The organism is Sebaldella sp. S0638 (assembly GCF_024158605.1).
In the GTDB taxonomy this organism is placed as follows: Bacteria; Fusobacteriota; Fusobacteriia; order Fusobacteriales; family Leptotrichiaceae; genus Sebaldella.
In genome coordinates this window covers 1-57,671 of sequence record NZ_JAMZGM010000014.1, presented here as the reverse complement: position 1 = coordinate 57,671, position 57,671 = coordinate 1, and the positions used below count along the sequence as shown (strand labels likewise).

The window sequence follows — 57,671 nt, the reverse complement described above, 5'->3', positions numbered from 1 at the left end:
CCAGAACCACTATATGTTTGTCTTTTTCATTAAGTGATATTACGAAAACTATATCCACTTCTATATCTGTCTTACCATCTTCTGCGCTTTTAAACATCACTGGTTTATCCAGAACAACTATATAGATAACAGGTTTTATTACATTTTCCATATCTGTGTGCGGAATTGCTATATTGTATTTTCCGCCCAATTCAAATCCTGTAGGATACTGCTTTTCCCTTCCAAGAATATTTTCCAAAAAACTTTCTTTTACATAACCGTATTTTAACAGCTCCCTGCTCACATTAATAAGCAGTTCCTCGTAGCTGTCATAATTACTTTTCAGCTCGATACATCTGTTATCCAGAAAATTATTCAGCATTTCTAACTCCTTTTAATATTTTATTTTCAAAATCATATTCTGACATCTGCATATCTCATACTTATGACGTAAGATATAATTTTATAAGATCAAAAAGTTCATCTGTATTTTTTACAATATTTGTTTTTTCTATAAATTCCGTGTTTTTCATTAATTTTATTATATCCTCTATACTCTTTACATGGTCTTTTTTCCTTTTAGCCGAAATAAAGAAAATGAGCGATACTCTTTTATCTCCGGGAAATAATACAGCTTCCCTCAGTTTCAGTATACTTACCGATGAAGTATTTACGTTTTTACTGGCATCCCCGTGCGGTATGGCTACTTCATTCTGAAAAACAAAGTGTGCCCCGAAAGTTTCTGTTATATGTATAATTTCATCTATATACTTTTCTGTTATTTTATTATTTTTCAAAAGCAGATTTCCTGCCGTTTTTATAGATTCCTGCCAGTCTGCTGCACTGTCAAGGATACATAATTCCTCTTTTGTGATAAAATTGAGAAGTCCTTTATCTTCGTTTTCTCTCTTCTCCAAAAATACTCCCCTTGATAATTCATTCTTTAGTTTTATTTCATTGTCAATATTCTTGTTAATAATATCCAGTATCTCCACTATCTCAGTTTCATTCACCTGTCTTTTTATGAGATTATAGCTGCCGAGTATCTTCTGATCATTAATTGTAAAAAATGGCGACACTGTTACAACAGGTATTCCGTTAAACTCTCTCTCTTTGATTTTAATGGTACTTACTATAATATCCACATTTTCGAGATTTGCATCAAAAAGTTCAAAATAAGATATTACGTCAATAACCTTTACTTCATACTCCTTCTCCATCCTGTTGGCCACAAGCCTTGATGTTCCATATCCCCCGCTGCATATTAACAATATACTCTTTATTGTCTTTTTGGTATTTCTCTCTATAGAAGCCAGAAAATGCAGCGTAAACAATGCCTTTTCCGAATTTGAAAATCTGCTTCCTATGAGTTTTTCCAGCGGTTTCAATGATCCCCCCACTATTTCCAGCAGATCTTTATACTCCTTTATTTCATCAAAATAAATATCTTCCTCTGTAAAAATACTGTTCTTCATCCTGTATATAGCCGGCTTTATATGGTTAAGCAGCCCTTCCAGAAGCTCATCATCAGACGAAATATCCGTATTAGTCTGACTGCTTACATTTTTTATAAGCTCTTTTACCAAAAGTTCTATCTCCAGCCATTTTTCAAAAATAAGGGTATTATATGCATATGAATGGAACCCCAGCATGTAGTCTGCCAAAATCATTCTTTCATTTTTCCCGTACTTTATTCCGAGACTGTCTTCAAGTGCCCCGATATCATTAGATATCATTTTGTATTCTTCTATACTTTGAAGAAACTTCTTATTTTCCACATTTGTAATTGTTTTTTTCTGTTTTATTCTTAAAAATGAAATTACCATGTAGGAAAAGAAGTACTCATAAAAATTATTATCTTTATTTTTCAGGTCTTTTGATATTTCTCTTATGAACTTTTTTACTGCCATTATATTTTCCTCTGCAAGATAAGCATAAAAAATATTTACAGCAGGTATTTTTTTATCATTGGAAAAATCCTGATAATAAAGCTCGCTTATTTCCCTGAAAAATTCTTTGAAAATCAGATTTCTTATCTTGCTTTCATCACCGTACAGCTGATTATTCTCAAGCTGTAAATCGTATTTCCCTGTTTCCTGCGAAAATTCCAGAATATCACTTTTTACAGTTGTTCTGCTTACTCCCAGACTTTTTGATAAATTTGTTATATTTATCTTTTTCTCAAAAAATAATTTTGCTTTTAAAAAGCTCTGTCTCTCCTCCTTTGAATCTTTATTCATTTCATCTAAAATTTTCCTGAGTTTATCAAGATCGAGAGAATCCCCGATACTTAGTCCTCCATTTTTATTTTTCACGAGAAGCGGCATATTATTAAGCTCAAGTATAAAATCCAGCTTGTTTATTTCATACCTTACAGCCTGTTCAAGAATATTCAAATATTCCGCAGTTTCCCTTATGGTGGTATCTTTGTTTTCCTTAAGAAAGTCAACAATTTCTAATAATCGATTATTAATATACATCTATATCACCTACTAAATAATATCCTGAAAAGTACACATCATCAATTTTCAACTTTTCAAAAAAAATTTTGAAAATTCTTTCACTTTAAAACAAAAATAAAAATTGTCTGATAATTTAAAGATGTGTATAAATATCTATAAATAAAGTATTTGGAAATTTTTTTATAATTAATTTATAAATGATAAATTATTTTAAATTTTTATTAGACAAAACAGCAGTATTTCTGATAAGTATATATAAGTTTGTTTGTAAAAAAGAGATAATTGTACTTAGTTTATTATACTAAATTTAACTTATTATATCATATGAAAACAATTATTTTCCAATTTTGAAAATTTATACCTTTTTTATAAAATTATTAGTAAATCTTTCTCTTTTTGGTATTGCATTAAGTATGAAAAAATTATAAAATATAGGTACTCTGAGAAAGGAGCATAGTATGGTCTTAGGAATAACCGGAGGTATTGCCACGGGTAAAACAGCCGTAAGTAATATTCTCCAGGAAATGGGCTTTGATATTATTGACATGGATATTATTTCCAGAGAAGTGATCAAACTTCCGGAAATTATAAAAATGTTAACTGAAGAATTTGGTATTGATATTTTGACTGATGGCAGCGTAGACAGAAAGAAACTACGTGAAACAGTGTTTAATGACAAAGAAAAAGTTGATAAAATCGATGATATAATGCATCCCGCCATTATCAAAATATCACAGGAAAAAATTGAAAAATTGAAAGGTATGAAGAAAAAGCTTATTGTGGTAGTAATCCCTCTGTTATTTGAAGTACATCTTGAGTATCTTGCGGACAAAATTCTGCTTGTTGCAGCCAGCAGAGAAAAACAGACAGAGCGTATTATAAAACGTGATAATACTAATAAAACAGACGCAGAAAATATAATAAACTCACAGATGTCCCTTGATGAAAAAAGACTAAAAAGTGATTATATTATTGAAAATAACGGAAGTTTGTCGGAGTTAAGAGAAAAAGTTTTGAAATTTTTAAATAATCTAAATTATACAGGAGAAAACATATGAAAAAATTTATAATTTCTATCATTTTAGCTTTAGTAGTTCTATGGTTCCTGAAACCTTTTAATATAGTTATACTCGGAAGTGACGCACGTCCATGGCAGCCCCTGAAAGGATCACGTTCTGATTCCATTATGCTGATTAACGTTAACCCGCTTCTGGCTAAAATAAAAATAGTCTCTATACCAAGAGACTCGTACACGCCTATAGACTGTGAAAAGAACGGAAAAACGGACAAAATTACACACGCACTGGCTTTCGGCGGTTCGGCATGCAGCGTAAGAGCCCTTGAAAATATGCTTAATACCAAAATACAATATCATGTTTTACTAAGATTTGAAGATGTTATAAACATAACATCTCTTGTAGGCGGTGTTGATATTGTCTCTAATCATACATTTACACAGGATAATCAGAGTTTTGTAAAAGGAAAGTCTTACACTATTGAAGGAGAGCGTGCTCTGGCATATGCAAGACACAGAAAAACAGACAGCGACTACAAAAGAGGCGACAGACAAAAGCAGATTTTCTCAGGACTGCAAAAAAAGATTTTATCTCCTTCAGGTTTAGGAAAAATACCAAGTATTATCAGTTATTGTAACCAGCATATGGAAATACGTTTTAATCCGCTTAGATTCATCTCAATGCTTCCTGCTATAGCAATTCATGGAAGTAATTACGAGACATTTGAGCTGGAAGGAGACGGAAAAATGATGAAAGGTGTATGGTACTTTATCCCTGATCAGGATTCACTGAAAAAAATAAAAAAAGAATTTAAAGTATGGATATAAATACAGAAAGGCGGAGAGTTTATATGACTAGAATCAAACATCTTGAAAACAAAGGTTTTTTTATCTTCGATGATGATGAAAAGGAGACTCTGGCTGAATTGACTTATAAGAAAAACGGCGATATTTTGATTTTCGACCACACTTATGTTTCTGACAAACTCAGAAATCAGGGAATTGCCGGAAAATTGCTGAATACAGCGGTTAATTATGCTAGAGAAAATAAGTTCAAAGTAAAACCGGTATGCTCATATGTAGTAAAAAAGTTTGAGTCTTCTGAATTTGATGATGTAAATATTGATAAAGTGAAAAAATAGCAAAAAGGCGGAATTTTTTTATCCGCCTTTTTATATTAATTTTTTACATTACTGTATCAAATAATGTAACTTCTTTTGTCTCGCTGCTTTTCTCATATTCAAAAAGCGCTCTGTAATATGTCATCCCTTCTACATCAACACTTCTGGTTATATACTCTTCATTTTTTACACTGTTATAAATTCTGAAAGCATTCTTTGCTTCAAATAGAAAATGTACTGTTAATACTATCCACCCCAAAGCAATTATATTCCAGACCGCAGGATTAAATACCAGCAGACATATCCCCAAAATAAAAATCACTGTATATACTGCCAGTTTTTTCAGTAATAATTTTTCATAAGTTTTCCGCATTAAGTTTCTGTCTATAAAATAAACATCTGCTAATACCCCAGATCTTTCATTTATAGGAATTCCATTAATATTCCCTCTGTAATTTACCATTTTATTCCGAAGAAGAACATCCCCGCTTTTTTGAAGCTCATGAAACTCCATTGACATCATTATAGGAAAAACAATTTTTTTATATATTATAAATACTCCATAAAAAAACGCTCCTATAATAAAGGAAAAAAACACTATTAATGAATATACCAAGCCTTTTCCGTTCATTTTAACCCCTTTCTTTTATTTAATAGATGTTTATTATATTACATTATAAAAGTTAATCTGTCAAATTCGATACCTAAACTGTACAAACTTCTTTTGCTGTGTTAGAATATTTATAAATTAAGGTTTCTTTTCAATAATTCAATATCTTATCTGTTACTGTATATTTTTATTTTTCTTGTCACTTTTAATACTATAATTTTAAGTATATAAAATTAAATCTCAGGAGGTATTTATATGAAAAAATTACTTGTTTTATTAATTCTGGTTTTATCATGTTTTATTTACGGAGAAGAAAAAATATTATACAACAAAGTCATAACGAATTCTAACCAGAAAATCAGAGTTGCTACTTACAATATTGCGGCTGGAGCTAATAATTTCAAGGTTGATCTAAAGTTAACCGCTGAAACCATAAAAAAAATAAATCCGGATATTATTGCAATTCAGGAAGTGGACAGAAATACACAAAGAAGCGGTAAAACAGATCAGATCAAAGTTTTGGCAGATTTGACAGGCTATAATTATGTATATGGCAAAACTATTGATTTTCAAGGCGGTGAATATGGTATAGCAGTATTGTCAAAACACCCTATTATCAGTAATGAAATCATCAAACTCCCGTACACTGATACTCTTACCAAGAAAGAAGAAGAGCCGAGAATTGCTTTAGTGACTAAAGTAGACGTTCCGGGATTCGAAGTGCCTATAACATTTATAAACACACACTTAGACTGGCATGAAGACCCTAATATCAGATTACAGCAGGTGAGAACTATTAATGAAGTTACTTTAGATATGAGAGGGATCAAAATATTAGCTGGTGACTTTAATGACACACTAAATTCAGTGGTTGGAAAAGAAATGGAACGATATTGGACTACAGTATTTGACGGGAAAACAGACCATAGAACATGGCCGGCTGTGAATCCTGAAGTGGCTATTGATCAAATATTTTTAAATAACGCACAAGTCTGGAAAGTGGAAAAAGTGTATGTTCCTAACACAGGAACCGAAAAAGATGCAGACTGGAAAACAGTCAGCGACCATATTCCGGTTATTGTTGATTTAAAATTATTAGAGCAGTAGAGCGGGAATTTTATTATAGAAGAGGCTGCATTGGTGATGCAGCCTTTGTTTAAATACTTTACCTATAAATCTTTATATTACCCATATTCTTTTCATAATTCCAAAGTAATATTTTTATCTCTTTGACTTCTTTAGCTGTAAAATTATTATATTCCATGAAAATTTCTTTTTTCTTTGCCAGTTTTTCAATTTCATCAGAAATAAAATTATACATTACCTTATATTTAGCCCCTAAATCAAACAATATCAAGTAATACATAAAGCTTTCTAAATCCTTTTTCGATAAAATATCATCATATTTAACCGCTAATCTTTCCAAATCTCTTAAAGGATGTTTTTCATTAATACCATCAAAACTTTTATACTCCTTTTCCAGTTCAATATATTTCTCCATAACATAATTATCAGCAAAAATCAGATTTTTATTTTTCAAATTAAAATTTTCAGGAAATTTTGTTCCTGAATTATAATATGTTCCACTAAATATTGATGTTTCAAAACCTAAACTTGTTTCCAGCGAAACATCAAATAAAATTGCATCTGAAAAATCTACTTCTCTCATATTACAGTTCTTAAAAGCAACATTTTTCAAATTTGAGTTTTTAAAATTTACAGAATACACATTACTATTATCGAATTCAGTATCAGTTATTTCAGAATTTTCAAACTCCGTCAGTATAAGCTTACTATTTATAAATTTTGACTTCTTTATAATTGATCTGTTAAAAACAGTATTTCTTAAATCAGAATTCATAATGGTCAGATTTTTTATACTGAGATTATCAAATAAGGCTCGGTGACCATCAAAGTTTTCTAGCGTTTTATTATTTAAATTATCAAATGGCAAAGTTATTACAGGAATATCCGAATTAAAATATATTCTCATGATGTTATCTCCTAATTTAATTATTTTTATAGTTTATATCTGTATTTTATATAATATCAATATCTATAAAAGTTTCTAAACTGCTAAGTAGCTTCATTGTCTTTAGTTCCAAATGTATTGCAGGATAAATATTATCATAAATTTCTATACCTACATTAAGACCACTCTCTAAATTATATCTTCTTTTCAACTCTGAAATAATTAATACTTTACTTTCCAATTCATCTAATATTTGATTTATCTGAATATTGATATCCAAAGATTCCTGATAAGCCACTCTAAGTTCCCAGCATGTTTCCAAAATTTCATAAAATCCACTATTATTTTCCAAAAATTTCCTTTTATTTTTATAAAAAATTGTTGGTTCCAAATTTAAACTTTCTGTTATTTTCTCAACAGGAAACTCTGTATCAGAAAATAAAGAAAACTCACAACAAACTCTTGTCTTTTTCATTTTATTTCCTCCCTGCTCCTTTTATTACTAACTAATTTTTAACAAATGCCCTAAAATAGTTTATACCATTTTATTTAATTATGCAATAAATAAAAAATCAGCCGTTTTATGCAGCTGATTATATATTTATTTCACTCTTACAAAAGTCAGTGTATCTGTTCCTGCTTTTAAAACCAGAGTATTATTATCTTTAAATTCAAAACCTGTTACATTACTAAGTACTGACAGATATTTATGTTCATTTTCCATCAAGTCCTGCGGTCCCATCATTCTTGTACTCCCTATTCCGCTTAATGTGATATCTTTACCATTTAGCGTATAAGATCCAAAATATCTGTTTACTCCTGAACTTCCGCTTATCTTATCAGTTGTTATATCAAGAGTTATTGCACCTATTTCTTTTCCGTCCATCATCTTTGTTGTTATTTTCTCTCCTGAAATTGCTGTAAGCTTCCATGAAGTATCAGCTATATCTTTTTGTTTAACAGCAGTTCCTGTAGTGCTGTTATTCTGTAATGTTGTAGTATTGCTGCAGCTAAACAGAAAAAATACAGAAATCACAGCTAAAAAAAAATTTTTCATTTTAACATCTCCTCTTTATCCATTGAATTGTATACTCATTCTATCAAATGTTACTTTGAAATTCCTTTATATTTCCATATTTTTTAGAGTAAAAATCTGAATAACAGGTAATTCTTTATATTTATTTTTTATTTCTGCAATATCATGTTTTATATTTCAAAAATTCAATAACTATATCAATATATTTATCCGTTAGTTCTTCATCTGAAAGATTTTCATTTTCATATCTTAATCTATAGCTTAAAGCTACATTACTTTTTTTCCGTTACTTTTTTCCATATTATACCAACTGATTATATCCCGCCATATACCGTTGTTCTCACTATCTTTTGTATATTCCTTATAGTATAAGCCTAAAGCAGTGAGGTATCCGTTTATAAAAGAAGACATCATATCATAATTCTTATAATCTGCCACAAACATTCCCGGATATTGTTTCAAAGTATACAATATTTCAACAGCTTCTGAAAAATTCATTTCTTCCCCGTTTCTCATTTTATTTCAATAATCCCCCCAAAAAGCAAAAATATCTATAAAATTAAATTTTATAGATACTTTATTTATCTGCTTCCTATTTTTATTTTCATAAGATTTTCCTGAATCTTTTTATTAGCCTTAGCTATATCTTCTTCCTCTTTTAGCTTAGACAATTTCGATTCTTCGATTTCTTTTTCCCTTTGTGCTCTTTCTATATCAATTTGACTAGATTCTATAATTTCATCACCAAGGATAAGAACCCTCTCTTTATTGACTTCCATAAATCCACCGTCAATATAGTAACGCATTTCACTGCCCTTTTCCTGCTTTACTATCATTTCACCATAGCTCAGCTCGGTAACCAAAGGCATATGATCTGCCATTATCCCTATATCTCCGTTTACGGTTCTTAATTTCAGAAATTCGGCAGTAGTGGAAAAAGCTGTTCCTGATGGTGTTATAGCTTCTATACTAAAAGATTTTGCCATAATTATTCACCTACCAATTCTCTAGCCTTAGCCTCTGCTTCCTCAATAGTTCCGACGAATAAAAATGCTTGCTCCGGCAGACTATCATGTTTTCCTTCCAGTATTTCCTTAAATCCTCTGATTGTTTCTTTCAAAGGAACATATTTTCCTTCCAGACCTGTAAACTGCTCTGCTACGTGGAACGGCTGAGAGAAAAATCTCTGTATTTTTCTTGCTCTGTTTACTGTTAGTTTATCTTCGTCAGATAATTCATCCATACCCAAGATAGCTATTATATCCTGTAATTCTTTATATCTTTGAAGAAGTCTCTGTACTTCTCTTGCTGTATTATAGTGTTCTACACCTACTATTTCAGGCTCAAGAATTCTCGAAGTCGACTCAAGCGGGTCTACCGCAGGGTAGATTCCAAGTGATGAAATACTTCTTGATAATACTGTAGTCGCATCCAAATGCGAGAATGTAGTAGCTGGTGCCGGATCTGTAAAGTCATCCGCCGGTACATATACAGCCTGAACCGATGTTATCGATCCTTTTTTCGTAGATGTTATTCTTTCCTGAAGTGTTCCCATTTCAGTTGCCAGGTTTGGCTGATAACCAACCGCAGAAGGCATTCTTCCCAATAGTGCCGAAACTTCCGATCCTGCCTGTGTAAATCTGAATATGTTATCTATAAATAGTAACACGTCCTGACCTTCACGGTCTCTGAAGTATTCTGCCATTGTAAGCGCTGTAAGACCTACTCTTAGTCTTGCACCCGGCGGTTCGTTCATTTGTCCGTATATCAAAGCTGTTTTATCTATAACGCCGCTTTCTTTCATTTCGTTATAAAGGTCTCTTCCTTCTCTTGTTCTTTCCCCGACTCCGGCAAATACCGAAAGTCCTCCGTGACCTTTTGCTATATTATTAATCAGTTCCTGAATTAATACTGTTTTACCTACTCCGGCTCCTCCGAACAGTCCGATTTTTCCACCTTTTAGATAAGGAGCAAGCAGATCTACTACTTTGATTCCTGTTTCCAAAATATCTGTTCCTGTTCCCTGCTCTTCAAAACTAGGAGCTTCTCTGTGAATAGAGTGATATTCCTCAGCTTTTACAGCCGGTCCTTTATCCACTACTTCACCAAGAACATTAAATATTCTTCCTAATGTTTCTCTACCTACCGGTACTTTTATAGGACTTCCGGTATCTATTACTTCCAGTCCTCTTTTTAATCCGTCTGTTCCGTCCATGGCAACCGCTCTCACAACGTTGTTTCCCAAATGCTGCTGAACTTCTGCAACCAGCTGTTTTCCATCTTCGAATTTTATAACTAACGCATTATATATTGCAGGAAGCTGTTCCTCAAACCTTGCATCAATTACCGGTCCTATTATCTGTAATAAAGTTCCTTTATTTTCCACGCCTTGCCCTCCTATCTACTATTTTAAGGCATTTGATCCGCCAATTATTTCAGTAAGCTCCTGTGTAATAATCGACTGTCTTACTCTGTTATAATCTAATGTCAATTCATCCAGTATGTCCTTGGCATTATCACTTGCACTCTGCATTGCAGTCATTCTTGCTGAATGTTCACTTGCTGTATTTTCCAGTAATGACTGGTATATCTTTATATTTAAGCTTTTAGGAAGTAAACTTCTTAAAACAGCTTCTATTGAAGGTTCAAATATATATTCCTTATTGGTTTTTGCTTCTCTTCTCTCTAAAGGAAGCAGTTTTTCCACCTTTAATTCATATTGTATTGCAGATATAAATTTAGAATAAATAATATGCACTTCATCATATATGTCGCTCAGATAAAATTCGGCTATATTCTCACTTATTCCTTTTGCCTTTTCAAACATTGTTTCAGGAATCAGCTGTATATATTCCGCATCTACATTTATTCCTCTTCTCTTACAATAATCTCTTGATTTTCTCCCTACAGCTATTACAGAAACTTTTACGCCTTTTTCCCCATAGCTTGCCACTAACTTTTCCAGTTCTTTAAAGGTATTGCTGTTAAAGCTTCCGCAAAGTCCTCTGTCTGAAGTCATCATGATTACACCAATTCTTTTTACTTCTTTTTTTCCGTCAAAAAGAACATGATGTACGGACTTCAGGCTTCCAGCCACATTTCCCAGTGTTTCTTCTATAGCCTGCGCATACTTTCTAGTGCTTAATGTCAAAGTCTGAAATTTCTTAAACTTTGTAGAAGATACCACATTCATTGCGTTGGTAATCTGGCTGGTACTCTTTATGCTCTCTATTCTACCTTTTATTTCTTTCATATTTGCTGACATAAAAAACACCTACTTACTGTTCAAAGTTATCTTTAAAATTTTTGATGAAATCTGCCAGTTCCTTTTTAAGCCCGTCATCAAGAGCCTTCTTCTCTTTTATTCTTGTTAATATATCTGAATTATTTCTCATACTTTTCAGTAATTCTTTTTCAAAAGTAGTAACATTTTCTTTTTCTATTGCATCAAGATATCCTCCTGTAACTGCAAAGAATGAAACTACCTGTTCTTCTACAGGGTATGGATCATACTGAGGCTGCTTAAGAACCACCATGATTTTAGCCCCTCTGTTTAACTGGTCTCTTGTAGCTTTATCCAGATCAGATCCGAACTGTGCAAAAGCCAGTAATTCAGTATATTGTGCAAGTTCCAGTTTTACCTGTGATGCTACCTGTTTCATAGCTTTTATCTGTGCGGAACCTCCAACCCTTGATACTGATATTCCTGCATTTATCGCTGGTCTGAATCCTGCATTAAATAAGTCTGATTCCAGGAAGATCTGTCCGTCTGTTATTGATATAATGTTTGTCGGTATATACGCAGATACATCCCCTGCCTGAGTTTCTACTATCGGAAGGGCTGTAATCGACCCGGCTCCAAGTTCGTCGCTCAGCTTTGCCGCTCTCTCAAGAAGTCTTGAGTGAAGATAGAATATATCTCCGGGATAAGCTTCTCTTCCCGGCGGTCTTTTTAATAACAGTGACATTTCTCTGTATGCCACGGCATGCTTTGATAAATCATCGTATACTATCAAAACGTGTTTCCCTTGTTCCATAAAGTACTCAGCCATTGCTACCCCTGCATAAGGTGCAAGGTATTGAAGTGAAGCTGATTCAGATGCTGTTGCTGCAACTATTGTAGTATATTCCATAGCACCGCTGTCTATAAGCTTTTGGTGCAGTCCTGCTACTGTGGATCTTTTTTGTCCTATTGCTACGTATATACAGTAAACGTCATTTCCTTTTTGATTAACAATGGCATCTACAGCAACTGCAGTTTTCCCTGTCTGTCTGTCACCTATTATTAATTCTCTTTGTCCTTTTCCTATCGGTATCATTCCGTCTATTGCTTTTATCCCTGTCTGCAGCGGTTCTGTTACCGGCTGTCTGTCTATTATTCCATAAGCTTTTCTTTCAGTTTCCATAAATTTTGCAGCTTCTACAGGTCCTTTGCCGTCTATTGGATTTCCCAATGGATCTACTACTCTTCCAAGCATTGCTTCTCCTGCCGGAACCTGTGTAATTCTTCCAGTTGATCTTACTGTATCTCCTTCTTTTATAAGTGAAAAATCACCAAGGAGAACAGCCCCTACGTTGTTCTCTTCTAAGTTAAGAACCATTCCCATTACATTATTGGGGAATTCAAGGAGTTCTCCCTGCATGGCATTCTGAAGTCCGTATACTCTCGCTATCCCGTCTCCTACTTCTACCACAGTTCCTACACTTGCTATATCTAATGATGTTTTGTAATTCTCTATTTCTGTTTTTATGATCTTGCTAACCTCTTCTGGCCTAATTTTCAAAGAAAGCACCTCCATTCTAGAAAGTATTTTTTATATTTTCTATTTGACGTTTTATTGAGCCATCAATTATTTGATCTCCCATTTTCACTATTCCACCGCCAATAATATCTTTGTCTACTTTTATTTTTAAAATTATTTTTTTACCTACTTTTTTCTCTAATTTACTCTTAAGCAGGGCATACTGTTCTTCGCTTAGTTCTTTGCTGAAAATACCAGTAACCTCTACTTCGTTGTTTTCCAGATAGTAAAGTTTCAGATATTCGGAAACAATGTATTTTATTATCTCTATTCTGTTTTTATCCACGAGATAATCAATTATGTTCATTATAATATCGTCTGCTCCAGTAAAAATTTTACCCAGAAAATCTTTCTTTTCACTATTCTCTATCAGCGGATGCAACATGAAATTTCTAAATTCAGAATCATTTATATATAGTTCCATAAGAGAATTCAGCATATCATATATTTCTTTTACTTTATCTTTCTCCTTAGCAACCCCATATACTGCTTCAGCATATCGTTTTGCTATATCTGCCTCATGCATAATAGTTACTCTCCTACTTCTTCAATAAAATTATTTATTATCTTGTCTCCGTCTTTATCTATATTTTCTTTAAGTATCTTTTCAGCCAGCGTAACTGCAAGGCTGGAAACCTCTTTCTGAAGTTCCTTTGATGCGCTTTGTTTCATTTTTTCTATATCTATTTCAGCTGTCGTAAGCATTTTTTCTCTGCTTTGATTAGCTTCTTTTAATATTTTTTCTTTTCTTTCATCTGCTGATATTTCAGCTCTTATGAGTATTTCATTAGCTCTTTTTTTTGCTTCTCTTTTTAATTCACTAGCTTCAGCGGTTGCTTTTCTGGCATTGGCTCTTTCTTCCTCTGCTTCTAACAATTTACTGGTAACTATTTTCTTTCTCTCATCTAAAATCGGTCCTATTTTTTTCCCAAATAACCTCCAGAATACATAAACTAAGATCAGAAAGTTTATAATTTGAAGAAGCATTGAAAGATCTAATGTGATTAAATTTGATCCATTTTCCATATATAGTCACCTCGAACTTTCTGAATTTTTTTATCCTTTCATGAAGATTAAAAGGAATGCTATAACTAATGAATAAATACCTGTAGATTCGGCAATCGCACACCCTATGAATAATACCTGTAGTATATCCTGTTTAGCTTCAGGCTGTCTTGATACTGCTTCTACTGCTTTTCCCGTTGCGAACCCCTGTCCTACTCCGGCTCCAATACCACCTATCATTGCTACTCCTGCACCTAATAAAGCTGCTGCCTGCATTATATCTGCCATTTTAATTACCTCCTGTAATATTTTCATTTTTCATTTTGTTTTTATATTTATTTGAATAAACTATAAACCTGTAACCTGCATTTTACATTGCTGTAATCAGTTACTTTAATTCCAAGCCGGGCAACCGCTAATGTGCCGCCTGCAGCTGCAGTTCTTCTTCCTCATCTTTATCACCAAGTGTCTCGGATATGTAAACCGATGACAGTACCACGAATACAAAACTTTGTATTGTTCCTGTGAAAAGATCGAAATAAAGATGTAAAAACGCCACCCATCCCGGGGCAAATGCGAATAAATGACCAGCTACGTTTATTGTCAGTCCGTAAAGCAGTCCCATTATTATTATTCCGGCAAACATGTTACCAAAAAGCCGCATAGACGTATTTATCGGTTTTGCAATTTCTCCGATAACGTTAATTACCAAAAGCACCGGTGTCGGTGATGCAAGACCTTTTATATATCCTGTTACTCCCTCTGTCTTTATTGCACAAGACAGGAATATTACCACTACCAGCAACGCCAGTCCTACCGTCGTATTCATATCAGCTGTCGGGCTTCTCAAAAACGGCGATACACTGTATCCTCCGCTAGGAAGCTTTTCCACAAGCGGTATAAACGGCAGAAAAAACGAAATAAGGTTACACATAAATATAAATGAAAACAACGCTGTTATAAACGATACGAATGTCTTCTTATATTTACCGAAGTTAGCAAGAAACATGTTTTCAATAAATGAATACAACATTTCCAGAACTACCTGAAACCTGGTAGGATTTTCCACGCTTAAATTCCTTGTTCCTATTGCCAGCAAAGCAATCAAAATTATCATTACAACCCATGTCGTTACTATCGTCTGGTTTATATTTAATACCAGTCCGCCGATTGTCAGCGACCAGAATATTTTAGGCCCCTCTATGAGCGGAGGTGTTGCATAAGTTATCGGCAATATATACTGTAAACCCCATAGTATAAGGTTGATTACCAGCATAACTCCCAACAAAAGCCCAACTACTCTCATTATTTTTTTCATACCGTATCGTCTCCTATTTTCTTACTTCTAAACATCATGCTCAGATACATGGATATCTTAAAGTTCAGCAGTCCTAAACCACAAAACAGCATATTTAGCTCCAGTCTTCCGAATTCATATTTCTGTGTTATATAGCCTACTATGAATAACACTATTCCGTAGATAATAAATCTCCGAAAAAACTGGGAGTAGACCTTTGATTTGATTTTGTCAGGAAAATACATTATTCTCTGACAGTCCCTGTATAAAGATATTATATTGAAAATAGACACCAGACACCCGAGAAAACAGGCGAAGTATAGTGCCTTTATCTGAAAGATCACTCCTATCAGTAAAAGTACTGCTGTGATTACCACTGCTATTTTCAGCATTTTTATTATATCTTTACTAAAATATTCTAACATTAATTGACTCCCAATTCAAGGATTTATTTTCCGTCAGATGCTTATAAAAAGTGAGCTCCGCAACTTATTTTCCTGCTTTTATTTTGGGCAGGGGAAAATAAAAACTATTTATTTTTGATGTCGATGTACATAAGTATATACCCTATTGACCAACAAGTCAAGGGTTTATTTTCCAATTTCTTTCACCAGTTTATAAAAACTGTAATACCCTGATATAAGCCCTATCCCTATCATAATTATGAATATCAGCGGATGTCGTCCGAATTTTTTTTCTATTACAAAATAATACAGACACCCCATCAGCACCATGGGTGTACACAGCGTATAAACCATGTTCATTCCCACCGACATATACTTTAGTGTTCTTTGTCTCTCTTTATTTTTCTTTGCTTTTTCATTATTTTTCATTTTAAAATTCCCCGTAATTCAATTATTTTTTCAATATAAAGAAAAACCTGTTTTCACCAAATTCTTCGTCATTTTTTATATCCACTATATCAAATCCTGTTTCAAGAGCCTTATTGGCTATTTCCTCTAAATCAAATATAGTTTTTACATGAACTTCTTCATAATTCCTGAACAGATTTTCTTTTTCCCTTATAAAAAGCTTTATATTTATAATGTAGTTTTCCCCTTCTTTATTGTACCGCCATATTGTGAGATAATTTTCCTTTTCATCAAGAAATACCCCGTTTTCAAACATTTCCTCAAATATCTCTTCTGTTACCACATCAAATATCAAAATTCCGTTTTCTTTTAGATTTTCATATGAACAAAGCAGAAAATCCTCAAGATCACCGAATTTATCAAAGTAATTCACTGTGTCAAAATTACAGACGACATAGTCCACCGGCTTTTCAGCCCTGAAATTTCTGATATCTCCCTGATATAGTTCCACATCTTTGGACTCTTTTGTTTTATCCCCGGCTATTTCCAGCATAACTTCAGATATATCCACTCCGATACTGCTAAATCCGTCTTTGGAAAATCTCACGAGAAACTCACCTGTTCCACAGCCCAGATCAAGAACCGTCCCTGCTTTTTTTATATATTTTCTGAGATATTTGTACCAGTCTTCATAATTGACGCTTTCCATAAAAACATCATAAATATTTGCAAATTCTTTATGCAATTTACACCTCTCCAATAATTATTTCATCTTAAAGTTTTTCCAGAAACTCATCATTTAATGTTTCCAGCACCTTCACAATACCTTCTTCATCAAGGAACTCCACTTCAAAATACCCGTCGCCGTGTGACAAGAGTATCGTTCCTGTGTCCCCGTTTTTAAGTGTCGTTACATCGTTATCCTCGCCGATGTACACTACCCTGTTTCCTATTTCCATAGTTTTTCTCCCGTATTCTTTTGTTGTATAAATATGATAACACCAATAATTTATATTTTCAAGAATAAAATTAAATTATTTCAGACCTTGTATTTTGGGAATCTTTCCCTATTCCAGCACTAATATTTAATAATAAAAAAAGGAGCTGTTCATAAAGTAAAATATTTTATAAAACTCCTTTTCAATTATTGCAGATTTATTTTGCCGGTTTTTTCTCCGGTGCAGTTACTTCAGGTACAGAAGCTGCTGCACTTCTTTCTTTCAAATACTCATAATTAATATCACTTGTAGAATTAATAACCAATATCAGCTTTAGCTCTCCGTTTTTTTCCACAGGATAAAATACTGTCATATTTCTTCCTGATCTTATATCAAAACTTTTTCTGTCCTTTAACATTTTATCAAATTTTTCTTTTACATTTTTATCAGGTATATAGGGTCTTTCCAGCGCCTCTGAAATTTTTCTCTCATCTCTCGAATCGTAATCCCACGATGTAACCTGATAAAATACCTTATTTCCGTCTCTGATTTTAGGTATAAGCATAGTCAGTGCATTTTCTTTCATGGTCAATAATAATAAATCTCTTGAAAAATATAACTCTCTCATTTGCACGTCTTCATCTATCTGTGTCACTATTTTTGTTGTTACCGCCGAACTTCCTATATCCGTAGCCTGCTGTTTCAGTATTTCAAGATTTTTCTTTTCCACCTGAACCTTTACTATAGACTGTATTCCAAGAACCAGTACAATAAGCACTCCTGAAGCCATTAATATTTTTTTGTAATCCACTCTTCTGTATTCAGGCTCGCCGTATCCGGAATATGCCGCTATGGCATTAGAAATTATGTTTAAACTAATTACCACATGTAAAAAACCTAACACCACCAAAATACTCAGAATTATTCCGAAAATTGCCCAAAGTTCATCTTTCATAACAGTCAGATTAAATATATTTCCCAATAAGCCTATAACAAATAAAACTACTGCAAGCCATAAAAACAAAAGAATTATTCTTAAAACCCCTGATTGTAATCCTCTTAGCCTACTACTCATACTTCCTCCCAAAAATTCCCAAAATTGAAATCTCTTATTTTTTTATGTTTATAATAACAGTTCTTTTACCTTACCTACCAGCGCCTCAATGTAAGTATCCACTGTTTCCTGTGTTTCCCCTTCTACCATTACTCTTATCAAAGGTTCCGTTCCGGAAGCTCTCACCAGTATTCTTCCTTTTCCTTCGATTTCTTTTTCTTTCAGCTTTATAAAATCCATAAGCTCTTTATTTTCAGTCCATGTTTGTTTCTTCTCTTTTGAAACTACAGTATTTACCAGTTTTTGCGGCCATAATTTTATATCTTCCACAAGCTCGCTCAATTTTTTCCCGCTTTCCTTTATTGCAGCTACAAGCTGTATTGAAGAAAGGACACCGTCTCCTGTAGTGTTATAATCAAGCATAATTATATGTCCTGACTGCTCTCCGCCGAGATTCAGACCATGTTCTTTCATTTTTTCAAGTACATATCTGTCTCCTACATTGGCTCTTATAAGTCCTATTCCGTTTTTATCAAGATGCTTTTCAAATCCCATATTACTCTGTACAGTTGTTACTAATTTATTAGAGTTAAGTATTCCTTTGTCCTGAAAGTTTTTTGCAATAACAGATATTATCAAATCTCCGTCTACTATGTTTCCTTTGTCATCTACAGCAATTAATCTGTCTGCATCCCCGTCATAAGCCAGCCCGAGATCAGCCTTGTACACTTTCACCACTTCCTGTAACAGCTCGGGATGCGTAGAACCGCAGTTTACATTTATATTTTTCCCGTTAGGTATATTATTTATAACAGTAACATCAGCTTTTAATCTGTGGAAAATTTTCGGTGCAACTCTGTAAGCAGCTCCATTGGCAGTATCTACCACTATTTTCATTCCCTTAAAATCTGTTTTCAGTGTTGATGTCAGAAAATTAAGATATTCTCTCATATCGTCTTCCACATATTTAAATCTCCCCAGATCATCACCGGAAACCTGATACTTCAGTAATTCTGCCCTGTCTTCCATCAGTCCTTCTATTTCTTCTTCCACTTCGTCGGGAAGTTTATAGCCGTTTTGGCTGAAAATCTTTATTCCGTTATCCTTTACCGGATTATGCGAAGCCGAAATCATTATTCCCGCATCTGCTCCAAGGTGTCTTGTAAGATATGAAACACCCGGTGTAGGCAACACTCCCACAAAATCAATATGAATTCCCATTGATGTCAGTCCCGAAGCCAGGGCTGATCTTATCATGTATCCTGATATTCTGGTATCTGTTCCTAATATAATTTTTGGTTTTGTTGTTTTTTTATTATTTTTTTTCAAATAATAGCCCAGTGCCAGTCCAAGATCCGTAACCAGATCTATAGTAAGATCCTTATTTGCTTCCCCTCTGATTCCGTCTGTTCCAAAGTATTTTCTAGCCATATTCCCTCCAAATTCATAATATATATCTACAGGTTATAATAACACCATTAAACTATATTTTCAAGAGTAAAATTAGTATTATTTTATCTTTTGAAATACAGGTGCGATCATTAATTCTATCTGTTCTGAATCCCGGAAATCATCTTTTCCCGAATAACATATCCCTGCATATTTCTTTTACCTGTTTCAGTTATTCTCCAGCCACTCCACAAAGCCCAGAAATACTTCCAGTTCTGTAATCTGCTGCAGATATCTGAAATCAATAAATTTTCCGCTTTTTTTATGCAAAAAAAATTCTGCATCCCACATTTCAGTTTCTATAAAGCCGGCTTTAGGATCATATTTAAAAGTCTCGTATCTTTCTATATTTTCCCTGAAATATTTCAGCTTGGCAAAACAAAACTGGTATTTTCTAAACAATATTTCCATTATCCCGTTGCTTTTCAAAAATTTATGGCTGAAATAGATTCTCTCAGGAGTATTATTCTTATTTGTATACCATCTTAAATCCTCTGTACTGAAAAGCCTGTACTTTTCCATAAATTTTATTTTCTCCGGAGTCAGTTCCAGTTCGCTTTTAAGCTCTCTGTCTCTTTCTTCCTGAGAAAGCTTTTTGTAATCCATAATCTGCCCCCTGTTTACATTTTTAAATCTTTGTTATATTTTACCATAAACATAATTTTTTATACAGAAAAACAATAGAATTATTTTTCCCAATATTGTAAAAGCTGTAAAATATCTAAACTATAATTATCCGGTTTTATAAAAATTATTTTTCGTAAAATTAAAATAAAATATTCTGCTGTTCAAAAGCTGTTATTTAGTTGACTTTATGCCAAATACATGGTATTATCAGTCATAAAACAATGGGGAATTTTATGCACTTTTTTTTGTGTCAATATGCCTTTTCGGCAGGCCCTTTATTAAAAGTTTTGTGTATAGGCCGCTATACACATTTTTTTTACAAAATTCCATAAAATAAGGAGTAATATATGTATAATTATTATAAAAGTGCATTATTTAAAAAAGCATTATTCTTCGGACGTATATTGCTGGTTTTTCTGCTTATATTCATAGCTTTCAAAATCGCAGTATTTCTTTCGCCTTTTGTACTTGCTATTCTCTTTTCCATGGTAGTTACCAGAATAGCAAAACTCTTGAACTTAAAGCTGAAACTGCCCAAAAAGATAAGTACCGCAATTGCTTTGTTAATTGTATTTGCATTTGTAGTAGGTCTTATTTCCCTGATTGTTACGAAACTGATACTTGAGATATACAGTCTTTCATTTAACATCAGTACTTATGCGCAGGAAATAAAGCTTTGGATAGATAACTTCATGAACTTTATGAACAGAGGAACTATAATTCTGGATAAAATTCCGGAACAAATATTAAATCAGCTGAAAGGCTCGGTAAGTGACATTATTTCCATGGCAACATCAAAAATAAGCGTTCTGCTTAATAATGTTCTGTCGTTTATCACTTCACTGCCAAATGTTGTTATTTACTTTTTTGTTACTGTTATAGCCACTGTTTTTATGAGTCTTGATAAACAGAATATAATTTTATTCGTAGAAAAGCAGCTTCCTGTTTCATGGCTGAACAAAATATATACACTAAAAAACGATCTTCTGTCTGTAGTAGGCGGTTATCTGAAAGCACAGGCTATGCTTATTACTATTTGCTTTTTTGAATTGCTTATAGGGCTTAATCTTTTCCACTTTATGGGCTTAAATGTACAGTATCCTCTTACATTTGCCATTATTATATGTGCAATAGACGCCCTGCCTATACTTGGCGCCGGGGCATTTATGATCCCATGGATAGTTGTATCCCTTATAGTAAAAGATTTTAAAATGGCTGTTGCTTTATTAATTTTATATGTTATTGTTACTGCAGTAAGACAGCTGCTGGAGCCGAAATTATACAGTAAAAATATCGGCGTACACCCTTTGATAACTCTTTTATCAATGTACACAGGACTGAAACTCGCTGGCTTTATTGGAATTATCATGGGTCCTGCTGTTGTTATCATATTGAAAAATGTATTCCATGAAGATCTGGAAAAAGGATTTTTTAAAGGGATATTCGGAAAAAAAGAAAAAATCGAAACTGAAACTGAGAATAAAAGCGAAAATGAAAATAATACAAATGCATAACAGAAAGGATTAGAAAACATGGAAAAAAAGAACTGGTATAATCTTTCCGTTGAAGATACTGTAAATCTGCTGAATACTAATCTTACAGAAGGTCTCACAGAATCACAGGTTGCAGAAAAAGTGGAAACTTACGGATATAATGAATTAAAGCAGGGAAAGAAAAAGACTTTTCTTCAAAAATTTCTTGCTCAGTTTAAAGATACGATGATTATTATTTTGATACTTGCAGCTGTAATATCAGGAGTGGTAGGTATTCTTGAAAGTAAAGAGCCTGTAACGTCTGTTCTTGATTTTCTGGGAAAAATAAGCGATTCTTTTATTATATTGTTAATTGTTATAGTAAATGCTGTTATAGGTGTTTTGCAGGAAAATAAAGCTGAGAAGTCACTTGAAGCCTTGAAAAAACTCAGTTCTCCTGTTTCCAAAGTATTAAGAGGCGGACAGATACTCATGCTTCCCGGAAAAGAACTGGTTCCCGGAGATGTGGTAATACTCGATACAGGTGATTATATTCCTGCTGATCTGAGACTTTTTGAAGCTGCTAATCTGAAAATAGAAGAAGCTTCGCTGACAGGAGAATCTGTTCCTGTGGAAAAAATAACTGCTGTTATAGAGGAAACGGACATTCCTCTTGGAGACAGAGATAACCTCGCATTTTCAGCCAGTCTTGTTTCATACGGGCGTGGAAAAGGTATTGTTGTAGAAACGGGAATGAATACAGAAGTAGGGAAAATAGCCGCTATATTGGACTCTACAGAAGTTACACAGACTCCTCTGCAGAAAAGACTTGATAAACTAGGAAAAATGCTAGGAATTGCCGCCATTGTGATCTGTGTGCTTATGTTTATTATAGGAAGCAGTTATGGAAAAGAGCCTATGCACTTATTCCTGTCAGCAGTGAGTCTTGCTGTTGCTGCGATACCCGAGGGTCTTCCTGCTATTGCTACCATTGTACTTGCTATTGGTGTACAGAGAATGGTTACAAAGCATGCCATTGTAAAAAGACTCCCTTGTGTAGAAACGCTGGGAAGTACCACTGTGGTGTGTTCTGATAAAACCGGTACCCTTACACAAAATAAAATGACTGTGGAAAAAATATATTTTAATAATAATACTGTTGATGTGGCAAATATCAGTGCGTTAGATGATGAATTGAGACTTCTTATTACTTCAATTGTTCTCTGCAATGATTCCAAGATAATTACCGAGGATGAAAAAACAAAGGTGACGGGTGATCCTACAGAGACTGCACTAGTAGATTTAGGGTTAAAGTTTTCCCTTGATAAAGATGATCTTGAGAACAGTGAACTGAGAATTGACGAGATTCCTTTTGATTCTGAAAGAAAGCTTATGTCTACAGTTAATAAAGATACAAAAACAAACACTGTAAAAGTTTATACCAAAGGTGCCGTTGACGAGCTTCTGAAAAGATGTAACAGAATACTTATAAATAATGAAGTAAGAGAACTAACAGAAAAAGATACTGCTGAAATCCTGAAAGCCAATACCGATATGGCTGAAAATGCTTTAAGAGTATTAGGGACAGCTTATAAGGAAACAAGCAGCGAATCTGCAGATAATGCGGAAACTGAACTAATATATATTGGTATGGTAGGAATGATAGATCCTCCAAGACCGGAAGTAAAATCTGCTATTGAAAAATGTAAAACTGCCGGTATAAAAACGGTTATGATCACAGGTGACCATAAGATAACTGCTTCTGCTATTGCCAGTGCTTTAGGTATTCTGGAAAATGACGATGAGGCAATTACAGGTGCCGATGTGGAGAAAATGACAGATCAGGAACTTGAAAACAGAGTAAAAAGTATTTCAGTATATGCCAGAGTTTCGCCTGAGCATAAAGTAAGAATAGTTAAAGCGTGGCAGAAACACGGAGATATCGTAGCCATGACAGGTGACGGTGTTAATGATGCACCAGCTCTGAAAACTGCTGATATAGGTGCTGCCATGGGAATAGTGGGAACTGATGTTTCCAAAGAAGCTGCTGATATTATACTTACAGATGATAATTTTGCTACTATTATTTCTGCTGTAGAAGAAGGAAGAAGAATTTACGATAATATTCTAAAAGCTATACAGTTCCTTATTTCCAGCAATATCGGAGAAATTATCGTATTATTCTTTGCCACTCTTGTAAACTGGGTGGAACCGTTAATCCCTATACATATTTTGTGGGTAAACCTGATCACGGACAGCCTTCCGGCGCTTGCTCTGAGTTTTGACCCCGCAGAGGACAATATTATGAAAAGATCACCTATTCCGGCGAATACGGGAATCTTTACCAAAGGTATGATCTACAGAATTGGTTATCAGGGTACCATGATTGGTATACTTACACTTATTGCATACAGAATCGGTATACACGAGGATCCTTCCAATATTATCCTCGGGCAGACTATGGCATTTGCTGTTCTGAGTCTTTCACAGCTTGTGCATGTATTTAATATAAGATCAAAAACAAATTCCATATTTAAAACAGGAATATTTAACAATAAATATCTGGTTTATGCTGTATTATGTTCATTTGTACTTATGCTTGCAGTATTATTTGTTCCGTTTTTACAGGATATATTCAATGTAGTTACTCTGTCAGGAAGAGATACTCTGATTGTTGTGGTTTTATCCTTCATGCCGATAGTGATTGTAGAATTACTGAAACTATTCAGACTAAATTCATTTAAGGATGAGAATTAATATATAATAAGGGGGGTCTCTGCACCCTCTTCTTTTTAAAATATTATTGTTACAAATATACATTTAATGGAGGTTTATCAAAATGCTTTCTAATTTTACAAAAGGAATAGTTATTGGCATAGGTGCCATACTTCCGGGAATAAGCGGCGGTTCTCTTGCTGTTATATTCGGACTTTATGAAAAACTCATACACTCTGTAAGCAATTTTTTCAAAGATCCGAAGAAAAATTTTATTTTCCTTGCTGTTGTTGGTTCCGGAGCCTGTCTTGGAATAGTTTTATTCAGCAATGTTCAAAAGTTTCTGTTTACCCATTATGAAATACCTACGATGTTTTCACTCTGCGGACTTTTTCTGGGTACCATACCGGGACTTTTCAAGCAGGCTAATAAAAACGGGTTCTCTGTTTTCTGCCTTATCCCGTTTTTTATTGCATTTGCAGTTTCTATATTTTTTTCTTTAGCAGGAAACAGTGATATGGAAGTAGAAACTGAAGATTTTTATCTGAATTTCAGGAACTTCTTATATATATTTATTACAGGTGTCATAATGGCAGGGCCCTTGGTAATTCCGGGGATCAGCGGAACAGTTCTTCTTATGCTTATAGGAGCATACGGAATTTTTCTGCAAATGATTGCAGATATAAAATATATTTTTCTGTTTCCTTTTGTCTCAAAATCTATGCACGGAGAAATTATCAATAATATTTTGATTCTGATTCCTCTTTGTCTGGGTCTTGCAGCAGGTGCCTTATTGTTTTCAAAATTAATGGATTTTCTGTTTAAAAAATCATACAGTTTTACATATTATGCAGTTTTGGGATTTATGCTCGGGTCTGTTCCTGAACTGATTCCAGGGTATTCCGGGAATTTCTTCGTTTATATTACAGGAATCCTGCTGTTTTTAGCCGGACTTGTTCTTTCCTTGAAATTCAATGCTAAATATAGCGGGTGAATTTAGGGTTGTGCTTTATAATAGATAGTAATTTAAAAGGGCTGAGTTTCATGGTATATGGAATTCAGCCTTTGTGGTCTTCTTAAAATAAATATCTATTTTACAGATCATTTCAAAATTTGTGCGTATTTTTTCTTTAATTGTTTAGATTTTTATTATCTACTAATCTTACCATCATTTGTTTCATAAGCGTTATGATTTATTTCAGTACAATTACTCGTAATTCTCCTATAATTTTTATAAAAAAACTCTAACCAATAGATTGAGCATTTTCATAGACTTTTCTAAATTCAATTTTCGACTTCCATAATCATAAACTATTTGTTTTAATATTTCAGAAGAATTAGGCAAACTTTTCAACTTTTTTATTTCTTCTTTTAAAAGCGAAATATATTTATCATTTTCTATTTCTAAATATTTTTCTGCGAGTCTCTCTAAATCATTGTAATCCATGCTCCAATTGAAATAACACTCAATAAAATATATTAAACATGGGTAATTTTCGTTCATTTTCCACTCCCCTTATAAAAAAATTTCCTATTTCCATTTATCATCTGCTAGTAAGTGCTTTAGTTAAAATTTAGTAAAATCTGATGTAATATTTTTTATATCACTTACTTTAACAATTAAATTATAAAAATTTTCATCTATAAATGCTTTACCACTCAACCGATTTTATTTTCTTACTTAATTTATAATTATTATTTTTGGAAAACAAAGCCGAATCTAAAATATTTAATTAAACTTCATCCAAAACCCATACCCACCATTCTACACAATTTTCACGTGAAACACCGAAACACCATAAAAAAAGGCGGCGTATCACTACAGCGCCTAATCTCAGTTATTCTGTTGTTTCCAAAGAAAACTTCCCTATTTTCCCGCTTCTGTAATCTCTTAACAGAAAACGCGAAACTTTATTATAATTTGTTTCTTCTTTTTTTATTATCCCTAATCTTTCCTCAAGAATTTCGAGTATTTCATGATTTTCCTTATCTTCGATCTCTGTTTCTAGATTATAAACCTTCACCAGTTGACTCAGTCTGCCTGTTCTTCTCATTCTGTCTATAAAAACTGATGCTACTTCTTCTATTGGCAGTATATCATCTTTAATAGAACCAGTAATTGCCAGACTGTATCCTACCTCAGGATCATCAAACTTCGGCCATAAAACTCCGGGAGTATCCAAGAGTTCCAGTTTATCACTCGCTTTTACCCACTGTTTCCCTCTTGTAAATCCGGGCTTATCTCCCACTCTGGCTTTCGTCTTCCCTGCGAATTTATTTATCAGCTTCGACTTACCCACATTGGGAATCCCGGCTATAAGAGCTCTTACTTCTGTTTTCCTAAGCCCTTTTTTCTTAGCTTTCTCTAATTTTTCAATATATATTTCATCCACTATTTTTTTTAATTCATTCAAATTAGTTCCCTTTTCAGCACTAATCGCCAGAACATAGTCGGAAATATCATTTTTTATAAAATACTCTTTCCAGTTCTCTACTTCTCTTTCATCAGCGAGATCCACTTTATTCAGTACTGTAAGCCTTTTCTTATTCTTTGCAAGCTTGGAAATATCAGGATTCTTACTCGAAAGAGGAATCCTTGCATCCAGTACCTCTATTACCAGATCTACAATTTTCAGATTTTCTGCAATTGTTTCCTTTGTTTTTTTCATATGACCGGGGTACCAATTTATACTCATTCCTCTTCCTCTTTCTTTGATTTTATAAGTAAAACTATTTCCCCTTTCAAAGGCTTTTTCTCAATTCTGTATATTAAATCTGTCACATTGCCTCTGATAACCTCTTCGTATATCTTCGTCAGCTCTCTGGTTATGACCACATATCTGTTGCCAAGATATTCATTTATGTCTTTTAATGTTTTCAATATTCTGTTTGGAGATTCCAGTATTATAATGGTTCTTTCCTCTTCTTTCAGCTTGTTAAACAAAGTCTGTCTCCCTTTTTTCTTGGGAAGAAAGCCTTCATAAGCCATCCTTCTGAGGTTCATCCCGGAAATACTCGCTCCGGCTATTATAGACGAAGGTCCCGGTATTGTAACCACTTTTATATCATTTTTATGTGCTTCATCTACCAGCTCATAACCCGGATCTGAAATACACGGCATCCCTGCGTCTGTTATCAATGCGATATTTTTACCATCTTTCAGAAGATTTATTATATTTTCTATCTGATGACTTTTATTATGCTCATGATATTGATAAAGAGTATTTTTTATTTCATAATGATCCAGTAACTTTCTGCTTACCCTTGTATCTTCCGAAAAGATATAATCCACACTTTCCAGAGTTTTTACGGCTCTGTATGTCATATCTTCCATATTTCCAATAGGCGTCCCCACTATATACAGCATTTTATCTCCTATTTTATCTTTTTCTCCATCTCTTCTACTGCTCTTTTTAACTGCACGTCTCCTGCTGTTATTATTTTGTCAGTTTCTTCTTTTCCTTTTTCTTTTTCCAGATATGTTCTTATTTCTTTCATTCTGTTTTGTCTTGCTTCTTCACTGTCATTAGCATAACCTTTTATTGAAAGAACTTCTTCCATATCTACTTTTATATCAGGCTCTATTCCTTTTTCATGTATATAGTTACCGTTTGGTGTAAAGTATTGTGCAACCGTAAGCTTTATTGCGTCTCCGCCTTCAAGCGGCATTACTTCCTGCACTATTCCCTTACCAAAAGTTTTCTGTCCTATAATTGTTCCTCTTTTATAGTCTTTTATTGCTCCTGTAACTATTTCAGATGCTGACGCACTTCCTCCGTTTACAAGGATTATAAGAGGAAAATTCCCAAGATTAGGCATTGTTCTGTTATATCTTGTTTCCTGACCGTTTTTATACTTCAAATATACCACAAGATCCTGTGTTATAAATAATGAACTTATGTCCTGAGCTTCTTTCAGCGATCCTCCCGGATTTGATCTCAAATCAAGTATAAGACCTTTCATTCCCTGAGACTGAAGCTGCTCTATATGCTTTTTCAATTCTGCACCTGTATGGTTTCCAAATTTAAGAAGACTCACATAGCCTATCTGATCCGGAAGCATTTTGCTTTCTACCATCTCAAGCTTAATTGTATCTCTTATTATTGTTACCACAAAAGGATTTTTTACGCCTTCTCTGACTACTTCCACATCCACTTTTGTTCCCTGTTTACCTTTTAACAGATTTACTGTTTCAGTAGCATTTAATGGTATGATATCTGTTTTGTCTACTTTTATTACTTTATCACCGATTTTCATACCTGCTTTAGCAGCCGGACTCCCTATAAACGGAGATACTACCACAAGCGGAGCATCTTTTTTCTTGTCAATTGACATTCCTACTCCCACATACTCACCGTCAAGGTCTTCAGTAAAACTTTCAAGGTCTTTTTTTGTAAGATATTCAGAATACGGGTCATCCAGCCCGTTTACTATTCCTGTCATAGCATACTCATAAAGCTCTTGTTTTGTGGGATTTTTCTTCCCGACGAATTTTTGCTGTACGATATTTATAATATTAGTAATTTTATTCAGATTTGCTGAATCCTTAAAATAACCTGCAGGTTCTGAAACTGCTGCCTGCTGCTGCTTTGTATTATCAGTTTTGGCGTCAGTTTTTTTTGCCGCTGTTGTGCTGCACAAAATTGGAAGACTCAATAATATAACCATTATTGTAGTCAATAACACATATTTTTTATTTTTCATATGATTTTCTCCTTTATTTGTAATATATTCCAGTACCTGCCGGATAAATTTATATTTTTAAATATTTCATTTCCAAGGTACTTATACCTTATCTGAGCAATTTGATCATAAAACCCTTATAATTAGTATTGGAAGTTAGCCATCAAAATCATTTTTTATATAACTTATTTTCTGTGCTGCTATGCTATTTTTCAGATATAAATTTTAATATAAAAAACTCCCGATTATAAACTATAACATTTTTCCGACTTAATTTCCAGTGTTTTGTCTTATTCGTACTTAACCGGTCTTTCTAATGACAGCACCAAAACGCTTGTCTTCTGCCGATTTATTTAAGTATTTTAAAGTAAGACAATTTTCATTTATTTTTTAATAAATTTTATCTGCTGCTATTGCTTTCAGCTGATTAAGCTTTTATGCTCTTTATATATCAAAACCTTATTATCAAAGTATTGGCTCAAATAAAGATAAATATTCTATATTTCCTTTTGTCCCCGTAATCGGCGACTCTATTACCTCAAGCACTTTAAATCCGCATGCCAGTGCTTCTTTTATTACACTTTTTATTGCTTCATCACGATATTCCTCTTCTTTAACTATTCCGTTTTTCCCGATTTTATCTTTTCCCACTTCAAACTGAGGTTTTATCAGTGCTATAATTTTTCCGTCGTCTTTCAGGAATTTTTTGAAATATTTAAAAACAGATGTGAGTGATATAAATGAAACATCTATCACAATGTAATCCGTCTTTTCATTATTTATATCATCTATAGTAAGATCCTTTATGTGCATTTCCTCAAGGGATTTCACCCTTTTGTCATTTCGAAGTCTCCAGTCAAGCTGATTTTTCCCTACATCCACGCCGTATACAAAATCTGCTCCGTTCTGTAAGGCACAGTCTGTGAAACCACCAGTAGAAGCTCCTATATCCAGAACTTTTTTATTATTAAAATCAAGACTCCAGTATTCCAAGGCTCTTTCCAGCTTCAGACCACCTCTGCTTACATATTTCAATTTCTCCTTGATCCTTATATTAAGTTCCTGATTATCTTTAATCATTGTTCCTGCTTTGGTGACTGCCTGCTCGTTTATGATTACATTTCCAAGCATTATTTCTCTTTTAGCTTTTTCTCTGCTGTCAAAATAACCTTCCTCCACAAGATACGTATCTAGTCTTCTTTTCATTTTCCCAACACCTTTGTTAATATATCTTCAAGCAGTGATTCTCCTGTAAGTTTTTCGTCATTCAGCAGCTCAGACCTCTTACCATGCGGCAAAAACTTCTGTCTTATGCCTTTTCTTATAATTCTGGTGTCTATGCCTGAATCACTCACGTATTCAAGTATTTCAGTACCAAATCCGCTTTTTTCTATCCCATCTTCCAAAATCAGTACTTTTTTATACTTAGGAAATTCCCTTTTTATAAATTCCGTATCAAAAGGTCTTACCCATGCTGCACTGACTACAGCAGCATCTATTTTTTCATCAAGTTTATCTTTTATTTTCATTACTTCGGAAAACATTGCCCCGCATGCTATTATCATACATTGGCTGCCTTCGCTGATTTTATTCCACTTACCATATTCATAAGCAGGGAATTCATAGTCAAGAGGTGTATCCTTTGGTATACGTATCGCAAGGGGAGTATTTATATTTAGTGACATATCCAGTATTTTGTTGAATTCTTCCCGTGATGTAGGTGCTGCTATATCAATATCAGGTATTGTAAGCAGATAAGCTATATCAAATATCCCCTGATGTGTCTTCCCGTCATCAGCCACTGCCCCGGCTCTGTCCAAAATAAATCTCACAGGAAGCTTTAATATTGCCACATCATGTATAAGATGAGAATATGCCCTCTGTAAAAATGTAGAATATATTGCCACATAAGGTTTCATTCCCTCTTTGGCAAGTGCCGCGGCAAAGGTCACAGTATGCCCCTCTGTCATTCCGGTATCATACACTCTGTCCGGATAATTTTTCCATACATTTTTCAGTCCTGTTCCTTTTATCATTCCCGAACTTAAAGCGATTACTTTACTGTCTTTGGCAAAAATTTCTTCCATTTTTGTTCCGAATACATCTGAATAAATCTGTGATTTTCCTATTGTTTCACCTGTCTCTTTGTCAAAAGGCCCGATCCCGTGAAAACTCTCAGGATCTGCCTCTGCCGGTGAATATCCCATTCCCTTTTTAGTTTTTATATGAATAACCCTTGTTCTGTCTTTTGGGTTTTCCTCTAAAATTTTTATCAGCTTTTCCAGATTATGCCCGTCTATAGGTCCTATATAGTCATAACCCAGTATATTAAAAAATCCGCCTGGAGTCACAATAGATCTTAATGACTGTTCTGCTCTTTCAGTCGGTTTTACAATAGGTTTGGTTATATGATATCTGCTTAGTGCATACCGCAGATCCTTACGTAATTTCAGATAAAAATGACTGTTTATTACTTTGTTCAATATTCCGGATATAGCTCCTACATTTTCCCCTATTGACATCTCATTATCATTTATTACGATTGTCAGATTTTTTAATTTACCATTTATGTCATTTAAGGCTTCAAGAGTAGTCCCGTTTGCAAAAGAAGCATCACCTATAACTGCTGTTATATTTTTATCAGGATTAGCAACTGCCAGCCCTGCTGATACAGACAAAGCATTCCCGGCATGGCCGCTTATAAACTGGTCGTGAATACTCTCACCCGGGTCGGTAAACGGCCCCAGTCCCCCTCTTTTTCTTATTGTATGAAACTCATCTCTTCTGCCTGTGAGCATCTTATGTACATATGACTGATGTCCCACATCCCAGACTACCTTATCTTCAGGTGAATTATACACATAGTGAAGTGCTACGCTCAGTTCCACCACTCCGAGATTTGGTCCCAGATGCCCGCCGTTTTTACATACAACCTCTATAATCTCGTTTCTTATATCCTGGCATAAAGTGTCCAGCTCTTTTATGCTCATTTTTTTCAAATCTTCCATGTGTTTGTTCATCCTTTATCCTAAAAGATATCCTTTAAATGCAACTCCTATAATTAGTCCCAAAACACACCCCCAGAATACTTCCATAGGTGTATGTCCCAAGAACTCCTTAAAGTTTGCCTCTATTTTCTCAAAATCATCTTTATGCTCTATGCTTTTTACAAGCCTGTTCAGAGCTTTGGCATGTTCACCAGCTGCCCTTCTTATTCCTGTTGCATCATAAAGCACTATACTTGCAAAAACCATTGATATGGCGAATTCCGCTGAAGCCATCCCTTTCAGCAGAACTATGGAAGTAACCAGCGCAACCACAGTTGATGCGTGTGAACTAGGCATACCTCCCGTCTGAAAGAGTCTGACCCAGCTGGCTTTTCTCCCCATAAAAAGGGGAGAAAATACCTTGTAAAACTGTGCAGCAAAGCAGGCTATTACTGCCACATCCAATATCCTATTTCCAAAAATAATCCCCGTAGACATTTTATTTACCCTTCCTTTTTTTCAAAATTTCCTGTGTGATTACACCGTTTTCTTTTTTTGGTTTAAATAAAATTATTACTTTTCCTATTTTGTCCACGAATACACTGGAAGTTTTTTCTGCCAGCCCGATTCCCAGTTCCTTCATATCCTCCACATCAGAATTCTGAAGTACCTTTACTTTTATTAATTCTCTTTTATTTATTACATTACTGATACTGTCCAAAAGATCACTGTCTACCTCGCCTTTGCCGATTCTCACCACAGGCTCTATATCATGTGCCATCTTTTTTAAAAGTGCTCTCTGTTTACTGCTTAACTTCATCTAAACCTCCATTATTATCGGCAAAATTATAGGTTCTCTATTTGTCTTTTTGTATAAAAATTCTCCTACTTTGCTTTTTAGCAGCTGCTTAACTTTGCTTATTTCTTTTATCTCTTTTGTTTCTATGCTTTCCAGTTCCAGTTTTATCAGCTCTTTAGTTTCCAGAATAAGGTTTTCAGATTCTCTGTTATATATAAATCCTCTTGTTACCAATTCTATCTGCTTATTGAACTTTCCGTTTTTATACTGGGAAACTGTTATTATTACTATTCCGTCATCTGCAAGATTCTGTCTGTCTTTAAGAACTATATTCCCCACATCTCCGATTCCGAAACCATCTATTAATGTCATTCCGCTTTGTACTTTTCCTGTTATTCTGCAGTGTGATTTTGTAAGTTCTACCTTGTTTCCGTTTTCTGTAAGAATAACATTATCCGGCTGTACTCCTGTTGCTACAGCAAGTTCCTTATGTTTCTTTAACATCATATACTCACCGTGAACAGGCATGAAAAACTTAGGTTTTACAAGGCTTAGCATTATTTTCTGCTCTTCCTGGCATCCATGTCCTGAAACGTGTATTCCCACTACCTTTTCAAATACCACATTTGCATTCTTTTTAAGCAGATGATTTATATTTTTATAAACAGCTTTTTCATTACCCGGTATTGGTGTAGCTGATATTATTACAGTGTCTCCTTCTCTCAGGGAAATATACTTATGTGTCCCGTTGGCTATTCTTGACAATGCCGCCAAAGGTTCTCCCTGTGTTCCCGTACATAGTATAATTGCTTTTTCAGGAGCAAGTTTATCTGACTTCTGAAGGTCAACTATCATATTTTTAGGAAATTTCAGGTAACCAAGTCTTGATGCGATATCAAATACTTTTACCATACTTCTTCCGTCTATTGCTATTTTTCTGTTATACAGCTGTGCTATATCCACTATTTGCTGTAATCTGTGTATGTGAGATGCAAACGCTGCTATTATGATTCTTCCTTTAGCTTTTCCGAATTCCTCTCTCAGACTTTCGCCTACACTTCTTTCAGATGGTGTAAATCCCGGAACAGCTGCATTGGTACTATCCGATAGTAAAAGATCCACACCTTCTTCACCTAATTGTGACAAACGTGCAAAATCGAATCCTTCTCCGTCTACCGGAGTCAAATCTACCTTAAAGTCACCTGAATGCAGTATTACTCCTGCCGGTGCCTTAATACAGATTGCATAACAGTCTGCTATACTGTGTGTTACACTTATGAATTCCACGGAAAAATACTTTGAAAGCTTTAGCTTTGTTCTTCCTTTTACTACTTTCATCTTAGGGATTACTGCATCTTTCTTCTCAAACTTGGCTTTTGCAAGTTCCAGAGTAAGTTTCCCTCCGTAAATAGTTATATCTGTACTTCCTAATTTCTGGAACAGATAAGGGATAGCCCCTATATGATCCTCATGTCCGTGTGTCAGCAATAAAGATTTTATCTTATCTTTATTATTTTCCAGATATGTAAAATCCGGTATAATTACATCTATTCCAAGATGCTCGTCTTCCGGGAATGTCAGCCCTGCGTCCACTATTACTATTTCGTCTTTATACTGGAACGCTGTCATGTTCTTCCCTACTTCCTCCAGTCCTCCCAGAGGTATTATGTACACTTTCTCTTCTTTGCCCTGTTTATCAGCAACAGCGCCTTTCTTAGTGTTTTTCTCTATTTTTTCACTTTTTTCTATTTTCTCTTCTTTTTCTGCCTTCTCGGCTTTCTTACCTTCCACGTAATTAAATTTCATGTTTCCTCCAACTCTTTACTTTTATTGTGCTATATTGTATTTTTCATTATACTTTATTATAAACTTTCTAACCAAATCTCCGGATGCCACCCCTCCGTATCCTCCACCTTCTACTAGTGATATGAATACAATTTCTGGATTATCTGAAGGGAAATATCCCGCCAGCCATGAATGGTGATCTTTAAATCCGGTATTTTGTGCCGTTCCAGTTTTTGCTGAAACAGGTAAGTTTGGAAAATAAAGTATTCTTGCAGTTCCGCCTGGTTTACTTACAGGTTCTTTCAGAGCTTCTCTTATTATTTCAATGTTTTCCGGCTTAAAAGGAAGCTTTCTAAGCACCTCAGGTTCTTTGTTTTCTACTTTTCCATCAAAAGATACAAATTTATCTACAACAGTTGGTTTATACATTACTCCTTTATTGGCTAATCCCTGATATACCATCAGGACCTGTAATGGTGTGGTAAGGACATAACCCTGACCTATGGACATATTCACCAAATCTCCAGGAAGCCATTTCTGGTCAAATCTTTTCATTTTCCATTCCGGTGTAGGTACTACTCCTTTTTCTTCCCCGGGAATGTCTATTCCGGCTCTTTCTCCCAAACCGAAATCTGTTGCTGCTTTTGCGACTCCTTCTATTCCCACCTCTCTCGAAAATGTATAAAAATATGTATTTACTGATTCTCTTATTGCTTTATAAAAATTTGTTGTTCCATGTCCGCCTCTGTGTGAATCTCTGAAAATTGTTCTTCCTATCTGAAATGAACCAGTCGAATACATTGTCTGCTGCGGACTTATTCCTGATTCGAGTATTGCCATCCCGGTTACTACTTTAAAAGTAGATCCCGGCGGATAAGCAGAACCTGAAAACTTATTATTCAGAGGCTTATTAGGATCATTAATTAATTTATCCCACTCTTCTGATGAAAATCTTGAAGACATAAAGTTCAGACTATATTCGGGATTACTTACTGCTACTATTATTTTCCCTGTTTTTGCTTCCATTGCAATAAAAGCTCCCTTGTCATTTTTGAACTGTTCTGTCATATATCTTTGTAAGTCCAAATCTATTGAAAGATAGATATTTTTTCCTGCTATACTGTCTTTTCTGTCACGTATGGACTTTACGTTTCTATGTGCGTCTACCTCGACTATTTCTTCCCCGTCTACTCCTTTTAAGACTTTATCGTACTGTTTTTCGACGCCTCTTTTTCCGATATAGTCATTTCTGTTATATGATCCGTCACTTTTCAGGACATCCCATTCTTTGTCATCAATAGGCTTCATATATCCTATTACATGAGAAGCAAGCATATCTTCCGGATAAAATCTTTTATTATATTCTCTTACTTCTATTCTCTCATTGTCTGTTATTTTTTCAGCCATTCTGAGAGCTATTTCCTTATCCAGATCTTCCACTGCTATTACTTCATTTTCATATCCGGCTCTAGGCTGATTTTTTATACGTTTTTTCAGATCGGTAACACTCATCCCCGTATATTCTGACATCAAAAGAACATCATCAGGATTTGCCTCATGTTTTTTACCCATTATGTAGACAACCTGATATCCCACATTATTTCTTGTGAGTATCTTACCGTCCCTGTCCAGTATCAATCCTCTGCTTGCCTTCATTACCTTGGATTTCAGACTGTTTCTCTGTGCTCTTTGTTTAAAAAGATCATTTTGTATTATCTGTAAATACACCAGACGTCCTATCAAAACCAGAGAAATAAGTCCGACTATCACAAGAAAAGCTATACTTCTCCCTTCGTCATCTATATCCATTTGTCTTCTCATATTTATCTATCATTAATCCTTCCGATTTTTTTAAAATTAATAAGTAAATTAAAGAATACACTGTTTGAATACCAATTACGGCAATACATCTTAATGATAAAAAATCCATGAATGCCACATTCTTAAGATTAATTAATATCAAAAATACAAGATTAACTATGAATACCATAACAAAATCTTTCAGTGAATATTCCAAAGGCAGTTTTCTTACCAAAGTATCAATCAGATAATATAATATTAAAAATATTACTGACTTCCAGAAAAACATCCCGCCTCCCAGGGTCAGGAGCAAAACTATAAATATATAATGAATACCCTGTTCTTCTTTCTTTGTTTGTGCTAGAAATACCAAAAACGCCATTGCAAAAGGCAGTGAAATAAAAACCTTTATATGTCCGCCTGTGAGCGGTTCAATAAAAATCAAAAAATATATAATCGCATAAAAAAGTTTTCTCATAATCCCCTCTTAACTACTTTGATAAAGTTCATCGATATTATAATATTCCCTTTTTTCCTCATTAAAAATATTTACTACGAAATCTCCGAAATCAATTAATATCCATTGGCTTTCTCCGGCACCTTCCATAGATTTGTATGTAGATATCTCTTTTTTCAGTTCAGTTGCGATAGCTTCCATCTTTACGCTCGAACTCCCGTCACACACCACTACATAATCCATAAAGGGACTTTTTCCCTGTACATCGTACACTTTTATGTTCTCTCCCTTTTTGCTCTCTATTATTTCAATAGCTTTTTTTACTGAATTTTCCATTCTATTCTCCTAATCTTTTGTTAAAATTATAATACTGTCTTTTAGTGAAGGATCTTCTACCAGATTTGTAGTATTTAACAGTTTTCCGAGCTTATACGCTGTGTAATAATCTTCCGGATTATAATTTATCTGTATTCCTGATAATTTTTTCAAATCTATATCCTTATATTTGTCCGCTTTAGTAAAAACAGGTGTATATGCCTTTAGTTTCTCTGTAATCGCCGAATTTTCAGCAGCTGACATTATCTCTGTCTTAAATCCTGTATCCACATCTTTTCCTGTAATTATTACCAGATCAGCATCAGGCTTTATCTGTCCTGGTTTCATCTTTTTAATATACTTCAGGCTCAAAGAACTCAAAAGCTCATTTACTGCGTTTTCATCAAGTTTATTATTTATAATGTATGAATAATTTTCTTCCTGAGTATAATTTTCTGCATTATACACTATCTTAAACTTTGCTTTCAGGGCATCGCCAAGACTTGAAGCAAAACCGTCGACTCCGTTTGCATTAAGTATTTCTATTGTTTTTCCTTCGAGAGAGACAGGTTTATCTTCTGCCACGATATTTTCCTTATCATTCTGAGCAGCTACACGTGTAGGAAGCTCCACAAGCAGTTTTTCCAGTTTTACACTGTCTATATACGTTTTCCCGTTTGAAGTAATCACTGGAAGTTTTATTGATTCTTTTGGTTTTTCTCCCTTTGTTACATATTCTATCTTGTCAGGAAAATACTTATTCAAGTCATTTAATAACTCTGATTTATTAACTATTTTTTTTATATAATAGTTTTCTATCTTTTTATCATTTGCTATATAAGTCCCTTTGGGAATCTCAATAAATTTCCCGTTATAATAAACGTAAAAATTATTATCACTCTTAAAAACCCTGTTTCTGTCTGCTACATCTTTACTCTCATACTCTATACATCCAAAAATCATAAATAAACTTACTAAAATTAATATTATTTTTTTCATATAATTTCTCCTTTTAATAAATCACCAGCTGATGACATTATTTTCACATCCACAATATCCGCAACTTTGTGACTTACTGAATTTACCTCTACTCTTAAATAATTCTCCGTATAACCATAAGCTTTTCCCGCTTTTATTTCCTCAATATAAACTTTCTGTGTTGTATTCAAGAATTTTTCCCTGAATTCTTTTATTTTGCTGTTTTTCAACTTTTCCAAAATTTTTACCCGTTCTTTTTTTATTTCAGGTTCCACTTTTCCCGTAAATGCTGCTGCTGCTGTCTTTTCCCTGTCTGAATACGGAAAAATATGAAAGTCAGAAAAATTTATTTTTTTCATATTTTCAAAGGTGTTCCAAAAATTCTCTTCTTCTTCTTGGGGAAACCCTGTGATTATATCCGCAGTTATAGCAGACTCCGGTACTTCTTTCTGTACCTTCTTCAAGAGTTCCACTACAAACTCCGCACTGTAGTTTCGTTTCATTAATTTTAATATTTTATCATCCAGACTCTGTATAGAGACATGCAGATGAGGCATTAATTTTTTATTTTCTTTCAAAAGTGAAATAAATTTTTCGCTTAATGTATCAGGGTATACCGAACTTACCCTTACTCTGTCTATTTCTTCTATTTTCAGGATTTCTTCCAGAATATAGTCGAAATTCACATTTTCGCCAAGATCTGTACCATATTCGCTCAGATTTATACCTGTTACTACTATTTCTTTATATCCGGCCTCTCCGAGAAATTTTATCTCCTCAAGAATACTGTCAGGCTTTCTTGATCTGCTTGTACCTCTGGCATAAGGAATCTTGCAGTAAGAACAAAACTTAGTACATCCGTCCTGTATCTTTACAAATGCCCGTGCCTTATCTCTTGAAACAGCATATTTTGTCGAAGAGTACTCTTTCTGGTCAAAAATATTATCTACCTGGTAGTTAGATAAATTTTTACTGTAAATCTTGTACACTTCTTCTTTTTTTACATTTCCGATTATATAGTCGACTTCTTTTATTTCTTTCAGGTCTTCTACGTTTGTCTGTGCATAACACCCTGTTGCAATTACCACTGAGTCGGGATTTATTTTTTTGGCTCTTCTGAGCATTTTCTTATTTTTTTTATCCGCTATGCTGGTAACTGTACATGTATTTATCACATAGACATCCGCACTGTCTTCAAATTCCACTTCATTATAACCATTTTCCAGAAAATCTTTTTTTATGATTTCTGTTTCGTACTGGTTTACTTTGCAGCCTAATGTATAAAATGCGACTTTTTTACTTATAGACATCTGCCAATATACCTCCTATGACTATAGCCGCTGTTTCTGCCCTGTATATTCTTTTTCCGAGACTTATTTCCAAAGCTCCCTGTTCCTTTATATATAAGGCTTCCTCTTCTGTAAAACCGCCTTCAGGTCCTACAAGATAAAGTATCCTTTTTTCCTCACCGGAAAGGAGTGTAAAAACAGGTTTATTTTCTTCACTGTTTTCGTACGCAAACAAGACTTTGTCGTAATCAGAAAAATTTATATCTTTCAGCGTTAAGATTTTATCTATTTCGGGTATTTTTATACCACGGCATTGTTTTAACGCCTCTTCTGTCACTGTATTCCACTTCTCCTTGGAATCTTCCAGTTTTACCACAACTCTGTCAGTCTTTAAGGGAATTATTCTATTTACCCCTATTTCTGTGAGTTTCTGAAGAGCTATATTCATCTTATCATTTTTCAAAATTCCGAAAGCAATATCCAGCTCTGTTTTAAGAGAATATTTGTCTTCATTTTTTTCAGTAATTCTAAGCTGTATTCTTTTATTTTCTATTTCTGTTATTATCGCTTTATATTCGTATTTTCCGTCTATCAGCCTGATAGTATCTCCTGTTTTATATCTGTAAACATTCTTTATGTGGTTTATATCCTTCTTCTGGGTTATCTCCACATTGTTCCCTGATATAAAATCTTCATTGCGAATAATTATTGTCAGCAAAATTTCTCCTTTTTATATAAACTTCACATTTCAGTTCACAATATTACTTGTGCAATTCACATCAGTTTTCTTCTCATGGAACTCTGACTTTGCAAAATATTATATCAGTTATAAAATCCAGTTCACGGCTCCGGCTGTACGAAAATCCAAATTTTTAATATCTGCCGCAGCTAAAATATCTGTTTTGTTCAGATTGATTAATCCGCCATAAAATCGGTACACTAACTTTATATTGCAGAAACGGCATTGGAATAAATGTTTTCTAAATACATTTTATCCGAATTTCTAAGATATTATAACAGCCATTTCTTTGATTTTTCTTTATTTTCCAATATAAAATGAGAATAAATTATTCAGTGCTGTTTAAGGCTTCTGATAGATTTTGTAACTTCAAATCTCATACAGTAAAATTTTAGAATAATTTAGTCTGATCTTTTCCTGCTCTTTCTTCCAAACCTAAATGAACATAACCAAGGCTTGTTACTACTCTTCCTCTTTGCGTTCTCTTAATAAACCCTATTTTTACCAAATACGGTTCATAAACTTCTTCAAGAGTTCTTTTATCCTCTCCAAGAAGTAGGGAAAGCGTCTCTATTCCCACAGGACCGCCGTCGTAATTCACTATTATCGATTTCAAAATACCACGATCCAGCTCATCAAGTCCTTTTTCATCTATTCCCAGTAAATCTAAAACACCTTTTACACTTTCCTGATTCAGAATACCCTTTCCTTTGATCTCGGCGTAATCTCTTGCCCTTTTCAAAAGTCTGTTGGCAATTCTGGGTGTTCCTCTGCTTCTCATTGCTATCTCTTCTATCCCGTTTTCTTCTGCCTTAATTCCGAGGATAGCTATCCCTCGGACCAGAATTTCCTTTAATTCTTCGATATTATAATATTCCATTTTATGTGTAACGCCAAATCTGTCCCTTAAAGGGGTACTGAGTTGTCCGGCTTTTGTAGTAGCACCTATAAGAGTAAATTTAGGCAGTTCTATTCTGATACTTCTGGCTGAAGGTCCTTTTCCTATTAATATGTCCAGCTCTCCGTCTTCCATTGCAGGATAAAGAATTTCCTCCACTGAAGTATTCAGTCTGTGAATTTCATCTATGAATAATATATCGTTTTCTTCAAGAGAAGTGAGTATTGCAGCAAGATCACCGGCTTTATCCAAAACCGGGCCCGTGGTAATTTTCAGGTTTACTCCCATTTCATTGGCAATAACACCTGCCAAAGTGGTTTTCCCCAAACCGGGAGGACCGTATAATAAAATATGATCCATAGCTTCGTTCCTGCTCTGAGCAGCTCTGATAAAGATGCTCATTTTTTCTTTCAGCAGTCTTTGTCCAATATATTCATTAAAGGTTTTTGGTCTAAGAGATTTTTGAACATTATCTTCTGATAATTCCTTATCAGTGAGAATTCTGTCAATATCTTCCATTTATATCTCCTTACCGAATTATAGTTAATATTAAATACTGAAATACCGCTATAATACCTCCAAGTATTCCTCCTAGTATTTCTATGTGTTTTAACTCTCTTTTTGAAATTCTGATAATAATATCCTCTATTTCTCTCAGAGAAAAGTTATCCATTTTTTCAATTATGTGTCCCTTTAGGTCTACATTTTTTTCTATTGATTTCAAAAGTAACTGAAATAATTCTTCTTTATTATCTAAAATTAATTTTTTTATATAGTCTTTTATTTTCATTAACATTTTGTCATTTACAAACATTTTTAGAAAAGGATTCTTTTCTAGTAATTCGGCTTTTATTTTTTCGTTTACCAGCCTGTCCAAAAATTCATCAAGATCGTCATACTCAAATGAGTCTGTATCCAGTTTGGCCCCGATCTCTTTCATGGAAATCAGCTCTGTTTCTATAACTTCAGCTATATTAACTGCTATTTCATGTCTTCTCTTGGGAATCAATCCTTGCAACTTAAAAAGTCCTAAGTTAATTTCATTATATGGTCTAAACAGGAGTTTTATTGCGAGATAATTAGTAAACCAGCCTATTAATGCACCTACTCCCACCATTAATAAAAATTCTATTATTCTGTCCAAAAAAAATTCCTCCAAATACGAGTATTATTTTATTATTCTACCATAATATTTCACGTTTTTCAAGATAATTAAATGTTTACGGGCTTCTGTAAAAATCATTTATGCAGGAAAACCCTGTTAACATGCATATACAAAAATTATATATTCCAAGTATATTGACAGAGAATTTATTTAATGCTAAACTAACGGCATACAGTAGCGATATTGTAGAATATAAAAAAAGGAGGTGTGTCATATGTTATATGAAAACCTTTTGGAACTTATCGGAAATACCCCAATCGTGAAAATCAATGACATTTTTGATACAGATTCTCATGCAGATGTATATCTCAAGTTAGAAAATTTCAATCCCAGCGGAAGTGTCAAAGACAGAGCAGCACTGGGGATTATTGAAAAGGCTGAAAAAGAAGGAAAACTAAAGCCTGGAAGTACCATTATTGAGCCTACCAGCGGAAACATGGGAATTTCTCTTGCTTTTATCGGTTCTTTGAAAGGATATAAAACTATTATTGTCATGCCTGACACTATGAGCATAGAGCGGCGTAATATTCTAAAAGCCCTTAATGCAGAGCTTATTCTTACCGACGGTGCCCGTGGTATGAAAGGCGCTATAGAAAAGGCAGAATCTCTAGCCAGTAAAAACAAAAATTATTTTATGCCTGAACAGTTCAGTAATCCTGCTAATGTTGATGCTCACTACGAAACTACCGGTGAAGAAATAATAAAAGATCTTCCTGATTTGGATGTTTTTGTCGCAGGAGTCGGATCCGGCGGAACATTAAGTGGTGTTGGACGTAAATTAAAAGAACATTCACTTGATATACAGATTGTAGCAGTGGAGCCTTTAACATCAGCTGTTCTTTCCGGAGAAAAACCGGGAAAACACCAGTTTCAAGGTTTAGGTGCAGGTTTCATTCCTGAAATACTTGATCTGTCAGTAATTGATAAAATAATGCCTGTTTCTGACAATAAAGCTTTTGAGTTCAACAAACTGATAGCAAAAAAATGCGGTTTATTTCTGGGTATTTCTACAGGTGCCAATATTGCCGCAGCATATGAAATTGCCAAAAATATGGAAAAGGGGAAAAAAGTCCTCACTGTAGCTTCTGACACAGGAGAGAAATATCTGTCAATGAACATTTACAAGTAGGGGGTGATTTTTGATTTTTAAGTGGTTAAACAGCGAATTAATGAATATACTGGACAAAGATCCGGCAGCGAGCAGTAAATTACAGGTTTTTTTACTTTATCCTTCGATACATGCCGTAATTCATCATAAAATTTCGCATTTCTTATACAGGAAAAAGCTTATTTTTTTAGCAAGATTAGTTTCACAGATTTCCAGATTTCTCACAGGAATAGAAATACATCCGGGCGCAGAAATCGGAAAGAATTTATTTATGGATCACGGTATGGGTATTGTCATAGGCGAAACTTCAATTATTGGTGATAATGTAACTATTTATCACGGAGTTACGCTGGGCGGTGTCTCCTTGGAAAAGGGAAAAAGACATCCTACTGTGGGAAATGATGTAGTAATTGGTGCAGGTGCGAAAGTTCTTGGGAATATAATTATTGGCGACAATTCCAAGATCGGTGCAAATTCAGTTATATTAAAAGATATACCCAAAGACTCTGTTGCAGTAGGGGTTCCGGGAAAAATAATCACAAGCAGTAATTCCAATACAGAGACTTAGAAGCAGAATCAATATAATGACTCATCTGTCTCTTATGTAATGAACAGTTTATTAAACTTTTTTGTGACTTAAGATATTATTTTATATAACAAAAAAATATAATAAAAAAACAACACGGCTGATATTAGTCCTGTTGTTTTTTTATATTTTATTTCGCATAAATTAACAGCTCATCTTCTGTTCCTGCTATTACTTCTATTCCGTAAGTCAGATTATTTTTTGCAGCAACTGTTGAAGAAGCGGAACTTTCCAGTTTATTCAGAAGTTCTTCATATATTATCTGTGCATCCTCATTTGTTAATTTAGTATCCGAAGCCTCGATAATCGACAGAGACAAATTCTTAAACGCCTCCATCTGAGTCTCCCCTTTACCTGTGATCTTCCCTACAATTGCTGTAGGAGTGAGATTTTCATAATTAATTGTTATTATCTCATCTTTATTTCCATTTATTGTAGAATAATAAAAGACTTTTCCGTCAGAACTCAGGTCTTCAAAGTTATCTACCTTCATTCCTTTGTCTTCCATTTTTTTCTCAAGTCTCTTTGACAGTTTATCTACATCTATGTTTTTAAACAAATTTTCCTGTACAGTTTTTTTCTCTTCCGGCTTTTCAGGCTGTTTTTCTTTTCTGCAGCTAAATACAAGCAGCAGCATTAATAACATAACAAAAATTTTTTTCATTTTTAAACCTCCTGAATTTAAAATAAGATGACAGGCTGTCATCTTATCTCTCTATTTTTGTATAAGGCAATAATGCTATTTGTCTTGATCTCTTTATAGCAGCTGCTATCTTTCTTTGAATTTTAGCATCTAATCCTGTCACTCTTGCAGGAGAAATCTTCCCTTTGTCATTCATGAAATTCTTTAATAATTCCACATTTTTATAATTAATGTCTTCTACTTTGAATTTTACTTTTGGTCTTCTTTTTCTTCTTTTAAATTCTGCCATTTTACTTTCACCTCCTAATTAAAATGGAAAATCATCATCATCGATTGTATCTTCGCTGACACTTTCATTGCTGAAGTCAGGTTCATTTGATGATTTTTTATCTTCATATGACGAACCGCCAGATGCTGTGTCTATAAAATCAAATTTATCCACTATAACTTCTGTTATCCACTTAGTTTCACCGTTCTGCTCATAGCTTCTTACAGTTAATCTGCCTTGCAGAGCGATTCTTCTACCTTTTCTAAGATACTCAGCTATAGTTTCCGCCCTTTTATCCCAGGCTACACAGTTTATAAAATCTGCCTCGTCTCTGTTAAATTCTCTCGTTACAGCTATAGAAAATTTACAAAAAGCTTTTCCTGACTGTGAATATTTCAATTCAGGATCTCTTGTTAATCTTCCTATTAAAGTTACTAAATTCATACGAATTCCCCCTTGCAATATTTTTTTACCCCATTAACCTTTTTAACCCAACAGTACCCTAATATTTATCAAAATCGTAGTAAACAATTCAGGTACAAAATGTTTTCGTGATGATATAATTCATAACTTTGAATTTAAGCTTCACAAAACATTAGTCATTCTTGACTATCATGTACTTCATAAGGTTTTCGTTGATATTCAACTTACCTTCTACTTCTGTAAGTCTAGTCCCGTCCATTTGGAATGTAGTCAGAACATAGTATCCGTTATCTTTTTTATTGATAGGATAAGCTAATCTTCTGTCTCCCCAAATCTCTGTTTTAACAGAATCAGCACCTGAAGCTTTTAAAGTATCTTCTACAAACTTAATTCCAGTTTGCTTTTCTTCTTCTGTTAACTGAGTTGACACGATGAACATAATCTCGTAATTTCTCATAGTTTCTCTCCTTCCCTGTGGTTTTTTAGCCTTGTTATGATTAACAAAGCAGGGTAACTTATTTTATCAAAATTTATGCTTTTTTTCAAGGAATAAATTTATTTTAAATATTTTTATGTTGAATTTACTCTTTTATATTCTCTGTTAATATAAATTAAAAACTGATAATCATCCCTAAAAACATCATTTTCTCCGAATTCTCCCAACATTTTTTTAAACTTTAAAATATTACATAACTGTATTCTTATATTTTAATTTTTATTTTTTTATAAAAAATATATAAATTAATTTTCTTTTTCAATTTAGTCGGGAAAAATAATCACGAAAAAAAGACCTGTCTTAATAACAGATCTCTTGCTCCATTATATTTAATTAATCTTCTTTTTTCTTTAAAAATTGCGGAAGAATAAACCCTGAATCATTATTAAATAATTTCCCATCTGCTTCTTCTTTTTTAGCAGCAGCCGCAGTTGTTGTTTTTACTTCTTCTTCCTCTTCTTTTTTGATATTATTAAAAATTTCCCCAAGATTATCATAATTCTTATCTATAAAATCAGTTGCTACTATTGAAATCTTTAATCCTCTTATACTGTCATCCAGTACTGTACCAAAAATAAGGTTTGCATTTGCTTCTCCAGCTGTTTCTCTTATCAGACTCGAAATCTGCTGTACTTCATTTAATCCCAGATCATATCCACCTGTGATGTTTAATAGTATCTTTCTTGCACCTTCGATAGATTTTTCCAGTAACGGGCTGTTTAGTGCCTGTTCTGTAGCTGCTCTTGCTCTGTCTTCGCCTTCTGATTCCCCGAATCCAAGCATAGCTACTCCGGAATCTTTCATTGTTGCTCTGATATCAGCAAAATCCAGGTTTACAAATCCCTGTTTTGTTATTAGTTCCGATATACCTCTTACACCGGCCTTTAATACATTATTAGCTTCTTTAAAAGCATTCATAAGCGTTATATTTAAATTGGGCAATTCAAATAATTTGTCATTAGGAATGGCAATCATTGTATCCACATATTTTCTTAAGTTTTCAATGCCCATATCAGCATTTTTCTTTCTTTGAGGTCCTTCAAAAGCAAATGGTTTTGTTACTATGGCTACTGTGAGAATTTCCAGCTCTCTTGCTACTTCAGCAATAATAGGTGCAGCACCTGTACCAGTTCCGCCTCCCATTCCGGCTGTTATGAACAACATATCAGTTTCTTCCAAAACCTGCCTGATTTTTTCTTTAGATTCTAATGCCGCTTCTCTTCCTCTTTCAGGATCGGCACCTGCTCCCAGACCTTTTGTTGCTCTGTCACCAAGATGTATCTTCATTCCCGCTTTTGAATCTTCCAAGTCTTGAGAATCTGTGTTCGCAGCTATAAATTCCACACCGTGAATTCCAGTTTCTATCATATCATTTATAGCATTTCCGCCAGCTCCGCCAACACCGATTACTTTTATTGTGGCTCTATTTAGGATCTCTTCCATTTTTTCCCTCCAAATTTGTTTGCAATAAATCTTTTTCTTTTAAATTAATATCTTTAAACCTCAAATCTATGTATTCTACTTTCTTATTTTCGTTAATTAAGCTTTTATATAGTTTAAAACAGTTATCATATTTTGCAGCATCAACTACAATGGCAGTCTTAATCAAGGTTCCGTCATTTAATAAAATTTCATAATCGCTTTTTACTTTTCTTACCTCTGAAATATTACTGAAAAAACCTTCATTTGTTATTTTGGACAGTACCTGTAAAATAGTTTCCAAATCCTCTTTATTATCAGCATTTATAATAGGTAAATTTTTATCTGTAATCTCGTTTATACTTGCAAATATCTCTCCTTTATCATTTATTACATAAAAATTATTTTTCTGTCTTAAATAAGAATAAGGTTTATTTCCTTCTATCTTTACTACCAGTTCGCTTGGATAAACTTTTGTTACTTTCACACTTTTTATTCTAACATCTTCACTAAGATATTTCTCTAATTTTTTAGTATTAATGTAGACTAAATTGGCATTGTCTTTTATCTGTAAAATTTTCTCAGTAATATCAAATTTTATAAGTTCGTTGCTTCCTTCTACCTTTACATTTACTACTTTAAAAAAATCTTTACTTGCAAATATGAATAAACCCTTTATTAATATCGTAAGCATTAACAGAAATACTAAAAATTTCAAAAATTTGAGCATCTAATCAACCTCATTAATTGTTAAAAGAATTATACACTAATTTTTTATATTTTTCAAACTTGTTTTTTTATATAACAAATTAGCAAGAATGTCAACAATTTTATTTTACTATTATTATCTCTGTCTGTAAATCAATATTATTTTTTTCTTTTATAACTTCTTTTACATGCTCTATTACACCCATTACGTCGTCAAATGCTGCTTCCCCGAGATTTACTATAAAATTAGGATGTTTTGGTGAAACCATTGCATTACCTACTTTATACTCTTTTAGACCTGCATCTGAAATCAGCTGCGCCGCAAAATTCTGATCGGGATTTTTAAATGTACTTCCCAGATTTGGAAGTTCCAGCGGATGTCTTTCTTCTCTTTTGTCTTTTTTATCCTGTGCACACTCTTTATTAAAGCCTTTAGAAAACTTAAAGTATACTTCCACCACGATCCATCTGTTTTCTTTTATGTCAGTTGTTCTGTAGTTATAATTCAGTTCGCTTTTTTTGAATACTTTTATATTTCCTTCAAGATCACATATTTTGATCTCGTCTATGCAGTCAAATATTTCTGTTCCGTAAGCTCCGCCGTTCATATTTACAAGACCGCCTACCGAACCGGGAATACCTGTAATATTTTCAAGTCCTGCATAATCATTTGCTTCCATAAAATCAATCAGATCATCAAGATTTGCTCCTGCTCCTATACATACTATATCATAATTTTCATTTTTTTCAATTATTTTCATATAATTAAATTCTTTTAGTGATATAAAACTTATATCCAGATTCTTATCACTTATAAGTGTATTCGTTCCGTTCCCTATTAAAAAGACCTTATCTCTTGTTTTTAGAACTTCCTGCAATTCATTTTCTTTTTCTATAAAAATTAATTCTTTTGCTTTTCCGCCTATTTTCATATTTGAGTAATTTTTCATTTCTACATCAGTTAATATTCTCATAATTCTTATCCCTCTATTAGTTTGTTTTTTATAGTATTTGCAATTCTGGAGATACTTCCTGCTCCCATAAACAGATAAACATTGTCGCTTTTATCATTCATCACATGCCCGGTTATTTCTTCCTCACTGTATACTTTTGTATTCTTTCCTACCAGCTCTGCAAGTTTTTCGGAACTTATATTATATATATTTTCCTCTTCAGCGCTGTAAATAGGAAGCAGATATACTTCATCAGCCAGTTTCAGACTTTCAGCAAATTCATTCAGAAAAAAATTCGTTCTGCTGTATCTATGCGGCTGGAATACTACTACTATTTTTTCAGTTTCTATTTTTTTGGCAGCATTGATAGTTGCAGTTATTTCTGTAGGGTGATGTGCATAGTCATCTATTATTTTTATGGTTTTATCATAAAGTATCTGGTATCTTCTGTTCGCACCTCTGAAATTATACAGATATTCTTTTACCTTATCCATATCACATGAAAACTCGTGTGCCAAGAATATTACTCCCAGAGAATTCGAAATATTGTGTTCACCTGGAATACTCAGTCTGAATAATCCCAGACTTTCCCCGTTTTTCACCACTTCGTAATGTGATTCCCTGTTTTTATATTCTATATTTTTTGCGTAAATATCTGCACTTTCATTGTTTATACTATACCATATAATATTTTTATTTTTCAAATTTAATTTTTCTATTTCATGACAATCTTTGTTCAAAATCACAATATCACTGGTCTTGTCGATGAATTCCTCAAAAGATTTTTTTATATTTTCATATGAACCGTGATTTTCCAAATGATCTGCCTCTACATTTGTCACTATTGAATATGACGGAGTCAGATACAGAAATGAATTATCGCTTTCGTCGGCTTCAGCTATGAAATATTCAGAATTTCCCACTTTACTGTTGCTTCCTATTTCGGGAATTATCCCTCCTACTACTATGCACGGATCTTTTTCAAGCATTGTTATCCCAAGCATAGAGCTGGTAGTTGTTTTCCCGTGCGTTCCCGCTACTGCGATCCCTTTTGAATCATTCATTAACAGTGCCAGCAGTTCTCCTCTTTTTATTTTTCTTATATTATTATCTACTGCATACTTATATTCGGGATTACTTTCTTTAATAGCGCTGGAATATATGAACAGGTCTATGTCTTTCCCCGCAAGGTTTTCAGCTTCCTGCCCTATAAACATTCCTACACCCATATCTCTTAATTGTTTTGAGATAGGCTTTTCCACTATATCCGAACCATATACATTATATCCTTTAGTAACCATTATTTTAGCAAGACCGCTCATCCCTATTCCGTTAATCCCGCTGAAAAAAATTGTTTTTACTCCTTCACTCATTTCTCCTCCAAGTCTATGTGTTTAACAATAGAACATACAGCATTTCCTTTTTTCAGAGTTTTAAGATTTTCACTCATAAAATTCAGTATATCAGGCTGGTTTATTTCTAATAAAGCCTCATCTATTGCATCACTTACGTTTTTATTTTCAAAAATTTTAGTACCGTTTACGAATTCTATCTCCTCAGCATTTTCTTTCTGCCCGACAAAGTCATATGGAATTACTATCGACGGTTTTTCCAGCTGTATCAGCTCCGAAACTGTAGATGCTCCTGCTCTGCACAGAACCATATCCGCCGCACACATAATATCCGCTGCGTTGTCAAAATAAGGAAGAACTACGGCACTTCCGTAATCAGTTATCTTGGAAACTACTTCCTCAAACAGATCTTTTCCTGTTCCCCAGAATAATCTCAGGTTTTTCATTCCCTGCATTTTATCCCATTTTTTTAATACTGCTTCATTTATATTTTTTGCACCAAGGCTTCCGCCTATTATAAACAGCACTTTTTCATCTTCACGTATCCCCAGTTTTTCTCTTTCTTTTGCTTTTTCCTTACGATAAAATTCTTCCCTCAAAGGATTGCCTGTTACTATAAATTTCTCCCTGTATTTTCCCGGGACAGTATTCAGTGTATTTCTAAAAGCAAGAAAAACTTTTTTGGAACCTTTATAGAATTTTTTATTGGCTAATCCCATAATACTGTTTTGTTCCTGAAGATAATACGGTATCCTCAAAAATTTTGCAGCAAGAATTACGGGAATTGATATATAATTTCCAAATCCTATTACTTTGGTTGCTTTTTCTTTTCTCAGAATTTTTATTGACTTCAAAGTTCCTTTTATTATTTTAAATATTGCCGGAACTGATTTTATCGGTATTATATCCAGACCTATAAATCTGTACCCCTCATTTGGAACTATTGTTTTTTCCATTCTGTGTGATGTTCCTATAAATAAGACATCTATACCTTTGTCTTTTAATTTCTTGGCTATTGCAAGGGCGGGATATATATGTCCTCCTGTTCCCCCTGTTGTCAAGATCACTTTTTCCTTTTTATTCATCTTCATTTACCTCATCTATATTATTAATCACATTGATTACTATACCCAAAGCTGCCATAATTACTATAGTGGAACTTCCTCCATAGCTTATCAGCGGCAGTGTAATCCCTGTAGACGGAACAACTCCGGTTACCACAAACATATTTGCCAAAGCCTGTGTTATGAAAAGTACCATTATACCAAATACCAGATACTTACCGAAATAATCCTTTGTTTTATTTATTGTCATTATCATTATTAATAAAATAAAGAAATATATTCCTATTAAAACGAAACATCCTATAAAGCCAAATTCTTCCGCATAAGTGGAAAATATATAATCTGTGTGTCTCTCCGGAAGATAGAAATACTTTTGAAGTCCGTTTCCATAATGTCTTCCCAGTACCCTTCCGCTTCCTATAGCTATAAGGGACTGTCTTGCCTGATATCCCACATCATTTCCATCTTTATTAAACCCTGTGAAATAACTAAGTATTCTTCTTCTTCTGTAATCGGAATGCATTATACCAAAGGCTCCGAGTGCCATAAAACTTAGAAAGAAAATAATCAGCTGCTCTATCTTTACCTTTGAAACAAAAATCATGGAGAAACCTATTACGAATAATATTACTGCCGAACTAAACGACTTTTCCAGAAAAATCAAAAGTATGAATACAAACAGCGGTACAACAGCAGCTATTAGTATTTCAAGGCTTTTATATTTTTTATCCTTATAATATTCCAATGCCCCTGACAAATAAATAATAAAAGTAATTTTAGCCACTTCTGAAGGCTGTATTACTATAGGTCCGATAACCAGCCATCTTTTGGCACCGTTTACCTCTTTACCTACGAATAAGACCAAAACAAGAAGTGCAAGACCTCCGATAAAAAAAAGACCTCTTATTTTTTTATATCTCTTATAGTTTATTCTGGAAGCCACTATCATAAAAAATCCCCCTGCGGTTATCCATATCAGCTGTCTGATTATGAAGTAGTAATAATTCCTGTATTCATGTAATCCTGATGTAAAGCTGACACTAAACATCATCGCAATTCCAATTACTATTAAAATCATTATTGATATTATAAATGCAATTGACAAGGTTCTTTTCTCTCTCAATTATCTATCTCCTATAATTTGATTTGTAAGCTCTTTAAAAATTCTTCCTCTGTCCTCAAAATTTTTAAACTGGTCAAAACTGGAAGTTGCCGGAGAAAACAAAACTACCTGCTCTTTTGAAAAATCTAAATTATCTTTTATATCATTCAAAACATTTTCCAATGTCTTAAGGTTTTTATAGTTTGTATATTTCAGATCTTTCAGTTCTTTTTCGAGAATATCCGAAGTCTGTCCTATCAGATACACAAAATCGACTTTTTCCACTATTTTATCAATCAAATCCTTATTAGAGGCTTGTTTATCATAACCCCCGCAGATTAATACCGTTGATTTTCCAAAGGCCTCTATAGCCTTTATTGTTGACTCTGAATTTGTCCCTTTGGAATCATTGATAAAAACTGCATTCTCTTTTTCAAAGAAATTTTCCAGCCTATGTTCCAGAGGCTTTGTGGAAGATAAGAAGGTTCTCATTACTTCTGTATCAATATTCAGTATCATCCCCACAGAAACAATAAACAATATATTCTCGAGATTATGCTTTCCTTTTAGTGATAAATCAGATGTTTTTATAAGAGGTATCTCTTGGGAATTTTTATTTATGTATATCATACCGTCTTTCTGAAATACATCAGCATTTTTTTCACCGCTCAGTAAAATTCTTTTTGCTTTTATTTTATCATCTATTTCTTTGTTTCCCGAAATAATTCTCATTATCTCTTTATCGTCAAGATTTATCAATGCATAGTCATTGTTATTCTGATGGTCAAATATATTAAATTTTGTTATATAATAATCATCAAGTGAATTATACCTTGTCAGATGATCAGGAGTCAAATTTATTATTCCTGCTATATATGAATGTACTTTAGGATCATTCTCCAGCTGATAACTGCTTAATTCCAAAACTATATAGTCTGGATTTTTCCCGTCACTAACCAGCTTTGCAAAAGAAAATCCCGCATTCCCGGCAAGCTCGGCGTTAAGTCCCGCTTCTGTTAAAAGTTCATATATTTTTGTAGCAGTGGTTGTTTTCCCGTTTGTTCCTGTGACAGAAATTATTTTAGTCTTTTTATCCATATATCTGTATGCCAGATCTATTTCAGATATCACGTTTATTTTCATGTTTTCTGCTTTTTTCAAAAGCTCTGTGTCCCATGGTATCCCCGGACTTTTTACAATAAATTCTATTTCATTTTCATCTATTATTTTGATTCCGTCTTCACTTTTTATACCAGTATTATCATCTACAAGAAAGACGTTATACCCTTCTTTCCCAAGTAATTCCGCTGCACCGTGTCCGCTTAGTCCCGCACCGAATACTATTGCATTTTTCATCATTAATCATTCCTTATTATCTTAATTTTAAAATCAAAAAAGTCAGTAAAGCCGTCAATATTGAAATAATCCAGAACCTTATGGTAACCTTGGTTTCAGGAATTCCTAAAAGCTCAAAATGATGATGTATTGGCGCCATTCTAAATACACGTTTTCCGAATTTTTTATAATGCCAGACCTGTATCATTACTGATAAAGCCTCTATTATGAATATAAACCCTGCCACAGGAAGCAAAAGCTCCTGCTTTATGAAGATTACTACTATTCCCAGAACTCCGCCCAGCGTAAGTGATCCTGTATCACCCATAAATACCTGTGCCGGATAAAAGTTATACCATAAGAACCCAATTGAGGCTCCTATAATCGATACCAGATATACAAGCATTTCCCCTGCGTCTTTTACATAAAAAAGATTTAGATAATCTGCATATTCTACGTGTCCTGTAAGATATGTTATTATAGCCAGAGTAGCACATACAATGATAATTGGTCCTGTTACGAGTCCGTCCAGTCCGTCTGTAAGATTCACCGCATTTGAAGAACCTATTATTACTATTGCCATAAAAACAAAGAATAATGCCGGTGTAATATAGAAATATGAATTTTTAATTATCGGATTTACTATTGAAAAATCTACTCTCGGACTTATCAATCCGTATTTATATATAAAAATAAAAGTCAAAATCGTTATAATAAGCTGTCCTAATATTTTTTTCTTACTTGAAAGTCCTTTTTTGTGTTTTGTAAGTTTCAGATAATCATCATAAAAACCTATTGTACTAAACAAAATCGTTATAAAAAATAAAAAGACAATAAATTTATTAGAAAAATTTCCGCAAATTGCAGTAGCAAATAAGATAGCTCCTATGATAAGAAGTCCTCCCATTGTTGGTGTCCCTGATTTTGAAAAATGAGACTGCGGTCCCTCTTCTCTGACAGTATCACCGTATTTTTTCTTTTTCAGCCATGCAATAAATGGTTTTCCCAGTATCAAAACAAAGAGCAGTGCTAAAAAAAAGGATATTGAAGCCCTTATTGTGATTGATTTAAATATTCTCAGGATTTTCAAATCCTCAAAAAATAATTGGTGTAATAAATACAGCATTTTTTAATTTCCTTCCTCTATAATTTCTTCTAATCTCATCCCTCTGGATCCCTTCAACAGAACAGCCAACCTTTTAGTATCGTACTCCCTTAGCTTTTCTCTGATAAAAGATTTATCCTCAAAGTGAAAAACATTCATATCTTTGATTTTTTCATAAAGGCTTTTCATTAAAGGACCATATAACAATATCTCATTTTGTTTTGTATTTCTCAGTATTTTTTCCAGTTCCTCATGAAATTCTGTTCCCTTGTCGCCAAGTTCCAGCATATCCCCAAGTACCACTACCTTATATCTGTCATTATAAATATCCGAAAATGTAAGAATAGCCTTTTCCATTGAAATAGGGCTGGCATTATATGCATCATTAATATATACAATATTATTATTTTCTACTTTTTGAAATCTCATTGCAGTAAGCTTTATATTCTTTAACTCCGCTGCTGTTTCTTCCGGCTTTATTCCGAATTCATCTGATAATGCTATACCAAACAGCAAATTCAGAATATTATGCTCGCCTATAAGATTCGTCTCAAGATTAAGCGTACCATTCAGACTGAATTTTGTTCCGCTGCCGTCTAAAACTATGTCCTGCGCTTTGTAATCAGCTGAACTGCCGCTTTCTGTAGAAACTTTTATTCCGTGAAGATCTTTTAAAAATGGATCATCTCCATTCAGGAACATTTTATCTTTTACATGCTTTATAATCTCACTTTTGGCCTTAAAAACGTTCTCTCTGCTACCCAAAAACTCAAGATGTGAATCACCTATATTAGTAATAATTCCATAATCAGGCTTTGCTATATCTGCAAGCAGGTCTATTTCACCAAAGCCGCTCATTCCCATCTCCAAAACTAAAAAATCATCGGAATTTTCAGCACGTAACAAAGAAACAGGCAATCCAATATGGTTATTTAAATTACCTTCTGTTTTTTTTCCTTTGTATTTAGTAGACAACAGCTGATGTACAATATCTTTTACTGTTGTTTTTCCGTTACTTCCTGTAATTCCAATTATTTTTATATCAAGTGAATTTCTCCAATTTTCAGCAAACTTTTGTAAAAATTTAATACTATCATTTACTAAAAATGCTTTCTGATAGTCTGTAATTTTTGTTTCGTCGTCATATATAACATATGCATCTTTTTCTGCTGCTTCGTTAATATAGTTGTTTCCGCCTCTGATAGCTATAAACAGGTCATTTTCCAGTACTTCACCTGAATTGATTAAAACATTATTTATATCAGGAATATCCAGACAATCAGAAATTCCGAATTCTTCAAGTGTTTTTCTAAAGATATAATTTTTTTTCATAATTTAATAACTCCATTTTTAGTGCGTAATTAAATAATTATACCACTTAATATATAATTTATCAATAAAAAAATCAGACTTTCAAGTCCATTTGCAGAATTTTTTTTTACATGAAATAATAGTTATATTTCTGTACTAAAAACAAATCGTTTATAAACTAAAAATAGTTATTTCTATAATTGAGAAATAACATATTTTTATTTAATATTTAAATTAAAAAGTGTAAAAATAAAATTTTTTTATAAAAATTTATAAAGTTTTGGCAAAATCCAAAATATTATCAAAACTCAAAAAATTAAAATTCAATCCTTTAAGAGACTCTTCCCTACCATGTCCCGTTCTAAGAAAAACCGGTGTAATTCCCAGTTTATCTGCGGGAATCAGGTCACTTACCTTATCACCGAGCATATAAGAGTTCTCTGTATCAATATTTAATTCATCTATTGCCTTTTCAAATAAGAGTGTACCTGGTTTTCTACAGTCGCATTCTGTTTTATAAATTCCTTTGCCATCTGTATGATGGGGACAATAATAGGTTTTATCTATGACAATTCCTTTATCTTTCAAATCGCTTTCCAAAAAGGAAGTCAGCTTCAAAAAATCTTCCTCACTGTAATAACCTCTTCCAATTCCTGACTGATTAGTAATTACAGCTAGTCTGTAACCTTTTTCAGTAAAAATTTTCAGCGCTTCTATAACTCCGTATTCATACTCAAAATCTTCTATTTTATAAAGATAATCTTTTTCCACATTTATTGTACCGTCTCTATCCAATAAAATATATTTATTCATTATTACTCCTTACTTAAAATATTTGTACTTTATAAGTTCGTTTTTCTTTTGGCTTTTTATTTCTATCATAAAAATAATGTCCTCGTTATCTACCTCCACTTTTCCCATATACACATCATCAGCACATAAGTATTCCTTCGCCATAAGAGTGTTATGTTCCCATTTAGAAAAAGTAAATATTTTCTCATATTCATTATTTCTGAAATGCCAGAATTCCAGCTCATCACCATTCACAACCCACATTTTCTTATCTTCATAACTTAGTCTGTCATCTATGGTAATTCTGTCCAGAAAAAATATTTTGTCGTTTTCACAGGTAACTTTTGTATTTCCTGTTCCGTTGTAATTCCAGTCCATTTCTGAATTTCCCATACTGGATGACATAAAGACCAATTTATCAATGTTTTTAAATAGTTTAGTTATCTCTTTCATTCCAGTCACCTCCGATATTTCCGATAAATATTATGTTAACATTTTCTTCCAATACCATTATAACAGGAAACACAAAATATGTTAAGGAAAAAAAAGCAAAAAAAAATCCTATATAAAATAGGAAAAAAAGTGGCGTCCCTGGCAGGACTCGAACCTGCGACCCTTTGATTAACAGTCAAATGCTCTAACCAGCTGAGCTACAGAGACAAATAATTAAAAGCTTGGCGAAGACCTATATTCCCTAGAAGTAAATCTAAGTATTGTCGGCGCAAACAGGCTTAACTACCAGGTT

At 33.7% G+C, this 57,671-nt stretch carries 63 protein-coding genes and 1 tRNA gene (1 of these 64 running past the window's edge); 9 read left to right on the top strand and 55 right to left on the bottom strand.

The window, feature by feature from the left end:
* Positions 1 to 361, bottom strand: partial view of a PTS sugar transporter subunit IIA gene (locus NK213_RS06190; RefSeq protein WP_253347914.1) — the 5' portion only. 101 nt of this gene lie to the left of the window's left edge; 361 of the gene's 462 nt are visible here — the first part of the coding sequence; the start codon lies at positions 359 to 361; its stop codon lies off the left edge, out of view.
* Between the two features lie 61 nt (positions 362 to 422).
* Complete coding sequence (locus NK213_RS06185; RefSeq protein ID WP_253347913.1) at positions 423 to 2,459, bottom strand: transcription antiterminator; 2,037 nt, start codon at positions 2,457 to 2,459, stop codon at positions 423 to 425.
* Between the two features lie 440 nt (positions 2,460 to 2,899).
* Here NK213_RS06185 and coaE point away from each other — a divergent pair, with 440 nt between their 5' ends.
* From coaE to NK213_RS06170, 3 genes are read left to right on the top strand one after another with little or no spacing between them, the layout of a single operon-like run.
* Positions 2,900 to 3,499, top strand: a complete 600-nt coding sequence (gene coaE / locus NK213_RS06180) for a dephospho-CoA kinase (protein ID WP_253347911.1) — start codon at positions 2,900 to 2,902, stop codon at positions 3,497 to 3,499.
* Positions 3,496 to 4,284 carry an LCP family protein gene (locus tag NK213_RS06175; RefSeq protein WP_253347909.1) on the top strand — a complete coding sequence of 263 codons (789 nt, stop codon included), beginning with the start codon at positions 3,496 to 3,498 and terminating at the stop codon, positions 4,282 to 4,284. Before coaE ends, NK213_RS06175 begins: the two co-directional genes overlap by 4 nt.
* 23 nt (positions 4,285 to 4,307) lie before the next feature.
* Positions 4,308 to 4,598, top strand: a complete 291-nt coding sequence (locus NK213_RS06170; protein WP_253347907.1) for a GNAT family N-acetyltransferase — start codon at positions 4,308 to 4,310, stop codon at positions 4,596 to 4,598.
* Positions 4,599 to 4,641: 43 nt separating this feature from the next.
* On the opposite strand, the gene NK213_RS06165 is transcribed toward NK213_RS06170, so the two are convergent.
* A complete protein-coding gene (locus NK213_RS06165) occupies positions 4,642 to 5,208 on the bottom strand; it encodes a hypothetical protein (RefSeq protein WP_253347905.1) in 567 nt (188 codons plus the stop codon).
* A 234-nt stretch (positions 5,209 to 5,442) separates the two neighbouring features.
* Between NK213_RS06165 and NK213_RS06160 the strand changes: the two genes are divergently transcribed.
* Positions 5,443 to 6,294, top strand: a complete 852-nt coding sequence (locus NK213_RS06160) for an endonuclease/exonuclease/phosphatase family protein (protein WP_253347903.1) — start codon at positions 5,443 to 5,445, stop codon at positions 6,292 to 6,294.
* Between the two features lie 58 nt (positions 6,295 to 6,352).
* On the opposite strand, the gene NK213_RS06155 is transcribed toward NK213_RS06160, so the two are convergent.
* The 19 genes from NK213_RS06155 to NK213_RS06065 all read right to left on the bottom strand — a co-directional run bounded on the left by NK213_RS06155 (position 6,353) and on the right by NK213_RS06065 (position 20,158).
* The gene (locus NK213_RS06155) at positions 6,353 to 7,180 is read right to left on the bottom strand and encodes a pentapeptide repeat-containing protein (protein WP_253347901.1); all 828 of its coding nucleotides are present in this window, start codon (positions 7,178 to 7,180) and stop codon (positions 6,353 to 6,355) included.
* Positions 7,181 to 7,226: 46 nt separating this feature from the next.
* Positions 7,227 to 7,634, bottom strand: coding sequence for a DUF4279 domain-containing protein (locus tag NK213_RS06150; RefSeq protein WP_253347899.1), 408 nt, complete (start codon positions 7,632 to 7,634; stop codon positions 7,227 to 7,229).
* A gap of 126 nt (positions 7,635 to 7,760) precedes the next feature.
* Complete coding sequence (locus NK213_RS06145; RefSeq protein WP_253347897.1) at positions 7,761 to 8,216, bottom strand: META domain-containing protein; 456 nt, start codon at positions 8,214 to 8,216, stop codon at positions 7,761 to 7,763.
* A 246-nt stretch (positions 8,217 to 8,462) separates the two neighbouring features.
* Positions 8,463 to 8,711: a hypothetical protein gene (locus tag NK213_RS06140; protein WP_253347894.1), complete on the bottom strand. Its 249-nt coding sequence runs from the start codon at positions 8,709 to 8,711 to the stop codon at positions 8,463 to 8,465.
* A gap of 65 nt (positions 8,712 to 8,776) precedes the next feature.
* Positions 8,777 to 9,181: an ATP synthase F1 subunit epsilon gene (atpC, locus tag NK213_RS06135; RefSeq protein ID WP_253347892.1), complete on the bottom strand. Its 405-nt coding sequence runs from the start codon at positions 9,179 to 9,181 to the stop codon at positions 8,777 to 8,779.
* 2 nt (positions 9,182 to 9,183) lie between these two features.
* A complete protein-coding gene (atpD, locus tag NK213_RS06130; RefSeq protein ID WP_253347890.1) occupies positions 9,184 to 10,581 on the bottom strand; it encodes a F0F1 ATP synthase subunit beta in 1,398 nt (465 codons plus the stop codon).
* Positions 10,582 to 10,599: 18 nt separating this feature from the next.
* Positions 10,600 to 11,460: an ATP synthase F1 subunit gamma gene (gene atpG / locus NK213_RS06125; protein WP_253347888.1), complete on the bottom strand. Its 861-nt coding sequence runs from the start codon at positions 11,458 to 11,460 to the stop codon at positions 10,600 to 10,602.
* Between the two features lie 13 nt (positions 11,461 to 11,473).
* A complete protein-coding gene (gene atpA / locus NK213_RS06120; protein ID WP_253347886.1) occupies positions 11,474 to 12,979 on the bottom strand; it encodes a F0F1 ATP synthase subunit alpha in 1,506 nt (501 codons plus the stop codon).
* 16 nt (positions 12,980 to 12,995) lie between these two features.
* Entirely contained in the window at positions 12,996 to 13,523 is a 528-nt protein-coding gene (gene atpH / locus NK213_RS06115; RefSeq protein ID WP_253347884.1) for an ATP synthase F1 subunit delta, read from the bottom strand.
* 5 nt (positions 13,524 to 13,528) lie between these two features.
* On the bottom strand, positions 13,529 to 14,023 hold the full coding sequence (gene atpF / locus NK213_RS06110; protein WP_253347882.1) for a F0F1 ATP synthase subunit B: 495 nt from the start codon (positions 14,021 to 14,023) through the stop codon (positions 13,529 to 13,531).
* 30 nt (positions 14,024 to 14,053) lie between these two features.
* Complete coding sequence (gene atpE, locus NK213_RS06105) at positions 14,054 to 14,290, bottom strand: ATP synthase F0 subunit C (RefSeq protein ID WP_253347880.1); 237 nt, start codon at positions 14,288 to 14,290, stop codon at positions 14,054 to 14,056.
* 127 nt (positions 14,291 to 14,417) lie between these two features.
* The gene (atpB, locus tag NK213_RS06100; RefSeq protein WP_253347878.1) at positions 14,418 to 15,320 is read right to left on the bottom strand and encodes a F0F1 ATP synthase subunit A; all 903 of its coding nucleotides are present in this window, start codon (positions 15,318 to 15,320) and stop codon (positions 14,418 to 14,420) included.
* Positions 15,317 to 15,724: an ATP synthase subunit I gene (locus tag NK213_RS06095; RefSeq protein WP_253347876.1), complete on the bottom strand. Its 408-nt coding sequence runs from the start codon at positions 15,722 to 15,724 to the stop codon at positions 15,317 to 15,319. Before NK213_RS06095 ends, atpB begins: the two co-directional genes overlap by 4 nt.
* Positions 15,725 to 15,889: 165 nt before the next feature.
* Positions 15,890 to 16,132, bottom strand: coding sequence for an AtpZ/AtpI family protein (locus NK213_RS06090; RefSeq protein ID WP_253347874.1), 243 nt, complete (start codon positions 16,130 to 16,132; stop codon positions 15,890 to 15,892).
* Positions 16,133 to 16,154: 22 nt separating this feature from the next.
* Positions 16,155 to 16,856, bottom strand: coding sequence for a class I SAM-dependent methyltransferase (locus NK213_RS06085; RefSeq protein WP_253347872.1), 702 nt, complete (start codon positions 16,854 to 16,856; stop codon positions 16,155 to 16,157).
* A gap of 28 nt (positions 16,857 to 16,884) precedes the next feature.
* The gene (locus NK213_RS06080; RefSeq protein WP_253347871.1) at positions 16,885 to 17,070 is read right to left on the bottom strand and encodes a DUF4926 domain-containing protein; all 186 of its coding nucleotides are present in this window, start codon (positions 17,068 to 17,070) and stop codon (positions 16,885 to 16,887) included.
* Between the two features lie 196 nt (positions 17,071 to 17,266).
* Positions 17,267 to 18,124 (bottom strand): hypothetical protein, encoded by an 858-nt coding sequence (locus NK213_RS06075; RefSeq protein ID WP_253347869.1) that lies wholly within the window; start codon positions 18,122 to 18,124, stop codon positions 17,267 to 17,269.
* Between the two features lie 48 nt (positions 18,125 to 18,172).
* Positions 18,173 to 19,534: a phosphoglucosamine mutase gene (gene glmM, locus NK213_RS06070; RefSeq protein ID WP_253347867.1), complete on the bottom strand. Its 1,362-nt coding sequence runs from the start codon at positions 19,532 to 19,534 to the stop codon at positions 18,173 to 18,175.
* A 186-nt stretch (positions 19,535 to 19,720) separates the two neighbouring features.
* The gene (locus NK213_RS06065; protein ID WP_253347865.1) at positions 19,721 to 20,158 is read right to left on the bottom strand and encodes a hypothetical protein; all 438 of its coding nucleotides are present in this window, start codon (positions 20,156 to 20,158) and stop codon (positions 19,721 to 19,723) included.
* 368 nt (positions 20,159 to 20,526) lie between these two features.
* Between NK213_RS06065 and ytvI the strand changes: the two genes are divergently transcribed.
* The 3 genes from ytvI to NK213_RS06050 all read left to right on the top strand — a co-directional run bounded on the left by ytvI (position 20,527) and on the right by NK213_RS06050 (position 25,360).
* Positions 20,527 to 21,693 carry a sporulation integral membrane protein YtvI gene (gene ytvI, locus NK213_RS06060; RefSeq protein ID WP_253347863.1) on the top strand — a complete coding sequence of 389 codons (1,167 nt, stop codon included), beginning with the start codon at positions 20,527 to 20,529 and terminating at the stop codon, positions 21,691 to 21,693.
* Positions 21,694 to 21,711: 18 nt separating this feature from the next.
* Positions 21,712 to 24,408, top strand: coding sequence for a calcium-translocating P-type ATPase, SERCA-type (locus NK213_RS06055; protein WP_253347861.1), 2,697 nt, complete (start codon positions 21,712 to 21,714; stop codon positions 24,406 to 24,408).
* Between the two features lie 82 nt (positions 24,409 to 24,490).
* Positions 24,491 to 25,360 (top strand): DUF368 domain-containing protein, encoded by an 870-nt coding sequence (locus tag NK213_RS06050; RefSeq protein ID WP_253347859.1) that lies wholly within the window; start codon positions 24,491 to 24,493, stop codon positions 25,358 to 25,360.
* Between the two features lie 237 nt (positions 25,361 to 25,597).
* Here the strand turns inward: NK213_RS06050 and NK213_RS06045 are convergent, their stop codons facing one another.
* The 17 genes from NK213_RS06045 to NK213_RS05965 all read right to left on the bottom strand — a co-directional run bounded on the left by NK213_RS06045 (position 25,598) and on the right by NK213_RS05965 (position 42,240).
* The gene (locus tag NK213_RS06045) at positions 25,598 to 25,870 is read right to left on the bottom strand and encodes a contact-dependent growth inhibition system immunity protein (protein WP_253347857.1); all 273 of its coding nucleotides are present in this window, start codon (positions 25,868 to 25,870) and stop codon (positions 25,598 to 25,600) included.
* Positions 25,871 to 26,204: 334 nt separating this feature from the next.
* Positions 26,205 to 27,062 carry a ribosome biogenesis GTPase YlqF gene (gene ylqF / locus NK213_RS06040; RefSeq protein WP_253347855.1) on the bottom strand — a complete coding sequence of 286 codons (858 nt, stop codon included), beginning with the start codon at positions 27,060 to 27,062 and terminating at the stop codon, positions 26,205 to 26,207.
* Complete coding sequence (rsmI, locus tag NK213_RS06035) at positions 27,059 to 27,733, bottom strand: 16S rRNA (cytidine(1402)-2'-O)-methyltransferase (RefSeq protein WP_253347853.1); 675 nt, start codon at positions 27,731 to 27,733, stop codon at positions 27,059 to 27,061. The genes ylqF and rsmI overlap by 4 nt, the downstream gene beginning before the upstream one ends.
* 8 nt (positions 27,734 to 27,741) lie before the next feature.
* Positions 27,742 to 29,070, bottom strand: coding sequence for a S41 family peptidase (locus NK213_RS06030; RefSeq protein WP_253347851.1), 1,329 nt, complete (start codon positions 29,068 to 29,070; stop codon positions 27,742 to 27,744).
* Between the two features lie 444 nt (positions 29,071 to 29,514).
* On the bottom strand, positions 29,515 to 30,255 hold the full coding sequence (locus NK213_RS06025; RefSeq protein ID WP_253347849.1) for a TlyA family RNA methyltransferase: 741 nt from the start codon (positions 30,253 to 30,255) through the stop codon (positions 29,515 to 29,517).
* Positions 30,252 to 32,057: a 1-deoxy-D-xylulose-5-phosphate synthase gene (dxs, locus tag NK213_RS06020; protein WP_253347847.1), complete on the bottom strand. Its 1,806-nt coding sequence runs from the start codon at positions 32,055 to 32,057 to the stop codon at positions 30,252 to 30,254. The genes NK213_RS06025 and dxs overlap by 4 nt, the downstream gene beginning before the upstream one ends.
* 15 nt (positions 32,058 to 32,072) lie before the next feature.
* Complete coding sequence (locus NK213_RS06015) at positions 32,073 to 32,534, bottom strand: divergent PAP2 family protein (RefSeq protein ID WP_253347845.1); 462 nt, start codon at positions 32,532 to 32,534, stop codon at positions 32,073 to 32,075.
* A gap of 1 nt (position 32,535) precedes the next feature.
* Entirely contained in the window at positions 32,536 to 32,856 is a 321-nt protein-coding gene (locus tag NK213_RS06010; RefSeq protein ID WP_253347843.1) for a YhbY family RNA-binding protein, read from the bottom strand.
* Positions 32,857 to 34,641, bottom strand: a complete 1,785-nt coding sequence (locus NK213_RS06005) for a ribonuclease J (protein ID WP_253347841.1) — start codon at positions 34,639 to 34,641, stop codon at positions 32,857 to 32,859.
* Positions 34,642 to 34,662: 21 nt separating this feature from the next.
* Positions 34,663 to 36,429: a penicillin-binding protein 2 gene (gene mrdA, locus NK213_RS06000; RefSeq protein WP_253347840.1), complete on the bottom strand. Its 1,767-nt coding sequence runs from the start codon at positions 36,427 to 36,429 to the stop codon at positions 34,663 to 34,665.
* The gene (locus NK213_RS05995) at positions 36,416 to 36,898 is read right to left on the bottom strand and encodes a hypothetical protein (protein ID WP_253347838.1); all 483 of its coding nucleotides are present in this window, start codon (positions 36,896 to 36,898) and stop codon (positions 36,416 to 36,418) included. The genes mrdA and NK213_RS05995 overlap by 14 nt, the downstream gene beginning before the upstream one ends.
* A 9-nt stretch (positions 36,899 to 36,907) precedes the next feature.
* Entirely contained in the window at positions 36,908 to 37,213 is a 306-nt protein-coding gene (rsfS, locus tag NK213_RS05990; RefSeq protein ID WP_253347836.1) for a ribosome silencing factor, read from the bottom strand.
* Between the two features lie 9 nt (positions 37,214 to 37,222).
* Entirely contained in the window at positions 37,223 to 38,191 is a 969-nt protein-coding gene (locus NK213_RS05985; protein WP_253347834.1) for a LytR C-terminal domain-containing protein, read from the bottom strand.
* A complete protein-coding gene (mtaB, locus tag NK213_RS05980; protein WP_253347832.1) occupies positions 38,188 to 39,480 on the bottom strand; it encodes a tRNA (N(6)-L-threonylcarbamoyladenosine(37)-C(2))-methylthiotransferase MtaB in 1,293 nt (430 codons plus the stop codon). The genes NK213_RS05985 and mtaB overlap by 4 nt, the downstream gene beginning before the upstream one ends.
* Entirely contained in the window at positions 39,467 to 40,177 is a 711-nt protein-coding gene (locus NK213_RS05975) for a 16S rRNA (uracil(1498)-N(3))-methyltransferase (RefSeq protein ID WP_253347830.1), read from the bottom strand. Before NK213_RS05975 ends, mtaB begins: the two co-directional genes overlap by 14 nt.
* Positions 40,178 to 40,589: 412 nt before the next feature.
* The gene (ruvB, locus tag NK213_RS05970) at positions 40,590 to 41,615 is read right to left on the bottom strand and encodes a Holliday junction branch migration DNA helicase RuvB (protein WP_256478663.1); all 1,026 of its coding nucleotides are present in this window, start codon (positions 41,613 to 41,615) and stop codon (positions 40,590 to 40,592) included.
* Positions 41,616 to 41,625: 10 nt separating this feature from the next.
* Positions 41,626 to 42,240: a DUF445 domain-containing protein gene (locus NK213_RS05965; protein ID WP_253347828.1), complete on the bottom strand. Its 615-nt coding sequence runs from the start codon at positions 42,238 to 42,240 to the stop codon at positions 41,626 to 41,628.
* 235 nt (positions 42,241 to 42,475) lie between these two features.
* On the opposite strand from NK213_RS05965, the gene cysK reads away from it, so the two are divergent.
* Positions 42,476 to 43,390, top strand: a complete 915-nt coding sequence (gene cysK / locus NK213_RS05960; protein WP_253347826.1) for a cysteine synthase A — start codon at positions 42,476 to 42,478, stop codon at positions 43,388 to 43,390.
* A 40-nt stretch (positions 43,391 to 43,430) separates the two neighbouring features.
* The gene (gene epsC, locus NK213_RS05955) at positions 43,431 to 43,937 is read left to right on the top strand and encodes a serine O-acetyltransferase EpsC (RefSeq protein ID WP_253347938.1); all 507 of its coding nucleotides are present in this window, start codon (positions 43,431 to 43,433) and stop codon (positions 43,935 to 43,937) included.
* Positions 43,938 to 44,085: 148 nt separating this feature from the next.
* Here the strand turns inward: epsC and NK213_RS05950 are convergent, their stop codons facing one another.
* From NK213_RS05950 to NK213_RS05875, 16 genes are all read right to left on the bottom strand, one after another.
* Positions 44,086 to 44,619 (bottom strand): hypothetical protein, encoded by a 534-nt coding sequence (locus tag NK213_RS05950; protein WP_253347824.1) that lies wholly within the window; start codon positions 44,617 to 44,619, stop codon positions 44,086 to 44,088.
* Positions 44,620 to 44,662: 43 nt separating this feature from the next.
* Complete coding sequence (rpsR, locus tag NK213_RS05945) at positions 44,663 to 44,887, bottom strand: 30S ribosomal protein S18 (protein ID WP_012859651.1); 225 nt, start codon at positions 44,885 to 44,887, stop codon at positions 44,663 to 44,665.
* A gap of 18 nt (positions 44,888 to 44,905) precedes the next feature.
* Positions 44,906 to 45,310: a single-stranded DNA-binding protein gene (locus NK213_RS05940; RefSeq protein WP_253347822.1), complete on the bottom strand. Its 405-nt coding sequence runs from the start codon at positions 45,308 to 45,310 to the stop codon at positions 44,906 to 44,908.
* Between the two features lie 151 nt (positions 45,311 to 45,461).
* Positions 45,462 to 45,746, bottom strand: coding sequence for a 30S ribosomal protein S6 (rpsF, locus tag NK213_RS05935; RefSeq protein WP_253347820.1), 285 nt, complete (start codon positions 45,744 to 45,746; stop codon positions 45,462 to 45,464).
* Positions 45,747 to 46,118: 372 nt separating this feature from the next.
* Positions 46,119 to 47,228, bottom strand: a complete 1,110-nt coding sequence (gene ftsZ / locus NK213_RS05930) for a cell division protein FtsZ (protein ID WP_253347818.1) — start codon at positions 47,226 to 47,228, stop codon at positions 46,119 to 46,121.
* Positions 47,209 to 47,934 (bottom strand): cell division protein FtsQ/DivIB, encoded by a 726-nt coding sequence (locus NK213_RS05925; protein WP_253347817.1) that lies wholly within the window; start codon positions 47,932 to 47,934, stop codon positions 47,209 to 47,211. The genes ftsZ and NK213_RS05925 overlap by 20 nt, the downstream gene beginning before the upstream one ends.
* Positions 47,935 to 48,034: 100 nt before the next feature.
* Positions 48,035 to 48,886 (bottom strand): UDP-N-acetylmuramate dehydrogenase, encoded by an 852-nt coding sequence (murB, locus tag NK213_RS05920; RefSeq protein ID WP_253347814.1) that lies wholly within the window; start codon positions 48,884 to 48,886, stop codon positions 48,035 to 48,037.
* A 5-nt stretch (positions 48,887 to 48,891) separates the two neighbouring features.
* Positions 48,892 to 50,238, bottom strand: coding sequence for a UDP-N-acetylmuramate--L-alanine ligase (gene murC / locus NK213_RS05915; protein ID WP_253347812.1), 1,347 nt, complete (start codon positions 50,236 to 50,238; stop codon positions 48,892 to 48,894).
* Positions 50,235 to 51,302 carry an undecaprenyldiphospho-muramoylpentapeptide beta-N-acetylglucosaminyltransferase gene (gene murG / locus NK213_RS05910; protein ID WP_253347810.1) on the bottom strand — a complete coding sequence of 356 codons (1,068 nt, stop codon included), beginning with the start codon at positions 51,300 to 51,302 and terminating at the stop codon, positions 50,235 to 50,237. Before murG ends, murC begins: the two co-directional genes overlap by 4 nt.
* Positions 51,295 to 52,404, bottom strand: coding sequence for an FtsW/RodA/SpoVE family cell cycle protein (locus tag NK213_RS05905; RefSeq protein ID WP_253347808.1), 1,110 nt, complete (start codon positions 52,402 to 52,404; stop codon positions 51,295 to 51,297). Before NK213_RS05905 ends, murG begins: the two co-directional genes overlap by 8 nt.
* Complete coding sequence (gene murD / locus NK213_RS05900) at positions 52,405 to 53,739, bottom strand: UDP-N-acetylmuramoyl-L-alanine--D-glutamate ligase (RefSeq protein ID WP_253347936.1); 1,335 nt, start codon at positions 53,737 to 53,739, stop codon at positions 52,405 to 52,407. It lies immediately after the preceding gene.
* A gap of 16 nt (positions 53,740 to 53,755) precedes the next feature.
* Positions 53,756 to 54,844, bottom strand: a complete 1,089-nt coding sequence (gene mraY, locus NK213_RS05895) for a phospho-N-acetylmuramoyl-pentapeptide-transferase (RefSeq protein WP_253347806.1) — start codon at positions 54,842 to 54,844, stop codon at positions 53,756 to 53,758.
* Between the two features lie 3 nt (positions 54,845 to 54,847).
* Positions 54,848 to 56,155 carry a UDP-N-acetylmuramoyl-tripeptide--D-alanyl-D-alanine ligase gene (murF, locus tag NK213_RS05890; RefSeq protein ID WP_253347784.1) on the bottom strand — a complete coding sequence of 436 codons (1,308 nt, stop codon included), beginning with the start codon at positions 56,153 to 56,155 and terminating at the stop codon, positions 54,848 to 54,850.
* A gap of 249 nt (positions 56,156 to 56,404) precedes the next feature.
* Complete coding sequence (locus NK213_RS05885; RefSeq protein ID WP_253347782.1) at positions 56,405 to 56,947, bottom strand: D-glycero-beta-D-manno-heptose 1,7-bisphosphate 7-phosphatase; 543 nt, start codon at positions 56,945 to 56,947, stop codon at positions 56,405 to 56,407.
* 9 nt (positions 56,948 to 56,956) lie between these two features.
* Entirely contained in the window at positions 56,957 to 57,379 is a 423-nt protein-coding gene (locus NK213_RS05880) for a hypothetical protein (protein ID WP_253347779.1), read from the bottom strand.
* A gap of 130 nt (positions 57,380 to 57,509) precedes the next feature.
* A tRNA-Asn gene (locus NK213_RS05875) sits at positions 57,510 to 57,586 on the bottom strand.
* Positions 57,587 to 57,671 lie beyond the last annotated feature (85 nt).

Excerpts from the sequence above, each read along its gene's own strand:
- NK213_RS06185 (WP_253347913.1), bottom strand. The coding sequence starts at position 2,459 with ATGTATATTAATAATCGATTATTAGAAATTGTTGACTTTCTTAAGGAA.
- coaE (WP_253347911.1), top strand. The coding sequence starts at position 2,900 with ATGGTCTTAGGAATAACCGGAGGTATTGCCACGGGTAAAACAGCCGTA.
- NK213_RS06175 (WP_253347909.1), top strand. The coding sequence starts at position 3,496 with ATGAAAAAATTTATAATTTCTATCATTTTAGCTTTAGTAGTTCTATGG.
- NK213_RS06170 (WP_253347907.1), top strand. The coding sequence starts at position 4,308 with ATGACTAGAATCAAACATCTTGAAAACAAAGGTTTTTTTATCTTCGAT.
- NK213_RS06165 (WP_253347905.1), bottom strand. The coding sequence starts at position 5,208 with ATGAACGGAAAAGGCTTGGTATATTCATTAATAGTGTTTTTTTCCTTT.
- NK213_RS06160 (WP_253347903.1), top strand. The coding sequence starts at position 5,443 with ATGAAAAAATTACTTGTTTTATTAATTCTGGTTTTATCATGTTTTATT.
- NK213_RS06155 (WP_253347901.1), bottom strand. The coding sequence starts at position 7,180 with ATGAGAATATATTTTAATTCGGATATTCCTGTAATAACTTTGCCATTT.
- NK213_RS06150 (WP_253347899.1), bottom strand. The coding sequence starts at position 7,634 with ATGAAAAAGACAAGAGTTTGTTGTGAGTTTTCTTTATTTTCTGATACA.
- NK213_RS06145 (WP_253347897.1), bottom strand. The coding sequence starts at position 8,216 with ATGAAAAATTTTTTTTTAGCTGTGATTTCTGTATTTTTTCTGTTTAGC.
- NK213_RS06140 (WP_253347894.1), bottom strand. The coding sequence starts at position 8,711 with ATGAGAAACGGGGAAGAAATGAATTTTTCAGAAGCTGTTGAAATATTG.
- atpC (WP_253347892.1), bottom strand. The coding sequence starts at position 9,181 with ATGGCAAAATCTTTTAGTATAGAAGCTATAACACCATCAGGAACAGCT.
- atpG (WP_253347888.1), bottom strand. The coding sequence starts at position 11,460 with ATGTCAGCAAATATGAAAGAAATAAAAGGTAGAATAGAGAGCATAAAG.
- atpH (WP_253347884.1), bottom strand. The coding sequence starts at position 13,523 with ATGCATGAGGCAGATATAGCAAAACGATATGCTGAAGCAGTATATGGG.
- atpF (WP_253347882.1), bottom strand. The coding sequence starts at position 14,023 with ATGGAAAATGGATCAAATTTAATCACATTAGATCTTTCAATGCTTCTT.
- atpE (WP_253347880.1), bottom strand. The coding sequence starts at position 14,290 with ATGGCAGATATAATGCAGGCAGCAGCTTTATTAGGTGCAGGAGTAGCA.
- atpB (WP_253347878.1), bottom strand. The coding sequence starts at position 15,320 with ATGAAAAAAATAATGAGAGTAGTTGGGCTTTTGTTGGGAGTTATGCTG.
- NK213_RS06095 (WP_253347876.1), bottom strand. The coding sequence starts at position 15,724 with ATGTTAGAATATTTTAGTAAAGATATAATAAAAATGCTGAAAATAGCA.
- NK213_RS06090 (WP_253347874.1), bottom strand. The coding sequence starts at position 16,132 with ATGAAAAATAATGAAAAAGCAAAGAAAAATAAAGAGAGACAAAGAACA.
- NK213_RS06080 (WP_253347871.1), bottom strand. The coding sequence starts at position 17,070 with ATGGAAATAGGAAACAGGGTAGTGTACATCGGCGAGGATAACGATGTA.
- NK213_RS06075 (WP_253347869.1), bottom strand. The coding sequence starts at position 18,124 with ATGAGTAGTAGGCTAAGAGGATTACAATCAGGGGTTTTAAGAATAATT.
- glmM (WP_253347867.1), bottom strand. The coding sequence starts at position 19,534 with ATGGCTAGAAAATACTTTGGAACAGACGGAATCAGAGGGGAAGCAAAT.
- NK213_RS06065 (WP_253347865.1), bottom strand. The coding sequence starts at position 20,158 with ATGGATTACAAAAAGCTTTCTCAGGAAGAAAGAGACAGAGAGCTTAAA.
- ytvI (WP_253347863.1), top strand. The coding sequence starts at position 20,527 with ATGTATAATTATTATAAAAGTGCATTATTTAAAAAAGCATTATTCTTC.
- NK213_RS06055 (WP_253347861.1), top strand. The coding sequence starts at position 21,712 with ATGGAAAAAAAGAACTGGTATAATCTTTCCGTTGAAGATACTGTAAAT.
- NK213_RS06050 (WP_253347859.1), top strand. The coding sequence starts at position 24,491 with ATGCTTTCTAATTTTACAAAAGGAATAGTTATTGGCATAGGTGCCATA.
- NK213_RS06045 (WP_253347857.1), bottom strand. The coding sequence starts at position 25,870 with ATGAACGAAAATTACCCATGTTTAATATATTTTATTGAGTGTTATTTC.
- ylqF (WP_253347855.1), bottom strand. The coding sequence starts at position 27,062 with ATGAGTATAAATTGGTACCCCGGTCATATGAAAAAAACAAAGGAAACA.
- rsmI (WP_253347853.1), bottom strand. The coding sequence starts at position 27,733 with ATGCTGTATATAGTGGGGACGCCTATTGGAAATATGGAAGATATGACA.
- NK213_RS06030 (WP_253347851.1), bottom strand. The coding sequence starts at position 29,070 with ATGAAAAATAAAAAATATGTGTTATTGACTACAATAATGGTTATATTA.
- NK213_RS06025 (WP_253347849.1), bottom strand. The coding sequence starts at position 30,255 with ATGAAAAGAAGACTAGATACGTATCTTGTGGAGGAAGGTTATTTTGAC.
- dxs (WP_253347847.1), bottom strand. The coding sequence starts at position 32,057 with ATGGAAGATTTGAAAAAAATGAGCATAAAAGAGCTGGACACTTTATGC.
- NK213_RS06015 (WP_253347845.1), bottom strand. The coding sequence starts at position 32,534 with ATGTCTACGGGGATTATTTTTGGAAATAGGATATTGGATGTGGCAGTA.
- NK213_RS06010 (WP_253347843.1), bottom strand. The coding sequence starts at position 32,856 with ATGAAGTTAAGCAGTAAACAGAGAGCACTTTTAAAAAAGATGGCACAT.
- NK213_RS06005 (WP_253347841.1), bottom strand. The coding sequence starts at position 34,641 with ATGAAATTTAATTACGTGGAAGGTAAGAAAGCCGAGAAGGCAGAAAAA.
- mrdA (WP_253347840.1), bottom strand. The coding sequence starts at position 36,429 with ATGGATATAGATGACGAAGGGAGAAGTATAGCTTTTCTTGTGATAGTC.
- NK213_RS05995 (WP_253347838.1), bottom strand. The coding sequence starts at position 36,898 with ATGAGAAAACTTTTTTATGCGATTATATATTTTTTGATTTTTATTGAA.
- rsfS (WP_253347836.1), bottom strand. The coding sequence starts at position 37,213 with ATGGAAAATTCAGTAAAAAAAGCTATTGAAATAATAGAGAGCAAAAAG.
- NK213_RS05985 (WP_253347834.1), bottom strand. The coding sequence starts at position 38,191 with ATGAAAAAAATAATATTAATTTTAGTAAGTTTATTTATGATTTTTGGA.
- mtaB (WP_253347832.1), bottom strand. The coding sequence starts at position 39,480 with ATGTCTATAAGTAAAAAAGTCGCATTTTATACATTAGGCTGCAAAGTA.
- ruvB (WP_256478663.1), bottom strand. The coding sequence starts at position 41,615 with ATGGAAGATATTGACAGAATTCTCACTGATAAGGAATTATCAGAAGAT.
- cysK (WP_253347826.1), top strand. The coding sequence starts at position 42,476 with ATGTTATATGAAAACCTTTTGGAACTTATCGGAAATACCCCAATCGTG.
- epsC (WP_253347938.1), top strand. The coding sequence starts at position 43,431 with ATGAATATACTGGACAAAGATCCGGCAGCGAGCAGTAAATTACAGGTT.
- NK213_RS05950 (WP_253347824.1), bottom strand. The coding sequence starts at position 44,619 with ATGAAAAAAATTTTTGTTATGTTATTAATGCTGCTGCTTGTATTTAGC.
- rpsR (WP_012859651.1), bottom strand. The coding sequence starts at position 44,887 with ATGGCAGAATTTAAAAGAAGAAAAAGAAGACCAAAAGTAAAATTCAAA.
- NK213_RS05940 (WP_253347822.1), bottom strand. The coding sequence starts at position 45,310 with ATGAATTTAGTAACTTTAATAGGAAGATTAACAAGAGATCCTGAATTG.
- rpsF (WP_253347820.1), bottom strand. The coding sequence starts at position 45,746 with ATGAGAAATTACGAGATTATGTTCATCGTGTCAACTCAGTTAACAGAA.
- ftsZ (WP_253347818.1), bottom strand. The coding sequence starts at position 47,228 with ATGGAAGAGATCCTAAATAGAGCCACAATAAAAGTAATCGGTGTTGGC.
- NK213_RS05925 (WP_253347817.1), bottom strand. The coding sequence starts at position 47,934 with ATGCTCAAATTTTTGAAATTTTTAGTATTTCTGTTAATGCTTACGATA.
- murB (WP_253347814.1), bottom strand. The coding sequence starts at position 48,886 with ATGAGAATATTAACTGATGTAGAAATGAAAAATTACTCAAATATGAAA.
- murC (WP_253347812.1), bottom strand. The coding sequence starts at position 50,238 with ATGAGTGAAGGAGTAAAAACAATTTTTTTCAGCGGGATTAACGGAATA.
- murG (WP_253347810.1), bottom strand. The coding sequence starts at position 51,302 with ATGAATAAAAAGGAAAAAGTGATCTTGACAACAGGGGGAACAGGAGGA.
- murD (WP_253347936.1), bottom strand. The coding sequence starts at position 53,739 with ATGAAAAATGCAATAGTATTCGGTGCGGGACTAAGCGGACACGGTGCA.
- mraY (WP_253347806.1), bottom strand. The coding sequence starts at position 54,844 with ATGCTGTATTTATTACACCAATTATTTTTTGAGGATTTGAAAATCCTG.
- murF (WP_253347784.1), bottom strand. The coding sequence starts at position 56,155 with ATGAAAAAAAATTATATCTTTAGAAAAACACTTGAAGAATTCGGAATT.
- NK213_RS05885 (WP_253347782.1), bottom strand. The coding sequence starts at position 56,947 with ATGAATAAATATATTTTATTGGATAGAGACGGTACAATAAATGTGGAA.
- NK213_RS05880 (WP_253347779.1), bottom strand. The coding sequence starts at position 57,379 with ATGAAAGAGATAACTAAACTATTTAAAAACATTGATAAATTGGTCTTT.